Annotated in this window: 37 protein-coding genes and 2 pseudogenes; 14 read left to right on the forward strand and 25 right to left on the reverse strand. The window is 38.8% G+C overall.

The window, feature by feature from the left end; genetic code table 11:
- Positions 1–545 (forward strand): annotated as a pseudogene (locus tag HRT50_RS04790) (hypothetical protein); the annotation flags it as partial.
- 217 nt (positions 546–762) lie between these two features.
- Here the strand turns inward: HRT50_RS04790 and HRT50_RS04795 are convergent.
- On the reverse strand, positions 763–2,766 hold the full coding sequence (locus HRT50_RS04795; protein WP_291611961.1) for an ATP-dependent DNA helicase RecQ: 2,004 nt from the start codon (positions 2,764–2,766) through the stop codon (positions 763–765).
- A 34-nt stretch (positions 2,767–2,800) separates the two neighbouring features.
- On the opposite strand from HRT50_RS04795, the gene HRT50_RS04800 reads away from it, so the two are divergent.
- From HRT50_RS04800 to HRT50_RS04815, 4 genes are all read left to right on the forward strand, one after another.
- Entirely contained in the window at positions 2,801–3,037 is a 237-nt protein-coding gene (locus HRT50_RS04800) for a hypothetical protein (protein ID WP_291611888.1), read from the forward strand.
- Positions 3,038–3,092: 55 nt separating this feature from the next.
- Positions 3,093–4,973 (forward strand): CIA30 family protein, encoded by a 1,881-nt coding sequence (locus HRT50_RS04805; protein WP_291611890.1) that lies wholly within the window; start codon positions 3,093–3,095, stop codon positions 4,971–4,973.
- 135 nt (positions 4,974–5,108) lie between these two features.
- Entirely contained in the window at positions 5,109–6,131 is a 1,023-nt protein-coding gene (locus tag HRT50_RS04810) for a sensor histidine kinase (RefSeq protein WP_291611892.1), read from the forward strand.
- Positions 6,128–6,910 carry a LytTR family DNA-binding domain-containing protein gene (locus tag HRT50_RS04815; RefSeq protein WP_291611894.1) on the forward strand — a complete coding sequence of 261 codons (783 nt, stop codon included), beginning with the start codon at positions 6,128–6,130 and terminating at the stop codon, positions 6,908–6,910. The genes HRT50_RS04810 and HRT50_RS04815 overlap by 4 nt, the downstream gene beginning before the upstream one ends.
- Before the next feature lie 12 nt (positions 6,911–6,922).
- Here HRT50_RS04815 and HRT50_RS04820 read toward each other — a convergent pair whose 3' ends face one another.
- The 6 genes from HRT50_RS04820 to guaB form a co-directional block, all read right to left on the reverse strand.
- A complete protein-coding gene (locus HRT50_RS04820; RefSeq protein ID WP_291611897.1) occupies positions 6,923–8,449 on the reverse strand; it encodes a protein adenylyltransferase SelO family protein in 1,527 nt (508 codons plus the stop codon).
- 13 nt (positions 8,450–8,462) lie between these two features.
- Positions 8,463–9,173: a glutathione S-transferase family protein gene (locus HRT50_RS04825; RefSeq protein ID WP_291611898.1), complete on the reverse strand. Its 711-nt coding sequence runs from the start codon at positions 9,171–9,173 to the stop codon at positions 8,463–8,465.
- 95 nt (positions 9,174–9,268) lie between these two features.
- Positions 9,269–9,856: a hypothetical protein gene (locus tag HRT50_RS04830; protein ID WP_291611900.1), complete on the reverse strand. Its 588-nt coding sequence runs from the start codon at positions 9,854–9,856 to the stop codon at positions 9,269–9,271.
- 113 nt (positions 9,857–9,969) lie between these two features.
- Complete coding sequence (locus HRT50_RS04835; protein WP_291611902.1) at positions 9,970–10,320, reverse strand: RidA family protein; 351 nt, start codon at positions 10,318–10,320, stop codon at positions 9,970–9,972.
- Positions 10,321–10,699: 379 nt separating this feature from the next.
- A complete protein-coding gene (gene guaA, locus HRT50_RS04840; RefSeq protein WP_291611904.1) occupies positions 10,700–12,277 on the reverse strand; it encodes a glutamine-hydrolyzing GMP synthase in 1,578 nt (525 codons plus the stop codon).
- Between the two features lie 243 nt (positions 12,278–12,520).
- Entirely contained in the window at positions 12,521–13,993 is a 1,473-nt protein-coding gene (guaB, locus tag HRT50_RS04845) for an IMP dehydrogenase (protein ID WP_291611905.1), read from the reverse strand.
- Positions 13,994–14,357: 364 nt separating this feature from the next.
- Here guaB and xseA point away from each other — a divergent pair, with 364 nt between their 5' ends.
- Positions 14,358–15,692, forward strand: a complete 1,335-nt coding sequence (gene xseA, locus HRT50_RS04850) for an exodeoxyribonuclease VII large subunit (protein WP_291611908.1) — start codon at positions 14,358–14,360, stop codon at positions 15,690–15,692.
- 51 nt (positions 15,693–15,743) lie between these two features.
- Here the strand turns inward: xseA and HRT50_RS04855 are convergent, their stop codons facing one another.
- The 12 genes from HRT50_RS04855 to iscX form a co-directional block, all read right to left on the reverse strand.
- Complete coding sequence (locus HRT50_RS04855) at positions 15,744–16,427, reverse strand: PilZ domain-containing protein (protein ID WP_291611910.1); 684 nt, start codon at positions 16,425–16,427, stop codon at positions 15,744–15,746.
- Between the two features lie 97 nt (positions 16,428–16,524).
- A complete protein-coding gene (gene der, locus HRT50_RS04860; RefSeq protein WP_291611912.1) occupies positions 16,525–18,012 on the reverse strand; it encodes a ribosome biogenesis GTPase Der in 1,488 nt (495 codons plus the stop codon).
- Positions 18,013–18,496: 484 nt separating this feature from the next.
- Positions 18,497–19,741 (reverse strand): outer membrane protein assembly factor BamB, encoded by a 1,245-nt coding sequence (bamB, locus tag HRT50_RS04865; RefSeq protein ID WP_291611914.1) that lies wholly within the window; start codon positions 19,739–19,741, stop codon positions 18,497–18,499.
- Between the two features lie 49 nt (positions 19,742–19,790).
- Complete coding sequence (locus tag HRT50_RS04870; protein ID WP_291611917.1) at positions 19,791–20,477, reverse strand: tetratricopeptide repeat protein; 687 nt, start codon at positions 20,475–20,477, stop codon at positions 19,791–19,793.
- A gap of 23 nt (positions 20,478–20,500) precedes the next feature.
- Complete coding sequence (gene hisS, locus HRT50_RS04875; protein ID WP_291611919.1) at positions 20,501–21,781, reverse strand: histidine--tRNA ligase; 1,281 nt, start codon at positions 21,779–21,781, stop codon at positions 20,501–20,503.
- A 178-nt stretch (positions 21,782–21,959) separates the two neighbouring features.
- Entirely contained in the window at positions 21,960–23,090 is a 1,131-nt protein-coding gene (gene ispG, locus HRT50_RS04880; RefSeq protein ID WP_291611921.1) for a flavodoxin-dependent (E)-4-hydroxy-3-methylbut-2-enyl-diphosphate synthase, read from the reverse strand.
- A gap of 80 nt (positions 23,091–23,170) precedes the next feature.
- Entirely contained in the window at positions 23,171–24,154 is a 984-nt protein-coding gene (locus HRT50_RS04885; protein ID WP_291611922.1) for a RodZ domain-containing protein, read from the reverse strand.
- Complete coding sequence (gene pilW / locus HRT50_RS04890; RefSeq protein WP_291611924.1) at positions 24,147–25,916, reverse strand: type IV pilus biogenesis/stability protein PilW; 1,770 nt, start codon at positions 25,914–25,916, stop codon at positions 24,147–24,149. The genes HRT50_RS04885 and pilW overlap by 8 nt, the downstream gene beginning before the upstream one ends.
- Before the next feature lie 246 nt (positions 25,917–26,162).
- Positions 26,163–27,335: a bifunctional tRNA (adenosine(37)-C2)-methyltransferase TrmG/ribosomal RNA large subunit methyltransferase RlmN gene (locus HRT50_RS04895; RefSeq protein ID WP_291611927.1), complete on the reverse strand. Its 1,173-nt coding sequence runs from the start codon at positions 27,333–27,335 to the stop codon at positions 26,163–26,165.
- 295 nt (positions 27,336–27,630) lie between these two features.
- Positions 27,631–28,062: a nucleoside-diphosphate kinase gene (ndk, locus tag HRT50_RS04900; protein ID WP_291611929.1), complete on the reverse strand. Its 432-nt coding sequence runs from the start codon at positions 28,060–28,062 to the stop codon at positions 27,631–27,633.
- A gap of 183 nt (positions 28,063–28,245) precedes the next feature.
- The gene (locus HRT50_RS04905; protein ID WP_291611931.1) at positions 28,246–29,934 is read right to left on the reverse strand and encodes an NAD-dependent malic enzyme; all 1,689 of its coding nucleotides are present in this window, start codon (positions 29,932–29,934) and stop codon (positions 28,246–28,248) included.
- Positions 29,935–30,194: 260 nt separating this feature from the next.
- Positions 30,195–30,401, reverse strand: coding sequence for a Fe-S cluster assembly protein IscX (iscX, locus tag HRT50_RS04910; protein ID WP_291611933.1), 207 nt, complete (start codon positions 30,399–30,401; stop codon positions 30,195–30,197).
- A 634-nt stretch (positions 30,402–31,035) separates the two neighbouring features.
- Between iscX and HRT50_RS04915 the strand changes: the two genes are divergently transcribed.
- From HRT50_RS04915 to HRT50_RS04925, 3 genes are all read left to right on the forward strand, one after another.
- The gene (locus tag HRT50_RS04915) at positions 31,036–31,494 is read left to right on the forward strand and encodes an Lrp/AsnC family transcriptional regulator (RefSeq protein WP_291611935.1); all 459 of its coding nucleotides are present in this window, start codon (positions 31,036–31,038) and stop codon (positions 31,492–31,494) included.
- Between the two features lie 500 nt (positions 31,495–31,994).
- Positions 31,995–34,568: a TonB-dependent receptor gene (locus HRT50_RS04920; protein WP_291611937.1), complete on the forward strand. Its 2,574-nt coding sequence runs from the start codon at positions 31,995–31,997 to the stop codon at positions 34,566–34,568.
- A gap of 352 nt (positions 34,569–34,920) precedes the next feature.
- Positions 34,921–36,312 (forward strand): TonB family protein, encoded by a 1,392-nt coding sequence (locus HRT50_RS04925; RefSeq protein WP_291611939.1) that lies wholly within the window; start codon positions 34,921–34,923, stop codon positions 36,310–36,312.
- 61 nt (positions 36,313–36,373) lie between these two features.
- Here the strand turns inward: HRT50_RS04925 and HRT50_RS04930 are convergent, their stop codons facing one another.
- A complete protein-coding gene (locus HRT50_RS04930; RefSeq protein ID WP_291611941.1) occupies positions 36,374–38,557 on the reverse strand; it encodes a winged helix-turn-helix domain-containing protein in 2,184 nt (727 codons plus the stop codon).
- 131 nt (positions 38,558–38,688) lie between these two features.
- Here HRT50_RS04930 and HRT50_RS04935 point away from each other — a divergent pair, with 131 nt between their 5' ends.
- Positions 38,689–41,322: a TonB-dependent receptor gene (locus HRT50_RS04935; RefSeq protein ID WP_291611943.1), complete on the forward strand. Its 2,634-nt coding sequence runs from the start codon at positions 38,689–38,691 to the stop codon at positions 41,320–41,322.
- Positions 41,323–41,368: 46 nt separating this feature from the next.
- On the opposite strand, the gene HRT50_RS04940 is transcribed toward HRT50_RS04935, so the two are convergent.
- Positions 41,369–42,337 carry a putative porin gene (locus HRT50_RS04940; protein WP_291611945.1) on the reverse strand — a complete coding sequence of 323 codons (969 nt, stop codon included), beginning with the start codon at positions 42,335–42,337 and terminating at the stop codon, positions 41,369–41,371.
- A 241-nt stretch (positions 42,338–42,578) separates the two neighbouring features.
- Between HRT50_RS04940 and HRT50_RS04945 the strand changes: the two genes are divergently transcribed.
- The gene (locus tag HRT50_RS04945) at positions 42,579–42,836 is read left to right on the forward strand and encodes a DUF2164 domain-containing protein (RefSeq protein ID WP_291611947.1); all 258 of its coding nucleotides are present in this window, start codon (positions 42,579–42,581) and stop codon (positions 42,834–42,836) included.
- 134 nt (positions 42,837–42,970) lie between these two features.
- On the opposite strand, the gene HRT50_RS04950 is transcribed toward HRT50_RS04945, so the two are convergent.
- The 3 genes from HRT50_RS04950 to HRT50_RS04960 all read right to left on the reverse strand — a co-directional run bounded on the left by HRT50_RS04950 (position 42,971) and on the right by HRT50_RS04960 (position 47,874).
- Entirely contained in the window at positions 42,971–44,611 is a 1,641-nt protein-coding gene (locus tag HRT50_RS04950) for a DUF5666 domain-containing protein (RefSeq protein ID WP_291611949.1), read from the reverse strand.
- 156 nt (positions 44,612–44,767) lie between these two features.
- Entirely contained in the window at positions 44,768–46,954 is a 2,187-nt protein-coding gene (locus tag HRT50_RS04955) for a M3 family metallopeptidase (protein WP_291611951.1), read from the reverse strand.
- 560 nt (positions 46,955–47,514) lie between these two features.
- A complete protein-coding gene (locus HRT50_RS04960) occupies positions 47,515–47,874 on the reverse strand; it encodes a hypothetical protein (RefSeq protein WP_291611953.1) in 360 nt (119 codons plus the stop codon).
- Positions 47,875–48,178: 304 nt separating this feature from the next.
- Between HRT50_RS04960 and HRT50_RS04965 the strand changes: the two genes are divergently transcribed.
- From HRT50_RS04965 to HRT50_RS04975, 3 genes are read left to right on the forward strand one after another with little or no spacing between them, the layout of a single operon-like run.
- A complete protein-coding gene (locus HRT50_RS04965; RefSeq protein ID WP_291611955.1) occupies positions 48,179–49,780 on the forward strand; it encodes a HAMP domain-containing sensor histidine kinase in 1,602 nt (533 codons plus the stop codon).
- Positions 49,777–50,400 (forward strand): hypothetical protein, encoded by a 624-nt coding sequence (locus tag HRT50_RS04970; RefSeq protein ID WP_291611957.1) that lies wholly within the window; start codon positions 49,777–49,779, stop codon positions 50,398–50,400. The genes HRT50_RS04965 and HRT50_RS04970 overlap by 4 nt, the downstream gene beginning before the upstream one ends.
- 18 nt (positions 50,401–50,418) lie before the next feature.
- A complete protein-coding gene (locus HRT50_RS04975; protein WP_291611959.1) occupies positions 50,419–51,804 on the forward strand; it encodes a sigma 54-interacting transcriptional regulator in 1,386 nt (461 codons plus the stop codon).
- A gap of 124 nt (positions 51,805–51,928) precedes the next feature.
- Here HRT50_RS04975 and HRT50_RS04980 read toward each other — a convergent pair.
- A pseudogene (locus HRT50_RS04980) lies at positions 51,929–52,304 on the reverse strand (sel1 repeat family protein); the annotation flags it as partial.

Consider the following 52,304-nt stretch of genomic DNA (forward strand, 5'->3'; position numbering starts at 1 on the left):
CCCCAGAAGTTATCCCTACTGCAAATGTTATTGGTAGTTGTGCGTTAAAAGCGCCGCATTTAGTTGGACCTTTTGAAAGTGACTTCTCATTTGTTAATAATAGCGATCATACTGTACGAGTTTATCGTGTAGATAATGTTACTGGTGAGCTAAGTGAGAACTTTGGTTTTACCACATTAGCCAAAGGTGATACTTACGACAGTGCCTCAACATGGAAATGGTTTGGTAATCGTCGTGCAGCTATTACTGATGAAAGTGGTAATTGTGCAGGTGTGGCCGTGATGACAGAAAAAGACACCAGTAATGACTATGAAATTACTAATGCTCTTTTTGGTACTGACCCTGTTGTTATAACTGGCGATATGGATGGTGATGGCGATGTGGATAGAAATGATATTCGCGCTTTTGCTATGGCTATTCGTCGCGGTGAAGAGCTTCACTTGTCATTTGACCTAAATAATGATGGTGTTATTAATTCACGTGATGTTAGAGCAATGAAAAATATTTGTTCTTATGATCGTTGCAGAGCTACACCAGCACAATAGTAGCCTCTGATAGTAGCAATGTTAGCTAATTAAACATTGCTACTGCTTTACTGTTAGATACCTACTGTGAAACATTTACCGTTAAATACTTACCGCTCAAATACGGTTATAAAAAAGTGGCTATTATTAGCCACTTTTTTATATATCTACTTACAGGTGATTTATTTCGCGATACATATTTATCGGTATTTATTTCTCAATAAATGAATATCGCTATTTAATCACTTAAACTCGCCAACTTATCACGAATAGCTTGATAACGCTGTTTTTCACATAAGCCAAAAGCTGATAACTGTCTGACTTTATTACGACCAAATAATGGCACTGTCATACCAGCAAAAAATCGGCAGTAACTTTCTAAGGATAAAGGTTGGTTTATCTTGCCCGATAGTCGCTCAGCTAATTCAGTCATTCCTTGTTTTAATGCCTCATCACTCGGCCATGGCGTATTTTCTTGAGAGCGCGCAAGCACCGCCACTTGCCCGCGACAAACACTGCAATGACCACATTGTGGCACTGAGCCTGATTCACGAGAGGCATCCGTATCTAGGCTATGGTCATCGAAATAGCGTGCTAGATTTACTGTTAAACAAGTATCAAGTTGAAAGAAGCGTACTAAGGTAGCGATACGCTTTATTTCTTTCTCTTCATTTTCTTTAAAGTAGTCACTTAAGGTTTGGCATAAGCTAGGGTCAGCTAACTCATTAAGGTTTATTTTAAATACCTCAGTCATACCTTTAGTTTCCAGTACTATCAGTTGTTGCTCTTGCAGGTATTCAAGGGCGGCAATAACGCGATTACGCTCGATAGTTTTATCTTGCAATAATGTATCAAAATTTAAACTACCCCATATTTTTTTAAACTCTGTGGCGTTAAAAATACGCTGAAGAAAATCTTTGCGTTGCTCATTAAAGCTATTAAGTATTTCATCTTTTGGCTTTAACAGTTTTATTTTAAAATCGGCGAAATAGGCATATAAAGGTTCAATGACGCCAGCGAGTTCTAGCTGTACCAATAAGGTTTTTAATGGCAACTGTTTGATATTGACAGCATTAGATAATTGTAAAATCTGCAATTCCCACTTACTGTCATAAGCAGTCGATATTACTTCGTCTTTGATACTGTTAAGAAGCATTTCAATACCGGCATACTCTGGGGTATCACCATAAACAAAGTTTTCTACCGTATTTAAACCATCAAGATTTGCTAGGGTAAAACATTGGGCAGGTAGTCCATCTCGCCCTGCTCGGCCGATTTCTTGACTGTAATTTTCAATAGATTTTGGCAAGTCGTAATGAATAACAAAGCGGATATCACTTTTATCTATGCCCATACCAAAGGCAATAGTGGCGACAATCACTTGAATTTTACCCGCCATAAAGTCTTGTTGAATCTGACTGCGAGTATCACTATCAAAACCAGCATGATAAGCACAAGCATTAATGCCTTGTTGCGATAAATATTGCGCAACCTTTTCAGCACTATGTTGCAAGGTCACATAAACAATACCTGGGCCTTGTTGCTGATTAATTATTTGCTCAAGTTGCTTATTTTTATGATACTCAGTCACAGGCAAGACAGTTAAATCAAGATTGGCGCGGTAAAAGCCCGTTTGCACTATATGTTCGTCTCGAATAGCAAACTTACCGGCCATGTCCATTTTTACTTTACGCGTAGCCGTGGCGGTAAGTAATAATACCAAGGGAATTTTTAACGCTTGGCAATAACTCGGTAGTTTTAAATAATCGGGTCTAAAGTTATGACCCCACTCAGAGATACAATGCGCTTCATCAACCACTAACATAGACACAGGTACCGATTCTATAAACTGTCTGAACCTTTCATTTTTGAAACGCTCGACTGACACCATCAAGACTTTAATATCACCATCACGCACACCCGCCATCACGGTTTGCGCTTCATTGCCTTTTAGGGTCGAATCAATGCTTGCTGCTTTAATGCCTTTGCTAGCAAGAAAGGCTAGTTGATCTTTCATCAAGGCTAATAATGGTGATACCACTAAGGTTAAATGCGGTAAATGCAACGCTGTTAATTGATAACACAAGGACTTACCTGAGCCTGTTGGAAAAATGGCTAAAGACGATTGACCATTTAATAATTGCGAAATGGTTTGTTCTTGTCCTGGGCGAAAGCCATCAAAACCAAAGCTTTTTTTGAGTAATGGCGTTAATTCGCTAATTTGTCTGACTTGCTGAGTCATTGGTGGAGCTTGCTGGCCGAATGTAGGGTTGGTCATGGGTATTATCACATTAAAGGTAGTCATATATTCATCTGTTCATCATACCTTGGCTAAGGCGAAAATACTTAACTCTTGCCATCAAAAAGACTTAACTCTCCCCTTAAAAATAAACTTGCTAGGTTTAAATGTCGATTCACTGGCAAATAATGTCAGTTCAAAGAAAGTAGACCGACATGCCCCTGCTAACGCGTTAAATTTATCCCATCAACATGAAAGTGCTGCAGCGATATAGCACATATGACTGCGCATATAACACAGAATAATAATCAAGATATAGGGATTAACGAATGAAAAAATTATCACTAACAATAACAAGTCTATTGGCTAGCCTTAGCTGTATTAGTAGCCTAAGTGTCCAAGCCATCGATTTACGCATAGACAATGTTCGTTTATACCAAGCGGAGAAAAGCGCCTTTAGCCAGCCAAGTACTTTGTATATTGAGGATGGCAAGATTATTGAAATAACCACTAATACAGCAAAAAACAAAAAAACCGTTAAAAACGCAGATAAGGTTGTTGATGCTCATAATAGTTTCGCCCTGCCCGGATTAATTGATTTACATGTTCACCTTGGTGCATCTGGCAGCAACTACGGTAAAGAGTTTCAATACTTACCCGTTGACGCTCATTTTAATTCGAACTTATATTTAGGTGTCACCAGTATTGTCGACTTGTTTTCATTTGATATTACCCTTAACGCGGCAAAACATTTAACTACTTATAAAACCTCACCAAACTTATTCTATGCCGGGGTATTATTTACCAACCCTGGTGGCCATGGCACACAATTTGGAGGTAGTGCTTTAGAAGTCACTAATTTTGCGGCTATTGATGGTTTATGGCAACAACATATGGCGCGCAAGCCTCATCTAACCAAAGCGGTTATTGAAACCTTTGGTGGTCATGGCGACTCATTAACCGACAAGCAACTAACCGAAATTGGCCGACGTTCAAAAGCGGCTGGACTGCCTTACTTTGTCCATGTATCGACCTTAGCCGATGGCAAAAGAGCAATTAAATCAGGCGCTACTGCCTTAGCCCATGGTATCAATACTGAAGCCATTGATGAGGAGTTTATCGTCTTAATGGTTAAACATAAGGTTGCTTACATACCCACGTTAGCGGTTTATCAAAATCACAGCGCCGAGCATGAACTCCAGCAGATTAGCAGCAACACAACCTTGTTAGCGACAGTGCCAGATAAATTGCAACACTGCTTATTTGATAAAGTACCTGAGCCATCAAAATGGAAAGATATTGCTTGGCAAAAAAGACAACTGGCATACAAGAATATCAACTTACTTGCCCAAGCAGGTATTACAATTGGTACAGGCTCTGATGCAGGCAACCCTTATACTTTACATGGCAGCGGTCTGCATAATGAACTACAAGCTCTGAGTCAATCTGGATTAACAAACGCACAAGTAATTAACGCGGCCACAATTGATGCGGCAAGAATAATTAATGCTCCAGAACTAGGTCAATTAAAACCTGGGTTTCAAGCAAGTTTTATTTTACTAGAACAAAACCCGCTCAACGACATTAGCCAGATAAGTAATATCCAAGCAGTGTATAAGTCAGGTAACAAGGTTGATAGAAAAGATCTTATTGCTCAAAACAAAAAGATAACCCTGCTTGGCGAAAAATGTAACGCCACAGCCGTTATAACTACATCAGCAGACAAAATTATTGATAGCTTTGATAGCGAAATTAAGTGGCAAGTAATTAGCGATACCATGATGGGTGGACAATCGACAGCAAAGCTAGCTTTGCAAGAAAAAGTACTTTCTATTGATACCCAGTTAGGAAAACCTGGTGGTTTTGGCGCTTGGGCTGGTATGCAAGTTATGTTTGAGACTCCCGTTGACGCTTCTCAATATAAAGGAGTAAAAATAACTTACCAAGGATCTAAAGTTCCATTTGGCATTTCTGTTTATCATAGTGAGGTACAAGACTGGGACCACTTTTCTGCCACCCTACAGCCAAGTGAGACTTGGACAACAGTGGAAGTCCCCTTTACTCAGTTGCAGCAATTTGGCTTTGGCAGCCAGAAAGATTGGTCGGCAAAAAGCTTAGCGGGTTTGAGTTTAGTGTGGCGCACTATGTCGGGACAGCAATTGGCGAGCAACAAAAACATGTTACAAATAAGTAACATAAGCTATTTTTAATTTGCTAAGCTAACAATGCTTATTAAGGAGATAGAAAGATATCTAAATCAATTCTTTAGATATCTTTATCAGATCTTTCCCTATGACTATCTATCACTAACTTTTCATCAATAAATATACAAAATAGAGCACTTCATGTTACGACAACCTTTTTTCAAATATAGCTTTTTTATCTTACTGCTGGTTGATCTAACCTTTACTGCAGGTTTGATAGTGTTTGACGTCACCTCTATCTCATTAAATACACTTTTAGCAACCAGCATATGGTTTGTTTGCTTTTATTGGTTACCAGTATGGCTAGCAGCTTTGCTAATATTCTCAATAAGGCTAAGGGGATTTCATAATGTCTTGCTCGAGTGTTTCGTTGCTGTGCTTTCAATGTCGCTTGGCCTGGCAATAACCAACCAGCTGCTGCTTTTTACCTTTGATAGTTATGCTTCTATGGGCAACTTTGTCTTCTTTGGCGGTATTACTTGGGGAATACCTATATATTTTATTAGCCGTTATATTGAGAGTAGAGGCAAAATATTACAAGAAAAACAGGCACGAAAACAAGCACAGCTACAAACATTGAGGTATCAATTAAATCCACACTTTATGTTCAATAGCTTAAATACCATTTCGGCTTACATTCACTCTAACCCTGATTTAGCTGATGAAGTATTGCATGAACTAGCAGATATTCTTCGCTATTCATTAGATACCGGCGAAGCGAATAGTGTTTCTCTGCAACAAGAAATAGCCATTATAGATAAGTATTTGAATATCGAAAAAGCGCGCTTTGGTGACAGACTTACCGTTAACTTAGATATTCCAGCTGAGTTGCTCAATACGCAAGTACCGCCACTTATTTTACAACCCATTGTTGAAAATGCGGTTAAACATAATGCTCAAAAAACCCAGCTGACAATCACTATTAAAGTAGAAAAAATAGCTAAGCGTAAAGATGAAATATTAAGAATATCAATTAGTGATAACGGCTCTGGTTTTAGTGAAGCAGTGATAACCAAAGGTTATGGTAAGGGCATTGGTATGAAAAACTTGCAACAACGCATGCAGCAGTTACCACAGGGTAAAGTAAGTTTAAGCAATGGCACTAGTGACAAAGCCTCTGCAGACAAAACAGGTGCGACGGTGCTGGTGGAGATGGCGCTATGAATAAGTTAACGGTTAAGGAAATGCCAGATAAAATGCGCGTTATTTTTGCTGACGATGAAAAACCAGCCAGAGATAAACTCGCCCATCAGTTAAGTCTTATTGCAGATATTGATGTGGTTGGCTTTGCCACCACAGGTAAGGAAGCTGTAGCGCTAATTAATGTCCAAAAACCTGATTTAGTGTTACTGGATATTCAAATGCCTGAAATTAGCGGCATGGAATTATTAAGTTTACTTGATTATAAACCGCTGATCATTTTTACCACTGCTTATGATCAATTTGCCATACAAGCCTTTGAACAGTCATCTACTGATTATCTGTTAAAACCCTTCCCTCTGGGACGGTTAAAAGCTGCTTTAGATAAAGCAAAAAAACAGTTTTTGGCCGGATTACCTATAGAGAAAAGCCAACAAGAACAGAATTATATACTCAATAATAACGCACCGATTAAACGCTTGGTCAGTAAAAATGGGGAGCGTATGACCATATTATCACCAAGTGACTTACTATTTATCAAATCATCTCAAGGTAATTGCTTAGCTTGGGATGGTAAAGAGCATCATTATTTATCAGAAAAACTCGACGTCTTAGAGCAATCATTAGCGCCAGCAGAGTTTGTTCGTATTCATAGAAGCTACTTAATTAATGTCGATAGAATTAAAGAAATTCAGCGTTGGTTTAATGGCAAGTTAATGGTGATCATGGATGATGAGGATAAAACAGAACTCAGCACCAGTCGCGCTGGTGCTGATAAGTTAAAGGTGTTATTAGGTTTGTAGGCTTAAAGCTGGTTAAGTTCCACAAAAAGTATGATAGTTCTCATCACCATCACTAGGCGCATCTTGATAATTGTGAGTATTATCTAATTGTGTATAAGGTTGCTGTACGACTGCTAGAAAATTATTTAAATCTGATAAGTCAGCATTTTCTTGATAAGAAGTTTGGCTCGACGCTAAAATAGCTTCAACATGATGATTTCTTGGGATCACTAACGGGTTAGTTTTTGCCATCAAGTCTTTAGCGCCACTAACATCTGCGGCGATTCTTACATACCAACGTTTAAGCCATTGCTGCCACTTGTCTTGCTCGGCTTCATCATCGACACCGTCTTGGGTACTTTGCTGAACAGCTTTCATAGCAAGCACGTTATTTACTTCGGCTTGATTTAAGTTAGCAGCTAAGGTGACAAAAGACTGGGTATAATCTAATTTCATCTCTGCCATGATCGCTAGTAAATCATTAACCAAGTCAATATCACCATCGGCCAATTCACTGATGCCTAACTTATTCACCATCATTTCAAAATAACGATACTGTAAATCATTGGCAAATTTCTGTAACAATGGTGTGATTTTGGCTAAGGCTATGTCCTCATCCTCATCAATTAACGGTAATAAACAATCAGCAAGTCGCGCCATATTCCATTGTATTATTTTGCTTTGGTTACCAAAAGCATAACGCGCATTTCTATCAATAGAGCTAAAGACGGTATCGCTGTGATAATGGTTCATCATGGCACAAGGGCCGTAATCAATGGTTTCACCTGATATGGCTGTATTATCAGTATTCATTACCCCATGGATAAAACCAACACGTAACCATGAGACAACTAAAGGAACTTGTTTGTTGAGTACCGCGGTAAAAAAATCAACTACTTGCTCGCCAGATAGTGCTTCACCTTCACCAGCTTTAAGTTGAGGAAAGTGACGACCTATGGCAAAGCTAGTCAGCTTTTTAAGTGATTCAATATCTTTGCGGGCTGCAAAGTATTGAAAAGTGCCAACCCGAATATGACTAGTAGCAATGCGGGTAACAACAGCGCCAGGTAATGGACGCTCTCGATATACCGCCTCTCCGGTAGCAACCACGGCTAAGCAACGGGTAGTTGGCACACCTAAGGCGAACATAGCTTCACTCATCATATATTCACGTAGCGCTGGCCCTAGTGCGCAGCGACCATCACCTTGGCGAGAAAAGAAACTAGTACCAGAGCCTTTTAATTGTACATCCCAAGACTGACCTTGTTTATCCGTAATGTCACCTAATAAATGCGCACGACCATCACCAAGTTGTGGATTAAAGTGGCCAAACTGGTGACCCGAATAAGCTTGCGCAATCGGCGTACTGCCGTCAATTAATTGATTACCTGAGAAGTATTGTGCGAGCTGTTCATTATCTTCTTGGCTTGAATAGTTTATTGACAGTGATTTTGCTAAAGGCTCATTCCACAGTAATAATACCGGTTGAGCTACAGGTGAAGGCAGGGTTTGCTGTGAAAAGCTTTTACCCAATTGATGGTATTGGTTGGAAAGTTTCAAAGAACTTACTCCGTTAATAAAATTCTTGTTCTATCCGCTGACAGTAACGGACTAAATTAGGGTAACTTCTGGCTTTACTATTAAAGACATTGTCACAGTTAGCAGAGATAAACTGACATAAAATTGAATAAGCAACCGCATCAAAAGAGCTTGGCTGCGCACCATAAAAATAATCTTGTTCAGCCAGTAAAACAGATAAAGCGTTAAAGCTTTTATCAGCTATTGTTAATATTTCAACCTGACTGTGTCGGCCCATACCATGAGCATGTAATTTTTTAATTACTGACTTTCTAACTAAGCTAGGGACAAACCAACGTAAAGGCAACGGCATCCTACCAAAAAATGCTTTATTAGCAAGTGGCCAAGTCTCTGCTAGTACCCAGCGAGAATATACTAAACACCAATAAAGGTTTTCATCGAGTGATTTGGTTAACAAATAAGCTTGTGCACGCTGCTCTTTCGTTAAGAAATCGTCAAGGGTAACCGAGTAGTTTTGCGTTAAATGCTCAATGATATGCTGTGAGTCAGCAACAACTATTTCTTCTGTTTGCTGTTGAATTGATATGAAAGGTAATTTACCTTTCGGGGATTTTTTTAAATTATGCGCCCCGGAAACAACTTCATAAGGTAGCTTGGCCATCTTTAAAAAAGCATCTACTTTCACTACAAATGGACTGGCATCCATGACACCAAAACTTGAACCAAAACTGTAGAGACTGATCATTTAATTTCCACTTAAAGAACACTACGTATACTGTAAATAAACACAACCATAGTTTTATTGGTTGTAAAGAAAATGAAGAAGCTTAACCTTTATAGCTATTGTACTGGGCAGGCTTCAATAGGCACGACTAACCCCCTAGCTTTAGTTAGATAACACTCATCTAGCAAGGAGCAATAACACATTTCCACAGATAAATGAGAACGTTCATCGTTAAGTTTTTGCCAAAGTTCAGAACTTAACTCACCATTATATAATCGATAAAAGATATGCTCTTCTTGAGCTGGTAAAATTCTGTTATGTATTGAGCTGGTTATTTCACTACCTAACTTAAGATGCGCTTTCGGTTTATTCTGCTTAAATTTTTTGTATTCCACTTGACAGCACGCATCCAAAAATTGTGAAAATCGCTGATAATCTTGCTCTTTATAACGGAAGTTTGAGCTTTTAAGTAATGCTGGGCCAACGCCATTATTGGTAATGCTAAATTCAAGTACCGATTCTTTAGTCTCATTGTTAACATTACCAGTACCGAATTGTAATAAAGGTAATGTCATTGCTTTTACTTGTTTTTCTGCCGCATTCGCTTGCAAGTAAGTCGCATAAAATGAAGCAATAGAAATTAAAATTGCGCATAGGGCGAGCGTTAAATTAAGTTTTTGTGAAGTAAATCCTTGGTCTGACACTAGATGTCCTTATTAACTTGTCTTATAAATTTTAAAAGCATTGAACATGCTAATTTAATGAGAGAGTTAAATTAGCATGTTTGTTTGGTATGAACAATTAGCAGAAATTTTCTTTATATTTCCGCAGCAACCACTGATATTTCAACCAATAATGCTTCTCGCGCCATTTTAGCCGCAACACAAGCGCGTGCTGGTGCATGACCTTCTGGTAGCCAAGCATCCCATACCGCATTCATATCAGCGAAATAGCTCATGTCTTTAACATAAATAGTTGCCGATAAGATGTGTGCTCGATCACTTCCTGCTTGTATTAACAGTGCATCAACTTTATCAAGCATGGTTTGGGTTTGTTCGGTGATATCTTTAGTGGCATCAGCCGCCACTTGACCACATAAGTAAATAGTACCGTTATGTTTAACAATTCTACTCATTCTTTGCTTAGTTTCTAATCTAGTAATAGTCATTATAATTTCTGCTCGTCCTAGTAGATATTTTATCGGCATTGTTTTCATGTTTACTTTCTATAAGTAAAGGCATCACTATAGTCATCGTCTCTCCTTGGCATCCATGCCATCGCGACATACCGTTCATCCTGAACATAACCTCAAAAATAAAACACTCAAACGCTTTGCTAAAATCCCAACTAGTTAGAGCTATTCCTTGTGCGTAAAAATAAAACCTCAGTGTTTTTCAACAGTGAGGTTTAAATTAAATTCTATATGCAGAGCTTTAATTGAAAGCATAGGTAGAACATTCAAATTCAAGGCGGTAGTACGGAGCCTATGACTATAGGTGAGTACTTCCAACGCTGAAGTTGAGTGTTATAACAAGCTTACAAAAAAGCTACTCCCATTCGATAGTCGCTGGTGGTTTTCCTGAGATATCGTAAACTACGCGGGAGATACCATCCACTTCATTGATAATACGATTAGAAACCAAGCCTAGGAAATCATACGGTAAATGTGACCAACGAGCGGTCATAAAGTCGATAGTTTCAACACAACGTAAAGAAACAACCCAATCGTATTTACGCTGATCGCCCATCACACCTACAGATTTTACCGGTAAAAATACGGTAAATGCCTGGCTTACTTTTTTGTATAAGTCGTGGTTGTGTAATTCTTCAATGAAAATAGCATCGGCGCGACGTAATAAGTCAGCATATTCTTTTTTAACTTCACCTAAAATACGTACACCTAAACCAGGTCCAGGGAACGGGTGACGGTAAAGCATGTCGTACGGTAAACCTAGCTCTAGACCAATTTTACGTACTTCATCTTTGAATAACTCACGTAATGGTTCAACTAGACCCATTTCCATATGCTCAGGTAAACCACCAACGTTATGGTGAGATTTAATCACATGTGCTTTACCAGTAGCAGAAGCCGCTGACTCAATCACATCAGGGTAAATAGTACCTTGTGCTAACCACTTAGCATTTTCAAGTTTCTTTGATTCTTCTTCAAATACTTCAACAAAAACGTTACCAATGATTTTACGTTTTTTCTCTGGATCGCTTTCATCGGCTAAACGATCTAAGAATCTGTCTTCAGCCTGAACATGAATAATTTTAAGACCAAAATGATCACCAAACATATCCATTACTTGCTTGCCTTCATCTAAACGAAGCAAACCGTTATCAACAAATACACAAGTCAGTTTATCACCGATAGCGCGCTGTAATAACATGGCAACAACAGATGAATCAACACCACCAGAAAGACCAAGGATAACTTCATCGTCACCTACTTGTGCTTTCATCTTGGCAATAGCATCATCAATAATTGACGCTGAAGTCCAAAGTTTTTCACATTTACAGATATCTACAACAAAGTTTTCTAAAATGCGTAAACCTTGTTTTGTGTGCGTAACTTCAGGGTGGAATTGTACCCCGTAAAATTTCTTCTCTTCATTGGCCATTGCGCCAAAAGCACAACTTGCTGTTTTTGCAACAGTAACAAAGCCTTCAGGAATTGCAGAAACTTTATCGCCGTGACTCATCCAAACGTCTAGTAAGGCATTACCATTATCACCAACGCTGTCTTCAACTTTGTTGAATAACGCAGATTGGGCAATTAACTCAACAGCAGCATAACCAAATTCTTTATGACTCGAGCTTTCAACGCCACCGCCAAGTTGCTCAGCCATGGTTTGCATGCCGTAACAAATACCTAATACTGGTACGCCCGCGGTATATACATATTCAGGTGCACGAGGAGAGTTAGCTTCAGTTACTGACTCTGGACCACCAGCAAGGATGATACCCGTTGGGTTAAAACCTTTAATTTGCTCTTCAGTTACGTCCCACGACCAAAGTTCACAGTAAACACCAATCTCACGTACGCGACGTGCGATAAGTTGAGTGTACTGTGAACCAAAATCTAATATTAGTATGCGGTGATCATGAATGTTTTTACTCATGGTTGTTTTCCTACTTTAGCGGCTCATTGATTTAGAGCGATATATAAATAAACAGGCTGAACTAATTTACTAATAGTTCAGCCTGACAAAAATTCTTTTACTTTCTATTATTTAGAAAGCAACAATAGTTTAGTTCGAAGCTAGTTAGCACTAGAGCAAAGAAGAAGCACGGAGCTGACGCTAGTCAGTGAGTACTTCTGATGCTGCTATTGTGATTAACTAGCAAAGAAATAAGCCATTCGACTAACCTGTACGGTAATTAGGAGCTTCTTTGGTGATGGTTACGTCATGTACGTGTGACTCACCCATACCTGCTGAGGTAATTTTCATAAACTCAGGTTTGGTGCGCATGGTTTCAATATCTTTACAGCCAGTCAAACCCATTGACGAACGTAAACCACCCATTTGTTGATGAATAATTGCCGCTACAGGGCCTTTATAAGCAACACGACCTTCAATACCTTCTGGTACTAATTTGTCTGCTTCGCCTTCAGCTTTTTGGAAGTATCTATCACTTGAACCATCTTTTTGCGCCATAGCGCCTAAAGAGCCCATACCGCGATAAGACTTGTAGTAACGACCTTGATAAAGCTCAACTTCACCTGGTGCCTCTTCAGTACCAGCTAACATGCTACCAACCATAACGCAGTGCGCGCCAGCAACTAGGGCTTTAGCAATATCACCCGAGAAACGAATACCGCCATCAGCAATCACTGGAATACCTGTGCCTTTCAAGCCTTCAACAGCATTTGAAATAGCCGTTAATTGTGGCACACCCACACCAGTAACAATACGCGTAGTACAAATTGACCCTGGGCCGATTCCAACTTTAACGGCATCAACACCGGCATCAGCCATGGCTTTTGCGCCCGATGCTGTCGCTACATTGCCAGCAATAATTTGCAAATCAGGATATTTATTACGTGCTTCTTTAACTCTATCTAATACACCTTGTGAATGACCGTGTGAAGTATCAATTAATAAAACATCAACTCCCGCAGCCACTAGAGCGTCAATGCGCTCATCAGTACCTGCGCCAACACCTACAGCAGCACCAACACGTAAACGACCTAATTCGTCTTTACAGGCGTCAGGCTTGTCTTCGGCTTTTTGGTAATCTTTTGCAGTAATAAGACCCACAAGTTTAAACGCATCATCAACCACTAAGATTTTCTCAATACGGTTACTGTGCATTAAACCTAAAATTTCTTCGCGAGCCGCACCTTCTTTAACTGTTACTAGGTTTTCTTTTACTGTCATTAGTGAAGAGACTGGTTTGCTTAAGTCTGTTTCAAAACGTAAGTCACGTCCAGTGATGATACCAACTAAATTGTTATTATCATCAACAACAGGGAAACCTGAGAAACCTAGGTTATCAGCTTTGTGCATGACCTGTTCAATAGTAAATGTGCTATCTACGGTTACAGGATCTGAAACTATGCCACTTTCATACTTCTTCACTTGAGAAACATTTTGCGCTTGTTCAGCAATGGTCATGTTTTTATGAATGAAACCTAAACCACCTTCTTGCGCTAACGTGATCGCTAGACGCGCTTCTGTCACTGTGTCCATAGACGCAGAAATCATCGGTACGTTTAAATTAATTTTACGGGTTAATTTAGTTTTTAAATCAGCCGTGTGTGGGAGTACTTTTGAATGAGCAGGTACAAGTAATACGTCATCAAAAGTTAAAGCTTCTTGGGCAATTCTTAGCATCGCAACATCTCTCTAAAAAGGTTGGTTAGGGAGTGAATATTGCGGCAGAATTTTAACCGTTTTCTTGTTTTAGGTAAACCTATTTTTTAAACTTTTATCAACTCACTCAAAAACAAGGCAATAATAGTGCCGAAATACTTTATTTATAAGAATATAATTTGGATTAATGTCCTAACAGCTAATTATTGACAGAGGTGTCAACAAATCAACCGTATTACAATAAACCATAATATTTGAATGAAAGGCACTAAACACTAGCAAGATATGCTTATGACATTAGCGATTATCAGTTCGGCATTATCTTAGTAGACTTGATATACTAGCTAGCTATCTGCCTACACAAAACCACGATTACCTCTGCATTATGAGCCAACAGCATATATTACAAATAAGCGAATTAACTAAAAAAGTACGCTTTATTCTAGAAAGTGAGCTAAATACGGTTTGGTTAACCGGTGAAGTATCCAATTTTATTGCCGCTAGTTCAGGTCATTGGTATTTATCATTGAAAGATGCCAAGTCGCAAGTTAAGTGTGCCATGTTTAAAGGCAGTAATAGACGTGTACGTTTAGGCACAGGAGCAAAACCGAGTAATGGCCAACAAGTGCTTGTGCGCGCTAAAGTGTCTTTATATGAGCCCCGTGGTGACTTCCAGTTGATTATTGAACATATGGAAGATGCTGGTGCCGGTATGCTGCGTCAGCAATTCGAACAATTAAAAAACAAACTCAACGCACAAGGCTTATTTGATTTAAGCCATAAAAAAGAAATACCGACACATATCAATTGTGTTGGTATTGTTACTTCCCCTACCGGTGCTGCGGTGAAAGACATTTTAACGGTACTTAAACGTCGTAATCCAAATATCAAAGCTATTATCTATCCCGCTTTGGTACAAGGTGACTATGCGCAAGGTGATATTTGCCATGCCATTGAGCGAGCCAATAGTCGTCAAGAATGTGATGTACTCATTGTTGGTCGAGGTGGTGGCTCTTTAGAAGATTTATGGCCGTTTAATGAAGAAAGTGTTGTTCGCGCTATCTATCAAAGCAATCTGCCAGTGATTAGCGCCGTTGGTCATGAAATTGATACCACACTAAGTGATTATGTCGCTGACTTACGCGCCGCTACCCCCTCTGCAGCAGCGGAGTTAGTATCAAGCGATAGTAGTGAGTTGCTTAACCGAGTAGTAATGCTTAAACAGCGTTTGCTAAAAGCTCAGCAAGTAAAACTTGCCCAATTAGGCAATGAAAGAAATTATTTACAACACAGATTATCGCAAGTCCACCCTGAACAACAGTTACAAATACAGCAACAAAAAGCCGATGAATTGGCCTTACGTTTAAAACAAGCGATGAAGCGTAATATTGTCCAGTGCCAAGCTAAGCCTGCTCAGCTTAGTCAACGTCTTTTACAGCAATCACCAGAAAAAATGATTCAAGCACAACAAGAAAAAACTCAGCAGAATATGCAGAGAATTAGCCAAGCGATGCAAAACACTTTACAGCATAAAAGTGAAAGTTTTGTCCACTTGATTGAGCAATTACAACTTGTCAGCCCGCTAGCAACGATAGCTAGAGGTTACAGTGTTACTCGTAATAACAGCAATACCGTTATCACTAAAGTTGCTCAGGTTAGCAAGGATGAAGAGATTAGCGTGCAATTAAGTGATGGCAGTATTCATGCGCGGGTAATATAAATTTACTCTCTGATAAGTATTTTTCTTTAGCAGTAAGGCAATATAAGTAGACTAGTAATCATGTGCTAGCGCTTGATAAAGCAATTCAATAACTTGTTGCTTACTCACTTTATTAAACTTAACCCCAAAAGAGAGACCATCAATTTGCTGTTTAATATTGCAAATGGTGGCGTTGAGTTTAATATTATTTTCCCCTTCACCTGTTTCCACCACAATATCGATAACTTTATCTTCTGCCAAAACCAACTGTTCGCCATTGATAATATCTAGCTGGCCACCATCAACCGATACGTTAGTCATGGTTGTTTGCCAGTAAACGTCATCAATTTTTACTTTAGCGTAAATGTGGGTATCAATACGCACAGAGGAACGTAATTGTTGTAAGGTCACGGTATTAGGGATATCTAACACCATAATACGTGAGGGTATTTGCAAGGTTTGTCTAACGCTGCTAATAAAAGCCACCGCAGCGCCATCACGACCTTCAATAAGGCCACGGACAGTGATCACTGTGCCTTGAGAAATATATTGAGAAAACGCACCTAATTTGGTCGCATCGGGATATTCAATTAGTACATACTTCTTAGGTAAGTAACCAATATAAAAGGTATGGAACTTTCTTTTTTGACCTGCAGGGGTACAGATATCAATAGTGATAGGCGCACCCGCTTTTAGATAAGCTAAATTACGCACAGAAGGTTTTTTTGGATTGGTTAAAATTGCTTGTCCTGCCATATTTTTCAATAAGATCAAACGTGGAACGTATCTATAACCTTAATTAAATAAAACAGAAATTGCAACTTACTGTAAGCACAGTAAGTTGCAACAAACGTTAATCTTTTTTATAACCTTGTGTTAATCGAGCAATTTTCTTTTGCTGGGTATAGGTTAACTTTTTCTTACCGGCAAATGGATTCAAGGTGTCTTTAAACTGAATACGAATAGGTGTACCCATCATTTTTAACGACTTACGATAGTAGTTCATTAAATAACGTTTATAAGACATTGGCAATTTCTTCGCCAAGTTACCATGAACGATAATAATAGGTGGGTTATAACCACCTGCATGGGCATATTTAAGTTTAATACGACGCCCTTGGTGCATTGGTGGTTGGTGATCAAAAACCGCCATATCAAGTATTTTAGTTACCATAGCGGTAGAAATACGTTTTGTTGCTGAAACAAATGCTTCTTCCACTGATTCATACAAGTGACCAACACCGGTACCGTGTAATGCAGAAATAAAATGTATACGGGCAAAGTCGATAAAGCCTAAACGTCTATCAAGCTCTGTCTTAATACGATCTTTTTCATGATCCTCTAAGCCATCCCATTTATTTACCGCTAAAACTAAAGAACGTCCTGCTTCAAGAATAAAGCCCAGTAAGCTTAAATCTTGATCACTAATACCTTCTTGCGCATCAATAATAAGTAGACAAACGTTAGCATCTTCAATGGCACGTAAGGTTTTAATCACCGAGTATTTTTCTACCACGTCAGTAACATTTTTACGACGACGAATACCCGCAGTATCAATTAAGGTATATTCGCGGCCATTACGCTCCATTGGAATATAAACACTATCACGTGTAGTACCTGGCATATCATAAACAACAACACGTTCTTCACCCAGAATACGGTTAGTTAGTGTTGATTTACCTACATTAGGACGACCAATGATAGCTAATTTAATTTTGTCATTTTCTTTAGGCTCATCTTCAAGCTTTTTAGCCAGCTCTTCTTCTGTTAGTTCAACCTCTACTTCATCAGAAAATTCATCATTCTCTTCACCTTCTTCTTTAGGCTCAACTGGGTTAGCCAAAGCTTCGATATGCGGGGTTAAGGCAAGCGTTAACAGTTGCGTAACACCACGACCGTGGGCAGCAGCAATTTGATGAACATGTTCACCTAAACCTAAAGAATAGAATTCGGCAACAGCTGAATCGCCATGAATACCGTCAATTTTATTAGCAACGACGAATATTTTTTTATTTTGCTTACGTAAATGATCAGCAATACCATGATCAGCTGCGGTTAAGCCATCACGAGCATCAACTAAAAACAGTACCGCATCGGCTTCTTCAATTGCCAATAGCGACTGCTCAGCCATCTTTACGTCAATGCCTTTTTCATCACCATTAATACCGCCGGTATCAATAACAATAAATGGATGTTCTTCTACTTCAGCTTGACCATATTGACGATCGCGAGTTAGACCAGGGTAATCGGCAACAAGTGCATTACGACTACGGGTTAAACGGTTAAATAACGTTGATTTACCTACATTAGGACGGCCAACAAGAGCAACTACAGGAAGCATGAGCACCTCAAAGAAATAACCATACAAGCGAGTAATGCATGGTTTTTCAGAAATATATAAAAACTAAATATCAAGAATAAAAAGCAAGACTGCTCAGTCTACTAAGTTAAAGTTGATATTGCTAAAAACAAGCAACGGCTCCGGATGCACTTTGCATAGGAGCCGTTAGTATACCAAATCAAATTAGTTTATTCACAGCTCAGAGCTATGTTTTGAAAACTAGAACAAATAAAATTTGTGATGGTCTAGTTATTCTAAATCAAACAAATTTGTGCAGTTATCGTTTTCCAAACAAGCTCCCAAGGGCGAGTTTAAAATCCTTATACCCTACGTTATTGATTTAGATAAGGGAATTACCATTACTCTCAATCAATACCTTGCCTATAAGGATTTTAATTCTCGCTGAGTGAGAAAAAACCTAATTGAATTGGTATTCATTCTAGCTGCTTTCTTTCGAAAAAGAAGTAGCTAAAAACAGTGCAACTTATTGAGCAGCACTGACAATTTTTGGTGTGATGATAGCTTGTAAATCACCATCACGAGATTGACTATATAAAACATCATCAACCACTGTTGGTGTTGAATGTATACCACTACCATCAACTTTATGACGAGAAACTATTTCACCGGTTTCTTGATCAAGCCAATGTAAGTAACCTTCAAAATCACCAACAACAATATAGTTATCAACTACGGCTGGGCCGGTAACACTTCGGTTAGTTAACTCCATGTTACTCCAGCGTTCAATACCATTGATACGATTAAGTGCATAAACGTGACCGCTGGTATTGGTAATATAAATATCATTTCGATAAACAGAAATTTGTCTAAATGATGAATATTGGCGTTTCCATAAAATGCGACCTGATTTTAAATCGATAGCAACTAGGTTGCCACGCGCAGAGATTACATAAATTTTATCACCAAAAACTACCGGCGCAGAATCAACATCAATAACACGTTCTAATTCTGTTGAACCAGTCGCTTCACCTACTTCGGTAGTCCAGCCTGCTTGGCCTTTCTCAAGGATGTAAACGGAAAGTTCACCCTTGCCTGAGCCAATCAAGACACCACCAGAGGCTATTACCGGCGTACTAATACCACGTAAGGTTAATGCCGGAACATCTTGCTCAACCTTCCACAACTCTTCACCCGTGCTGGCATCAAAAGCTTTAATTAGGCCTGAGGCAGAATTTACCACTAAGATACCTGAGTCTATCGCGGGTTGAGTTATCACTTCACCCTTAATCTTTGCTTGCCAAACTAGCTCGCCAGTCTCGGCATCTAAGGCATAAACCTTACCACTTTCAGTACCTAAGAATATTTTATTAAGACCGGCTGTCGGGCCACCAGCAACTTTAGCAGAAATTCGGCTATCCCAAAAACTACGTTCGTTATTAATATCACTTAAGTCGGCTTGCCACACTTTTTTACCACTGTCTTTATCAAAGGCAATCACATCGCCCATACGACTAGCGCTATAAACTTTGTTGTACGCAACGATAGGTTTTAGCCGTGAAAAATAATCATCAACGCCATCACCAACACTGCGATCCCATAATACTTCGACATCAAAAGCATTCTCTAAGTCTGAAAGCTCTGCCACTTTAGTACTAGGATCTTCATCATCATTTGAAGAACAAGCCAGTAAACTTGCAGACAACAAGACAATGGCTAGTGCCTTTTTAGCACTAAAGTTCTTAAAAATTTTATGTTCAAAATAACGCATAGTTTGCCTTTTAACTAAAATAAATGAGTGTGCCAAATAACCGGGTAAGTTACTTATCTTCAGACTCAGTTACTACGGGCTCTGCTACTACTTTCTTAGTAGTAGGCAATGTAATTACTTGAGCTAAATCATCTAATTTAATTTGTAAACTTGGGCTGGTCGCTATACCGTCAGCAGCAATCGCAGTTTGATAGGCATTGCGAGCAAGGTCTTTTTTACCTTGTTGTAAATACGCATCACCTTTAATTTCTTCAATAGCTGCGGTAAATGCTTCAGGTAAATTGTTATTTAAGGTAGCAAAAGCTTGTGAGTATTGCTCAAGCTGCACTTGTACTCGCGCTAGACGTAAGCTAGCAATGGCTTTAATACCATCAGTTGGCGCAGATTCTATCGCAGTGGTTAGCTGTTTTTCAACTTGCGTCCAATCTTTATGGGTCGCTGACTCTTTTGCTAGCGCCAATGCCGTTAAAGACACATAGCTATTGTTACCATTTTCACTGATAAACTTCTCGCCATTTTCAGTAAAAGCTTTAGCGTCAGTAGCGCTTTGTTCCATAAGCGTTTGATAGCTGTCTGAAACAGCAAGCTCTTGCTCAAGCTGGTTATCTTGATAAAAATTAAAACCGATAAAACCGGCGAAACCTAAAAAGATACCAGCACTGATTGTCATACCATTTTTTGCCCAGTAACCTTTAATGGCTTCTACTTGTTGTTCTTCCGTTTGATAAATTTCCACTACTTCACCTTGGCTTAAAGCCCTTAAATTAATTCAGTTAACAAGCTAGAAACTTGATTAAAGTCCACGCTTTGTTGTTCTTTTTGACCGCGTAGGTATTTCACCATAACTTGCTCTTGAGCAATTTCATCATCACCCAGTATTAACGCTATTTGTGCGCCAGACTTATCGGCACGCTTTAATTGTTTTTTCATATTGCCACCACCACAGTGACACTGCAATCTAATATCTGGCACTTGATCACGCCATTGTTCAGCTAACTTGTTTGCTATCACTTGCGCATCATCACCTAAGATAACCACATAGGCATCTACTTGTGCGCGAGTATTAGTAACTTTATCTAACTCCGTTAGCATTAACACTAAACGTTCGATACCTAAAGCAAAGCCAAAGGCTGGCGTTGCTTTACCACCAAGTTGTTCAACTAAACCATCATAACGGCCACCAGCACAAATAGTACCTTGTGCGCCTAATGTTGTTGTAACCCATTCAAATACGGTGCGGTTATAATAATCTAAACCACGTACTAGACGTTCATTTAAAACGTAGTTAACACCTGCGGCATCTAATCGAGCACATAAGGTATCAAAATGCGCTTGCGTTTCTTCACCAAAATGATCAGACAACTTAGGTGCATTAGTCAATGCTTCTTGAACTTTTGGGTTCTTACTGTCTAACACTCTTAACGGGTTAGTGTGCATACGACGTTTAGAGTCATCATCAAGTAACTCTTCATGCTCAATTAAATAAGCAATCAAGGCTTCACGATAATTAGCACGCTCATCGTTTGATCCTAATGAATTCAACTCTAGTGTGACAAACTCATTGATGCCAAGTTCCTTCCATAAACGCGCTGTCAGTAAAATAATTTCAGCATCTATGTCAGGAGTCGCTATACCAAAGGCTTCCAGGCCGAATTGGTGAAACTGGCGATAACGACCTTTTTGTGGTCTTTCGTGGCGAAACATAGGTCCCATATACCAAAGACGCTGCTCTTGGTTATACAGTAAGCCATGTTGAACACCCGCGCGAACACAACTCGCAGTACCTTCTGGACGTAGCGTTAAGCTATCACCATTAAGGTCATCAAAAGTGTACATTTCTTTTTCAACAATATCGGTGACTTCACCAATACCGCGTTTAAATAGTGCGGTTGACTCAACAATGGGCATGCGAATTTCAGCAAAACCATAATTACTGGCAACGCGGCGCAGTACCGCTTCAACCATTTGCCAAGTACTTGTTTCACTGGGAAGGCAATCGTTCATACCACGAATTGCTTGTAGAGCCTTTTGTTTAGCCACTGATGGGTCTCTCTTTCTTATTCTTAGGTAAAGCTGAGGCTTGCCATATTAGACATAGCTATCAGCGCTTACGTTTAATTAATATATTAAGTGCTGTGTTAAATTTGCGCAGCGCGCAGTATACCTAATAACAGAGCGCTAATAAACTTATGCTTTATTTGTTGGTTCATATCAGAAGTTAATCGACAGATTTAAAGTCAATTTTATTCTTTTCATCTTGGCGTTCATTTATCGCGTGTGCTTTAGCACGGATGCGCTGTTCAAGTTGATCAACCAGGTTATTATTATCAAAGCGCTCTTTTTGACGTATGCCATCTAAATAAAAGCCACTTTTTTTACTGCTACCGGTTAAGCCAAGATCTGACACCATGGCTTCGCCTGGGCCATTAACAATACAGCCAATAATGGATACATCCATCGGCGTCATAATATCTTCAATACGCTGCTCTAAGGCATTGACCGTTGACACCACATCGAACTCTTGACGGGAGCAACTTGGACAAGCAATCAAATTAATACCACGACTACGTAATTTCAATGACTTTAAAATATCAAAGCCTACTTTGATTTCTTCAATTGGGTCTGCCGCCAATGAAATACGTAAGGTATCACCAATGCCTTGTGCTAATAATATGCCCAAACCTACCGATGATTTTACCGAACCAGAACGTAAGCCGCCCGCTTCGGTAATTCCTAAATGTAATGGATTATCAATTTGTTTAGCTAATAATTTATATGACTCAACCGCAAGAAAAACATCCGATGCTTTGACACTGACTTTAAACTGATCGAAGTTCAACCTGTCGAGAATATCAACATGACGCATAGCCGACTCGAACAGTGCTTCAGCTGTTGGCTCTTTATACTTTTCTTGAATATCTTTCTCTAATGAGCCGCCATTAACACCGATACGAATAGGGATATTATTATCCCTAGCACTATCAACCACACTGCGAATTCGACTTTCATTGCCAATATTACCCGGATTAATTCGTAAACAATCAGCGCCATACTCGGCAACTTTTAAGGCGATACGGTAATCAAAGTGAATATCTGCCACTAAAGGCACATTGACTTGTTTTTTGATTTCACGAAACGCTTCTGCAGCATCCATGGTTGGTACACTTACACGGACGATATCGGCCCCAACAGCTTCCAATGCCTTGATTTGTGCAACTGTTGCGGCAACGTCTGTGGTCGATGTATTAGTCATTGATTGCACAGTAATAGGTGCATCACCACCAACAGGGACATTACCGACCATGATTTGGCGAGAGACGCGACGTATAATTGGAGATTCTTTAAACATAATTTTTCTTTATATAAAGGGAGTTACTTAACTCAAAAGCAAGTGCTAATAATTAGTCAACAGCACCTATTCAGCAATGCTTACTCAGCAATGATAGGTAATTTAAATTTAGCAATATTACCATCATCAAACGCTGACATATCTATTGGCTTGCCGTTAAAAACAATACTGGTTAACTCAGGTTTACCTACGGTAATACTTAGTGGCGCTTTACCTTCAATGGTCATTACATAACCTGCCTTTTTAACACCCCAGGCAATACGTTCACCGGTAGCATCATAAATGTTGACCCAGCAATCTCCTTTAAAAGTAAACACCGCGGTACTTATCTCTGGCACCTGTGGCTGAGGCGTTTCACTGACGATTAGCTCAGGCGAGACAGCTGGGATTTCAGAAACTGCAGCACTGTTTAAGGTCTCATTTTCACTCTTCTGTCCAATAATTTGAACGTCATTAGCAACTGAAGCAGTATCATCACTTAAAGAGCCCGGTACAACAGCAGTAGCGGCTTGTTCATCGCTAATTTTTTCAACGTTAACCGCTTGAGAGTCAGCAGTGATACTCACAGAGTTAGCCGCTTGCTGGCTACTCTCTTGCTGCCACCATAAAACGGTTAATCCCACTAAAACAGCGACGATAAGGTAGCTTAACCACATAACACGACTGTGCTCAGCTTGTTTAGTAGTTTCATTCGAAAAACTCAACATTTCACTGCGCTGAATACTGGCGGCATCTAATGCATCATAGCTTGCCAAGATATCTTCTACTTCAACAGCAACTAATTTAGCATAATTAACTAGATAGCCGCGGATGAAAGTAACCGGCGTTGATGGCGAAAAAATATCGTTTTCAATATCGTTAACCAAATCGACCTTAAAGTTCAGTTTACTGGATATATGTTCTTGAGAGAGAGATAGCGCTTTTCGAGCTTCACGTAACATGGCTCCTGGACTTACCATTTCCATGTCTTCACTCAGTTCGGTAACTTGTTCAGTCATTTGTTCGGTGATAGTGCTTTGTTGTTCTTTATCTGGTTTTCCAGTCGGAGCTAGATCATTAATCATTAATATTTTTCACTGTTTGAGGGTCAACCACATAAAGCTTATCGCCTATACGGATTTTATTTTTTTCGGAGATATGATTCCACTTACGTAATGCTTTTAACTTGACGTTATATTTTACCGAAATATTGTAAAGGTTCTCACCTGGACTTACTGTATGCAAAGCATCTTGGACAGCAACTGTTTCAATATCATTGACCAAAGCTTCGGCCAAAATAACGCTTGATACTGAAGCTGCGGCTAACACTGGATCAGCTGTCGTTAGTAGCCCCTCTTCAACATTAGCTTGTGCTTTAATAACATCAGTTTCAGGCGTTTCCATTTCAGCAACGAGAGTTTCTGCTTCAACGTTTTCCGGTAAGGCTTCAGGTAAAGGCACATCACGTTTTGCGGGTATAGGCTTAGTAGAAGTCGGTTCAATTGTAGCTGGTACTGGTTGAGTAACTACTGCGCTTATTGCCACTACTGATGTAGCCGTTGTCTCAAGGTCTACGACTTCTTTGCTGATAGTATTAATTTCTTCAGCATTCGTTAATGTTGTGTCAGTTGCTGTGATGTCAGTTTTAACTACTGTGCTGTTAGTTATTGGCATACTTGTCGCGGCAACCGTACCCGCTACCGTAGCAGAGAGCAAAGCGGTTCCTGAGCCAAGTACAGCTTGTGTTGCACTTGTGGCCAGCTGTGGCGCAGTTGTTACTATAGGCATAGCGGCCACTGCAGGTGTAGCTACCACTACCGGCGAAGATGTCATTGCCGTTGTAGCTGTTACTGATGCTGTTGGCACTTTCGCTATTTTAGCGACCTCAGGGAGTTCATTACTACTTTTAGCAGGACTAGCTGTTTTAACACTAGTGGTATAGGGCGAATTATTTACTTTTCTAGGAGAAAGTTTTACCACACGTTTATTACTGCTGGGTGATAAACGATTTTTTTCTCTTTGACTTACTTGGTATTTTCGCGCTAAATCATCCGCTTCAATAAATTCTAAGTCATTGAGTAGGTATTGCTTACCTTCCCATGATTGAGGGTACATTTTCACTAACATATTCGCGTAATTTGTTGCCGTGCGACGCTGGCCTAATTTCCAATATAATTTATAGGCTAGTGCTAATGAGTCGGCAGTAAAGCGCCGAGTGTGTCGTTCAAATTTATGTAAAAAACGCTTAGCTTCTTGGTAATCGGTCATGGCATATTGCATGCGAACCATTTGCAATAAAGTTCTTGTTCGATTTGGGCTATGGAATATAGCCTTATTCAAATATATTTCCGCTTTTTCAAAGTCATCATTTTCTAAATAACAGGAGGCAAGGTTTTCATAGCTTTGTGAAACCAAGATATAACTAGGCACAGCAATCGCTTTTAAAAACTGAACTTCGGCATCGGCAAGTTTATCTTGTCGACATAAAAACACCCCATAGTTATTTAAGGTATCTGCACTGTCTGCTTTAATTGATAAAGCTCGTTCAAATGAGCCAATAGCAAGTTCACTTTCACCTACTGTTTCATAATAGTGAGCAAATGCCGTATGCACTTGTACTAAGTTTGGAGAAAAACCTTTCGCTTTTTCTAAATTGAGCTTAGCTTGGGACATGTCGCCCATTTTTAGGTAGCCTAGCCCTAAAGCAATACGGGTTGCCGCCATTTCATCACGACTAGCTTGGTTTTTTACAATAGGTTCATTATTTTCAAAGCTCTGGGTAACACAACCACTTAACAGCGATATTAAAAGCGCAGTCAAAAGTGTCGGAAAAATATATTTAGCCATAGCTTTATCCATAATATGCAATGTATTAATCGCCTCTAATTATTGTACCAATGTCACTACTCAGTGAGTATTTTCAAATAGTTATCTAACCAAAACCATTGTTTTTTCAGTGTCAATGGCCGGCTATTGCTCAATCGATTACCTTGTTCATGACCATCTATTGTTATTGCTTCTGGTAAATTTGAAGCGGTAACATAATTAATGAAATTTCAAGTATTTTTCACTATAAAAACAGTGCGCTAATGCTTAGATTGATTTGATAGAGATAGTGTCAGTTTTAGGCTGATCTTTCAATGAACTTATTTCAACGTTTTTTGCAGCATTCTTTGCGCTAATAAATGCACTACGTTTAGTTCTATCTATAACATCACCGGCCAATTGACCACAAGCAGCATCAATATCACCACCACGAGTACGCCTAGTAATTACCGTTAAGCCATAGCTTTGTAATACTTTATCAAAACGATCAATTCGAGAATTACTTGAACGTTTATATGGTGAACCTGGATAAGGATTAAAAGGGATCAAATTGATCTTACTTGGTAAACCTTTTAAAGCATGTGCCAGCTCGTGTGCTTGATCGGTACTGTCATTAACATGATCAAGCATAACGTATTCTATGGTTGCTTCTTTGTTTGCTTTTGAGCCATCTATATAGCGTCCGGCTGCGGCAAGAAAATCTTCCAATGGATATTTTTTATTGATTGGCACTAACTCATCACGCAACTTATTATTTGGCGCATGAATAGAGATAGCTAAGGCACAATCAATTTTTTCTTTAAGCATGTCTAATGCTGGCACTACACCAGAGGTACTTACCGTTACTCGACGTTTGGACAAACCATAGCCTAAATCGTTCAACATGGTATCAAGCGCAGGTATTAAATTTTTCATATTTAATAGCGGTTCCCCCATGCCCATCATGACAATGTTGGTTATTGGACGAGTACCGGCAATACGGGTTGCACCGATATCATTGGCAACACGCCACACTTGGCCAATAATTTCAGCCATAGATAAATTGCGATTGAAGCCTTGTTGAGCGGTAGCACAGAAAGTACATTCTAATGCACAGCCAACTTGAGACGAGACACACAAGGTGGCACGATCATTTTCAGGGATCCAAACAGTTTCAATTTCTTGACCGCCCTCAAGTCTTAACGAATATTTAATAGTTCCGTCAACTGACACTTGTTTTTCAGAAATTTCAGGGGCTGTTATCACACAATTGCGCTGTAACTTTTCCCGTAGCTTCTTATTGATATTGGTCATTAGCTCAAAGTCGCTGTAGCCAAAGTGATAAATCCACTTCATCATTTGATCGGCCCTAAATGGTTTTTCGCCAATAGATTCAAAGTATTCACGCATACCTTTATGATCAAAATTAAGTAGGTTTACTTTACTGTTTACATCACTCATACAACAAACTCTCAATAACTAAAATTAAACTACTCAATAAAGCAGCCTAAAAAACAAGGCGCACATTGTACACTTTTCAAGCAACAATCGCAATTTTACTGGTTATCTTAAGCGAATTTATAATCCACTTAAAATAATAAAAGGATTTTACTGACACTCAGTAAAATCCTTTCAATTTAATTCATGCTTTAAGCAAAGCAAGCGAAATGAATTCTAGAAGGCTGCACGGAGTTGACGCTAGTCAATGAGTACAGCCGACAACGAAATCGTGAGCTTTGCGAAAATTAAAAATGAATTAACGAGTACGTGAACAAACTTCTTCGTCTGAGAAGAAGTAAGCAATTTCACGTGCAGCAGATTCTAAAGCGTCAGAACCGTGAGCAGCATTTTCGTCGATGCTATCAGCAAGATCAGCACGGATAGTACCAGCAAGTGCTTCAGCTGGGTTAGTAGCACCCATGATTTCACGGTTTTTAAGAACAGCGTTTTCGCCTTCTAAAACTTGAACCATAACTGGACCTGAAGTCATGAACTCAACTAAAGCACCAAAGAAAGGACGTTCGCTATGTTCAGCGTAGAAACCTTCAGCTTTTTCTTTGCTTAAGTGGATCATTTTAGAAGCAACGATTTTTAAACCAGCAGTTTCAAAACGATTGTAGATTTGACCGATGAAGTTTTTAGCAACTGCGTCTGGTTTTACGATAGAAAAAGTACGTTCGATAGCCATGATAAGCCCTTTTAAGTTGTATTAATTTAAGTTGAAAATTTAAATATGTCGTTAGCCATTTATTTAAATGGCTAAAAATTTGGGCGCATTATAGACGAAAGTAGACGAAAAAACTAATGATATCGCGTCAAAGCAACATCATTAGTTTAATTAGCTAGTCCCAATTGACAGTGTTTTTGTGGCTTAAGCACTAGTCCGGCGATATTCGCGGTAAACCGGTTTCCAGAAGCTTAGCTCTATTTTGGCAAGTAACTCTTCGTCACTCATAGCTAGGGCTAAGTTTTGCTTAAAAGCAACTTTCGCAATCGCAAAAGCAATGTCTTTACTTAATTGCGCAATGGCGGTTAACGGCGGTAGTAATTGATCCGATTCATTATTAGCTAGCGGTGAAGCCGACGCTAAGGTTTCACTGGCCACTTTTAACATATCATCGGTAATACGTGTGATATTTGCTGAAACAACACCCAAGCCAATACCTGGGAAGATATAACTATTATTACACTGGGCAATAGGGAAAGTTTTCCCTTGATATTCAACCGGCGAAAATGGGCTACCCGTGGCAATAATAACTTGTCCTTTGGTCCAATTAATTACTTGACTAGGAGTTGCTTCTACTTGACGTGAAGGGTTACTTAACGGGAAGATAATTGGTCTATCACAATGAGATTTCATCGCGGTAATAACTTCTTCGGTAAACAAACCTGCTTGTCCTGAAACACCGATAAGAATATCAGGTTTAGCGCCATGCATGACTTCAACAAGTGAGGCAAACTCGCCAGTAATATCCCAAGAGGCAAGAGCGTCCTTGTTTTGTACTAATTTTTGTTGGAAATCGCGAAGATTTGCCATACCTTGTGTTAGCAAGCCAAATCTATCGACCATAAATACTTGGCTACGCGCTTTTTCAGGGGAAAGGCCTTCACTGACCATCTGGCTGATAATTTGTTCGGCAATACCACAACCCGCTGAGCCAGCACCAACAAAAGCAACGCTCTGCTCTGATAATTTAGATCCTGTACTACGACAGGCAGCAAGTAAAGTTCCGACCGTAACGGCAGCCGTTCCTTGAATATCGTCATTAAAACAACAAATTCTATCTTTATAACGCTGTAATAAAGGCATGGCATTCGGTTGAGCAAAATCTTCAAACTGCAATAAAACCTGCGGCCAGCGACGTTTAACTGCGCTGATAAATAACTCTAAAAATTCATCATATGAGTCTTGGTCGATACGTTTATGACGTGCGCCCATGTACATAGGATCGTCTAATAACTTCTGGTTATTAGTACCAACATCAAGCATCACAGGTAAAGTATGGGCGGGACTTATACCACCACAAGCGGTGTAAAGAGAAAGCTTGCCAATAGGAATACCCATACCGCCGATACCTTGGTCGCCAAGGCCCAAAATGCGTTCGCCATCGGTAACTACAATCACTTTTACTTTATTTTTAGTGGCATTACGCAACATATCATCAATATTGAATCTATCTTCGTAAGAAATAAATAAACCACGTGAGCTACGATAAATATCAGAAAATTGTTCACAAGCATCGCCAACTGTCGGGGTATAAATAATTGGCATCATATCGGCAAGGTGATTTTGCACTAATTTAAAAAACAAAGTTTCATTATTATCATGAATGGCACGTAAATAGATATGCTTGTTAATATCACTATTAAAGCAGCTGTACTGGCGATAAGCACGTGCAGCTTGTTCATCAATGGTCTCAAAGCGTGGCGGTAATAACCCTGTTAAGTTGAAACTACCGCGCTCTTCTTTGCTAAAGGCACTGCCTTTATTAAGTAAAGGGGTTTCTAATAAAGAAGGACCTGCATAATGAATATAAAGTGGGCGTTTAGATTGGGGCATTTGACTGACTGCTTATATGTTTGGTGAATGATGAATATTTACTAAATTAATTCAGCAAAGTATAGATGATATTAATCCAGCTGCAAAGCAAGAGAATGATTGAATTTGTTAAAAATATAGGGGATTTACGTGAATCGATTTGGAATAGATTTGAAAAAGACCTTTCGATTCTACTATATGAAAAATTAGCTAATTATTAATGATAAAAGTAAGGTCTTTTCTTTGAAAGATCACTAACACTAGCGTTTAGCTTCTGTGATTTAATCAACTTCGGCCATCCAAGCCAGTTGAATGGCTTCAAGCACTCGTTCACCGCAATGTTCAGGATCATCTTCAAAACGATCTAATGCAAGTACCCATTGCCTTAATTCAGTAAAGTGTAATTTGAACGGGTCAACATCATCATGTTGCTCAATTAGATCCAAAGCAATTTCTTGTGAATCACTCCATAGTAGTCCGTTTGCCATGATATTCAGCCTATACTTAACACCATTATTTTAGTGGCTTAACTAGCCACTAAAATAATAATTGAAAGAAAAATAAATCTATAATTAACATTAGTATAAGCCAGATGAATAGCAACCTAACCTTTCGACAAAAAGCACAATCGCTATGCCACCATTTTTTAAAACTCTTCATCATTAATCTACTCGTGAAATCGCTACACTTTTCTAGTAAAAACTATAATAACAACAGAATGATTCCATCGGAACTTTTAAAAGATAATACAGTGTTCCCACAGCGTAAGTATTTATATGATGCTTATTTTGGTTAAGAAAATAAATCGGTACTAAAGTAACGTTCGGCATTATCAGCCAAAATTTTCACTCTATTTTTCCCTTTAAACTCAACACGTCAGCCAACGTTCATAGACTAAATGAGTTTACTGATTTTCAGCTAAGTCACTAATATCAAATCCTTCTTTTTATTCACCCGATAAACAAAGTCATTATTATGTTTTAAATCTATAAGTTAATCCCTCCACTTTATTGGGAAATATTTGTGCCTATTTTACTATCAATTCACCACAAGGAGAAATACAATACCAAATTCCAGTGAAAATTTAGTTTTAAATTCTATTCAATAGTCATAGGTAATAAAATGGATTCTTTTGACAAGCACATTCTTAGTATTTTACAAAAAGACTGTACCCTTTCAACGAGTGACATCGCAGAGCGAGTTGGACTATCGACCACCCCTTGTTGGCGTAGAATTCAAGCAATGGAAAAATCAGGCATAATTAAGGGCCGAGTAGCGCTAGCAGATCCCGAAAAATTAAATGTTGGTCTGTCTATTTTTGTCATGGTGAAAACCAATCAGCATAATCCTGCTTGGTTAGCCACTTTTGCCAAGGTTGCTCAGGATTTCCCTGAAATTGTTGAGTTCTATCGAATGAGTGGCGATGTTGATTACTTGCTGCGCGTAGTTGTGCCCGATATGAAAGCATACGATCGCTTTTATAAAGAATTGATTACCAAGGTAGACTTTTCTGATATTAGTTCTAGTTTCGCCATGGAAGAGATTAAATACACTACAGCCTTACCCGTTGACTATATCTAAAACTGGTTAACCTCTCAGCTAAAATCTAATCAACTCAGCTATTTTTTGCATAAAAATTCACTGTATTGATTAGTAAAACAGCTTCACAACTATCATAAACTACAATTATAGTAAAATAAATAAAACTCCCCCATAAAAAAACATAAAACTATTCCCTTTTAAAACAAAGGAATAACAAACACAAACTCACATTTCATAACTTTTCACACCGATTCAAGACTCTTCAAACCGCTTAGCTTTAGATGAATGGCGTTGCACTAACTTTAACTGCCCTGTGTTAATTATTTTTCAGTTAAACGTTAGCTGGTGTGGTTGCTTTTATTAGCAAAAACCTTACTGATACAAAACAGACTGCTAATTAGTACTAACTATATTGCTGAATCTGCGTGAGTTTTGACTGCAACAAAAAAGGTCGCAAGGAGTGTATAGGTCATCATTTATGCTTAACTCTCTTTGAAAAACTATCAAGAGAACAAAAAATATAACAAGCGGAATACAAAATGAAAAACTACAAATTTAGCAAGGTGAATAACGCAGTAAAATCAGCACTTGTGCTTGGTCTACTAGTAAGTCCTACCATGGTTTTTGCCGAAGAAACCACAGAGAGTCAAGCCAATACTGAAGAAGTTGAAGTAATACAAGTTCGCGGCATTCGCGGCAGCGTGGTGAAATCATTAAACACAAAACGCTATTCCAACTCAATTGTTGATGCAGTAACGGCAGAAGACATTGGCAAATTCCCAGACCAAAATGTCGCAGAATCATTACAGCGTATAACAGGCGTATCAATTACACGTAATTTTGGTGAAGGTGAGCGCGTAAGTATCCGTGGCACAACCGAGAGCCAAAACAGGACTTTACTTAATGGTCAAGCAGTTGCCTCAGCTGACTGGTGGACCAATTCGGCGGCAAGTCGTGGTTTTAACTACACCATGCTGCCATCAGAAATTGTTTCTGGCTTAGAGGTTTACAAAACACCGGAAGCTGATATCGATGAAGGCTCAATTGGCGGTACAGTTATTGTAAGAACACGTAAGCCACTTGATTTAGAGGCAAACAAATTTGCTGGCTCTGTTTTAGCGCAATACTCTGATGTTTCTGGAGAAACAGATCCACAGCTTTCAGCCTTATATAGTTGGAAAAATGACGATGAAACTTTTGGTGCTTTGATTTCTTTAGTACGCCAAGAGCGTAACTTGCGTCGTGATGGTATTGAAGCATGGAGTTGGACAGACCGTGACATAACCATGGCTGATGGCACTGTCCATGAAGATGTATACAGCCCTGGTGGTGGTGGTTCCGCAATGTTTAGCCAAGAACGTATTCGTACAGGCGGCAACCTTACTTTGCAATATCGCCCAACTGATAGCACAGAAATAACTTTCAATGCGCTAAATAGCACTATGAAAATGGATAATGAGAACCAAAACTTCTTATGGTTACCTGGTTATGGCGGTTCACAATATACCGATATTACTATTATTGAACACGATCAAGTCGGTGCAATGGCTGTTGGTGGCACATTAGGGTTATCACCTAATGGCAACAATATTCTCGATGAAACCAAAGTACGGAATTCAAAGTTAAAAACCACCTCATATGACTTAAAAGTCGACCATGACGGTGATGTTTGGACATCAAGCATTCACTTTGGATATACCGAAGGCAGCGGTGGCTCTCAAGCTGATCGCAGTGTTGGCTGGGGTGGAAACTATGTACATAGCTATGATGCCTCGAATACTAGAGATGTAAAAACTAGCTATGCCGCCGATCCAGCTGATGGCAGTAAATGGGGGTTAGACTTTTTACGCTACGACAGTAATGACGCACAAGATGATGAAAGTTACGTACAAGTAGATTTTGGTCGCGATATCGACCTTGGTGCATTTAGCGCGATAAAATTTGGCGCTAAATATCGTGACCACGCACGTTTTAATACCAAACACACCACAGATGCCCGTGAAAATTTAGGGTGGAGCTTGGCTGATTATTCACTAGCTATGCCGAGTGACTTTTTATCAGATCAAGGCTCCGCTGGTACTTTAAAAAATTATGCTATTACCGATTCAAATAAAATCCGTAGTGAAGGTGATGCCTTAGGGTGGGATTACCGCTTACTTAAAGCGAGTACCTTTGATATCAGCGAAAAAATTACCGCTGCATATATAAAAGCAGACATAGACTCTGAAGGATTACGCGGTAACGTTGGTGTACGTTTAGTTTATACCGATCAAAGTTCTGCGGCTTATGTTGGCGCGACTGGCAGTGAGATTTGGACCAATGAGTCGACAAGTTATTTTGATATTTTACCGAGTTTAAACCTTGCGATTGACTTACAAGAAGACTTATTACTACGAATGAGTGCTGCTCGAGTTATGTCTCGTCCTGATTACGCCAAGATGACGTCTTCAACCTCATACAACAAAGAAACTCAAACCGGTACTGGTGGTAATCCAGCCATCGACCCATACCGTGCTACGCAATTTGACTTAGGTCTAGAATGGTACTTTAGTGATGCTGGTATTGTTTCAGCGGTGGTTTTCTTAAAAGACATTCAATCATTTATTGATACACAAGCAACCTTAGAGACCCACGAGGGTGTTGAGATTTTGATCAATCGTCCAGTCAACGGTAAAGGCGGTACTATTCAAGGTCTAGAGTTTGGTTACCAGCAAGAATTATATGAAGGCTTTGGCTGGTCCGCTAACTACACTTATGTCGATGGTGAAGCTAAAGACAGTGAAGGCAATAATGTCACTATCCCGGGTAACTCAGATCATACCGTTAACTTAAGTAGTTATTTTGAAACAGACACTTTTAGTGGACGAATATCTTATAACTACCGTACTGGTTATGACACAGGCGAAGGCTGGCCGGGATATGTTGCTGACTACGGTCAAGTCGATGCAAACCTTTCTTATAACCTTAATGAGAACATTACTTTTATTATTGAAGGTATTAACTTAACCGATGAGAAAACCTTTAGTTACCAAGAAAAAGGCGTTGAACAAGCCTTAACCGGTTATTACGCCGATGGCCGTAGACTTGTTGCAGGTGTTCGCTTTAACTTTTAGTAAGCCATGACTATTAAAAGTTAAAGCAATATGTCGCTAGTAGTTTCTCCCCTTACTAGCGACACTTCATAGCCAAGTGACTTCGAAACTTGAGGTTATTTGGCTATGACCAAGATAAGGGTTTTCTCTTACACACACTCTTGGTTTTTTCGCGAGTTTTAGCCGTTAGGCTAAAACTCGTTTTTTTATTTAAAGCTTAAAAAAGTAGAGCTATCAACAAATAAACACAGTAGAATAAATTTATCTCTTTCATTGCTAAAATATTGTTGATATTAAGTTTGTGCATGCTCTACCCCCCTCTTTTTATACTTATTTTAACTAAACGTCTGAATAACCTCAGCTGACTTTAACAATGAAATTATTTACCACTGTGATACTAGTATTTTCTCTGCTATTCAGCTGGCAAACTAAAGCCGACATGCTTTCGGCTACCCTCGACTACAATACTGCAAAATACCAGCGAGCCTTTGATGAATTTCAACGCTTAGCCAAACTGGGTCATAAAGATGCTATTTATAATATTGGCGTAATGTATCTTTATGGCCAAGGCGTTAGTAAAAACCTAATCGATGCACATTCATGGTTCTCTTTAGCCGCCGATTATGGTTTAGATGAAGCACGCTCAGCGGCACGATTAATTGAACAAGAATTAAAAGATCAAAAAACCTCTGAATTACTTGAGAGCAGTTTTCAAAAACTGAATCTAACATTTGGTTATGAGCATTACCAAAAGACGCTATTACCAATGTTTAACGATAAACAATATCAACTAACCACCAATATACCACCACTAAGAATACATAAAGTAGATGCTAAATATCCAAAAAAAGCTTACGAAAAAGGTATTGAGGGTTGGGTATGGTTAGAGTTCGACGTAGATGAATCTGGCGCGGTCAAAGATGTTGATATAATCGATGCATTTCCAAATAAAACATTTAATCGCGCAATATATAATGCCGTCCGTCGCTGGCGCTATGAACCTTTGATGATTGAGGGTAAGGCAAAAAATTATTCCAGCCGATCATTACTTTATCATTTCACCACATTTAAAGGTAAGCGCTACCAAGCCAGTTTTAGCCAACAAAAGAAAAGTTATCAAAAGAAAATCAATCAACTTATCGAAGGCGCTGAGCAAGGAAATGCTTTAGTACAATATTATATTGCTAACTGGTTAGCAGCCGATGAGCATAATGCCACACGCTTACTGCGTTCTCATTGGCAGAAGAAAACGGCTGGCTCAGACTTATTACTCGCTTCAGCTATCAATGGCTATCCAAATTCACAATATAGGTTGGGTAGTAACTTATTAAGGGGTGAATATACTCAAGCAGATAGACAAAAAGGTTTGAACTGGCTAATAAATGCCGCTCAATCGGGTTTTTCTTATGCGCAATATAGACTTGGACGTGAGTTATTAGACAAACAAAGCCTTGAATATGACGTCGATAAAGCCAAACGCTGGTTACAAAGTGCTGCTCAGCAGGGGCATTTTAGGGCTTTACGTGATCTCGTTGCCATTGAGTTAGCCGCACAAAATTATCAAAGTGCAGCGCAATATCTCAAACTAGCCCTCAAACAGGATGATGATCATCCTGATCTATTATTAGCGCAAGCAAAAATACTACAGCAACAAAAACATTATACTAAGAGTCAGGAAAAGGCTAATGAAGCATTACAGCAGGCAAAATCACGTCAGTGGTACCTGTCAAATATTGCTGCTTATATTGATAACACCAAACTATAACTGACAACTTAACTTGTACTTAATAATTACTGGTTAATGGTTAATGGTGAACCAACGCCTGTTAATCTTTCGATTTTCGTTGTAACAATATATCCGTTTCAAAACCTTCAACTTTTGAAAAAACCAAGTGTTTACCATCATTGGAAGCGCTGATATTAAGCATCAAGTTAATGTCTTGTTCGTACCGACCAATATTGGCAATATGTACATGATCCTGTTCAGCAAACTTGAATAAATATAAACCTAGTTGATGCCCTTGTTTCACCACATAATATATACCTAAGTCAAAAACATGTGGTCGATATAACAATAAAGATGGAGCTAAATTATCAACGGGTAATTGGTCTGTGGCATGGGCACTTAAAAACGTCTCTATATAGGAAATATAATGATGATATGAAGGGTTTAATTTCTTCATATTCTCTACAGATAACACATCATTAATGGCTACCTTTCGTACATTATTTTCTTGCTGTGAGTCATTTACCGAACTAACGTGGAGCTTATTTTCATTAAGCAACTTTGTGCTAGCTAACTGCAAATCATATTGCCATAACTGTTTACTGTCATCATTAGTGGCACTAAATACAATAAACCTACCATCGCTGGACCAATTCACTTCATCGATATTATTATAATCATAAATAATAGCCACTAAGTGCTTACTGTAAATATTTATCAAATGCAGATTTTGCCGACTATCGCCAAGTAAAAGGTTCTCACCATTTGGCGACCATAATAAATATTTAGGGTGAATGTCCTCGGGTAAATTAGCTAATAGGTTAGCGGCTTTTTTATCTTTATATTTCAACCAAATCTCGACATGTTTTAAACCATCGGTTGACCGCCTTTGGTAAGAAACAAAAGCCGTTTGTCGGCCGTCTTTCGATAAGGTAGGTAAAACATCGGTACGCGCTGACGAGGAAAGCTGCTTAATAACCACTTGCTGGTGATTATTCAGCGATTTGAGTTGCAAATTATATAAGTTTACATTTACTAACCCCTCGGCATGGGCTAATTGTTTCGTTAACGGATTTAAGTCGATATCAGGAATGAAACCAATGGGTAGGTGTACCACTTCACTATTGCCATCGAGTGACATTAACCTCAGGCTTTCATTACCCAACCAAAAACTTTCTCCACTTTCATGCCACTTTATCCCCCAATATTCTTGCTCTCGTATTTCAATAACGCTACGCGTTGAACTGACTAGGTCCATGTGCTGCAACACATAACCTTGTGAACTTTGCTCAACAAAAAGTAACTGGTTAGTTTCTTTGTCTATATCCATTAATATTGGCTGGATATTACTGATATCGTCCTGTTTAATCAGGCTTGGATAACCTTCAGTCGCTAAGGTTAATTTAGTTAGGATCGGTAAATTATTTTGCCAGCGTTGCAAATACAAAGTGTTATCGTTTAACCAGTGCATTTTTTGTCGACTAAAACCAACCTGACAATCACTGAGATGAAAATCAGGACTCAAGCGCCAGGTTTCAATAGGATTAACAACAGACATTACACGAATTTCACAGCTGATAGGATCATGTCGATAATAAATTAACCACTTGCCATCCGGTGACCACTCGGGGGCTTCTTCACTGTAACCGGTACTTTTAATAACATGCACAGCTTGAGTTTGGGCATCAAACACCGCCATATCCATTTGGTCACGATTATTACTACTTTGACTAAACGCTAAGTATCGACCCTTGGGCGAATAACGGAGAAAATTTTCTGGCCCTGGTGTTGAAGTTAACCGAGACTCATAAGTGTATTCAGGAACCTGTAAACTTGGCTTACTTAATTCAAAAAGGCTAAAAGTAATACCAATACCTAATAAAACACTTGCGATAGCAACTAAACTGAGATTGAATTTATTCTTTTTGAATTGTCCAACGTTATCAGACGCTGGCTCAGGAAAAACCAGTTCAGCAATCAGTTGATAGCCGACCCTAGGCACTGTTTTAATAAAACGTGGGGTTTCTTTGTCATCATGCAGTGATTTACGTAGTTGAGTGATAGCTTGAGAAACCGAATTATCACTAACGATGGTATCTTGCCACAAGACATCCATAATCTGGTTGCGAGAGACCGCCTGCCCGTAGTTTTCAATCAATAACTTTAGTAATTTCAGCTGCCTAGCTTCAACATCATGCCATTTCTGGTCAATGAAAAATTTCAGTGCGATAAAATCGACCTCAACCTCATTAACTTTTACTTTATCTACTTGGCTTTGTGGCATGAATTCATTACAAGTTTTAGGGCGAATTATTGGTCAATCGGCGTAACAAAAGGTATTATTCTTAAGCACTATTCTATGCTGCGCTGGCATCTATATCAATTGAAAGTTAAAGGCTTCGGAATATAATAAATATGATAAATTTAACGGCTTTAGGTCTAACTTTCTCGCTCTTTTTTGGTCTCAATTCCTTGGTTGTTTTAGCTAGCGAAAAAACTCAGACAAAAAAAAATGGTCAAATCGATTCCTTAGAAAAAATTCAAATTCGAGGTATTCGAGGCAGCATAGTAAAATCGATTAAAACCAAGCGTTATAGTGATGCTATAGTTGATGTTATTACCGCCGAAGATATCGGTAAATTTCCCGATAAAAATGTTGCCGAATCTTTACAAAGAATTACTGGCGTTTCCCTTACTCGTGTACAAGGTGAAGGTGAACGTATTGGTGTACGCGGTACAGCCCCAAGCCAAAATAGAACCTATCTTAATGGTCAAAATATTGCTTCAGCTGATTGGTGGATTTCATCCCAGCCAAACCGTGGCTTCAACTACACCTTACTACCGGCGGAAATAGTTAGTTCACTTGAAGTACAGAAGTCACCTGAAGCTGATCATGATGAAGGCTCTTTAGGTGGCTCAATTAATATTAAAACTCATGCGCCATTAGATACCCCTGACAATCGCTTTATTGGTACCGCACAAATGCAATATAGTGACGTATCCGGTGAAAGCGATCCGCAATTATCGTTATTTTTCAACCAAATCAATGACGCTAAAGATTTTGGCTTTTTAGTATCTATCACTCGTCACGAACGAAGCCTTAGGCGAGATGGACTAGAGTCTTGGGGCTGGGCTGAAAGAAACTTTAATAAGGACGCACAGGGTAACTTAACCGCCACTAAAAACCCGACGGCTGATTTAACCAATATATGGTCTGCTGGCGGCGGGGGTTCAGCCGTATTTGAACAACAACGAGAATTAACTAGCGCTATGGTTACCGCACAATATCAACCAAACCAAGATTGGAATATTGAATTAAATACCTTGTACTCTGTATTAAATGCCAATAATTCAAACCAGAATTTTTTATGGCAACCTAGCTCTGTTTACGATAGAGGTGGCCATATTTCTGAGCACACCATCATTGATAATACGCTAGTGCAAGCAACCTATAGCAAGGTACCAGAGACGAATACTGAAGGTGTTCCTTTTAATACTTCAATGGAAGCCATTTGGCGACAATCAAAAATCACTACCAGCTTAGTACACCTTATGGTTGAACACGATTTTGACTACTGGCATGCCCAATACCAAATAGGCATTACCCAAGCAGACGGTGGTACCAGCAAAGATTCAACCTCACAATGGTCTGCCAATACTGAATATTCCGTAGATTTACAGAAAAATAAAGACATTATAGCAAGCTATCAAGTTGATCCAAATGATGCCAGTGCTTGGCAAGTTAGTGAAGTTCGTGAGGATTCACAAAACTCAACAGACAGTGAGTTTTTTGTACAAGCAGACTTTGAACATCAACTTGACCGACCTTTTATACAATCAATAAAATTTGGTGGTAAATATAAGCAACACCAAAGAGATTTTTACCGATTACGATCTAAAAATGGTGGTTACACCGGTATGGCCGGTGGTCTAGGCTGGACATTGGCAGACTATGCTGCGCCCTTCCCCTCTGATTACCTTGATGGAATTGGTTCAAAGCAAACTTTGAAAAACTATGCTTTTGCCGATGTAAATTCTCTTGAACAAAGTTATCAAACCTTAAATTTTGTCCAAGGTGAAGAAAAACCTAGTACCTTCGACATTACCGAAAGTACGTTTGCTGCCTACGGTAAAATTAATTTTTCTGGCGAATATTACCGAGGAAACTTAGGTATTCGAGTCGTTCATACCCTACAAGATGCTTCTGCCTTTCAAAAGGTAGAAGAAGTTGAAACTATCTATAATGATTACGAGTGGTATAACACTGATAAAAGTTATACCGACATTTTGCCTAGTATCAATATTGTTATGGATTTTAGTGAAGATGTACTTTTTCGTGTTGCTGCTTCAAAAGTCATGTCTCGTGCTGAATATCATCACTTAATGCCATCCACTAATTATAATGTTACTCAACGTCAAGGCGCCGGTGGTAATCCAGATTTAGAGCCTTTTAGAGCAACCAATTTTGACCTAGGAGTAGAATGGTATTTTGATGAAGCCGCACTTTTTTCAGTGGCGGCTTTTCATAAAGATATTCAATCATTTATCGATATTAAACGTTACCAAGAAACCTATGAAGGTAAAAACATGATAATAAACCGCCCGGTAAATGGCAGCGGCGGTAGTATTTATGGCTTGGAATTAAACCTACAACAAGAGCTTTTTTACGGCTTCGGCCTTATTGCCAATTACACCTTAGTTGAAGGTGAAAGAAAAGACACCTTAACCGGTGAAAACATCAATATTCCTGGTAACTCAAAACACAGTACTAACCTAACCAGTTATTATGAAAATGATTGGTTAAGCACACGTTTGTCATATAACTTTAGAACTGAGTTTGCTACAGGCGTAGGTGAAGAAATAACGGATGATTATGGCCAATGGGATATCAACGTATCCTTTAGCGTAACTGACTATTTATCATTGGTTTTTGAGGGTGTTAACTTAACTGATGAGATTATTTATACCTATGAGCGCAATGAATACGCCCCCATTGGTATTTATAAAAATGGCCGACGTTATTACGCCGGCGTAAGGGTAGGCTTTTAGCTCTTATTTTTTAATCTATAGAATTAAGTTATTGCTAATTAGTTAATTAAAATTGCGCACTAAAGCTCATATAATAGCCCTCAGATTCAGCTTTATCACTGTCATTAGACACTGAATTATAACCTGCTTGTACTGAGTAGTTTTGATTAATGAAATAGTTTACACTCACCCCATAGTAATCACCATCACTATAATTTACCGACACTGAGGTTTTAGCATCATAGTAATAACTAGCATTAATACCCCAGTTATCATCATCAATAATATAATCTCTATTATCAAAGGTATAATCACCACCGAGCACTAAGTAGCTTTGCTCTCCAAGCCCAAAAAAGTATCTAGATGACAACTGATGCATATCAAAGTCTTCGTCAACATTATAGCTAAAGCCAATATAATCGGTACCTGTAAGTTGCCAGTTATAGCTGGAGCTATAACTAAAGTAGTCATCGCCATCGCCGCCATCATTATAATGAGCACTGATGACTAAATCATCTGAAATTAAGTAGCCTAGCTCAGCCCCGTAAAAACTACTGCTATTATCATAAGAGATTTCGCGACCATCACTAAAATAAGAATCAGTCCACTTACTTTCTGATTTGTAGTAATTATAACTTGCGCCAATAATGAAGTTGTTGGTTATCCACTGTCCGCCAATAGCAACACTATTATCGCTTGAATCCGAGTTAGAATCATGACCTCTATATGTAGAAGAAACTTCGCTGTTGCTATTACTAACTACAGCATAAATATTACTACTGGTATTAATATAAGCAAACTCATTTAGCGGACCAAGTGCTTGCTGCTCTTCGAAGAAATATTTGCTATATAACGCAACTGCATCCGTGTCACTTTTACCATACATGTCGTACTCTGGCATATTCGATGTATAACTATTATGTGAATAACTTATGATGGAAAAAGATTGATAACTTTGTGCAAGTACCGTATTTGAGAGCAGCATCACTGCTAGACCTGATAGTTTTGATAGTTTTGATAGTTTTGATAGTTTCATCAGCTTAATATCCTTATTATTTTATTGTCCATTAAAAAACAAAGTGAATATGTCATTAAAGTAATACCACGTCTATTAATAGATTAATAAACTTACACTTTTTAGACACTTAGCAACTAAAATCATACAGCTGGCATACAGATAACATACGATTGAAAGCATTGTTCCTTTAATGCTCAACTAGGTATACTACTAAGACAAAACTAAGCATTGACATGCTCTCCTTTATTACAGGTTTATTATGAGTAACATTAAGTTTTCCAGCACTGAAACAGAGCAATTAGTCATTAAACTTCAAGGTTATTTCGCTAAAGAGCTCGACCAAGATCTTGGTCAGTTTGATGCAGAGTTTTTATTAGATTTTTTCTCAACAGAAGTTGGTGCTTATTTTTATAACCGCGGTTTGTTTGATGCACAAACTATTATTGCTGCAAAACTAGAACATGTTAGTGAGATGGTTGAAGAAGGCATTAATGAAATAGAAAAACCAGTCAGTTAACTATTTTACCTGAGGTTTAGACGGTAACTATTATTCAAAAAGCCGCAGTTAAGTCATTAACTGCGGCTTTTTTGAATAATTCTATTTAGATTACCCTTGTTTAGATTAACTCTGTTTAAAATTCTTGAGCCAAACTACTCGTTTACTTTCACTTCGATAAACTCAACGTCTTCAGCCACTAACTGACCTTGGTTATTTATTTTACCTTCAACCTCCACCGAGGCATGGAGTATTAAATCACTAGCATCACCATTCTCAAATTCTGTTTGCATATTGGTAACAACTTTATGGCCGTTTACCGTGAAATTAAACCTATTAGTAAACGTATCAATAGTGCCAAGTAACTTAACATCATTATCTTTAGCATCGCTGTCTATTTCAACTTCAAGTGCCAACCAGCCATTTACTGTGTAGATGATTTCCACTTCTACTTCATCATTGAGTGCTAAGCTAGTGAAAAAGGTTGCTTGGTCTACATTTACGCCCTGCACATCTTCAAACTCAGTGTGCTCATCAGTTAACACAACAATACCTTTAACAGAAAAACTTGTCTGATGTGTATCAATACTGTCAACAATTCCTTCAATGTCATGAGAGTCATGTTCAATGGCGCCAGTTTCTTCACGCTGAATTTTACGACTAATTAAAAGCCCGTTAACTTCGTAAGCGTCTAGTGCTAACCTGTCACCGATGGCAATATCAGAGAAGTTGAAGTTACGTAACTCTTGCTCCGAATCATCTTCATATTGGGTATAACTATCAACGCTAAATACTTGACTAAAAATAGTGAAGCTATCATTAGTAATAGATTCAACAATACCTTCAAGGCTAATTTCATTGGCTAATTCAACACGAATGCTGTTAATTGGATAAATAGATGTTGTTGACTCTTGTTCAATGACGGTAGCAATTAAGCTCACCTGGCTACCAATTTGTAGATCCTCATCATCGCCTTGAGTAAAGTCAGAGCTATCCGTCAACGCATATTTTCGGCCTGATAACTTTATTATTGTTGACTCTTCTTCTTTATCCATATCCTCAACAATACCGGCAAGCTCTAACGTACCATCAATAAATAAAATAAGACCTTGTGCCGTAACTTCATCAGCAACAAATTCATTATCAATAGCGGGAAACTTACTTTTTATCAGTACTAAAGATCCTGCATTCAATAGACCAGTAACGTCCGCATCAACATAATTTACCAACAACTGGCCTATAGTGAAGGTTTTGTTTACTTTATTAATCTTACTTATCGTACCTGTTAGCTGCTGCTCCGCCTGCTGTTCTTTAATTTCTAGATAACTAACCATAAAGTTACCGTATTCATTTTCAAAGGCACTGAGTTCAACAAATGTGCCGACAGTTAATTCAGTAAAAAGCACATTATCAAGCTTAGTCGCTTTGGTGATCAGGTAAGTTTGCCCTAATATAGTTAAAGAGGTATCCCCAAGGTCAATAGCATCTATAGCGCCAATAACATCAGCAAGGTATGTCACTTCAAGTGCATTAGAACCATCATTAGATGATTTTTGCGCCGCAACAACCACCTTCATACCCACTTTAAGCGCCGCTTCATCACTTTTCCTACCATTAGCAATTATGTAACTGTCTTTAGTGGTATAACGAACGCCATTAACATAAACGCTACCAAAGCCACTGATCACACCTGAGCTGGTTACATGGCTTACAGGCTCTTCATCGTCTGAGCCGCAACCAGCTAAAACTAAGCTTGTTATAGCGATAACCGCTATTGATTTATATAAATGACGCATAACTACAATTCCATTAGATAATTTTCCGCAAGTCTAACACTGGCTACTTTAGTTTTTACGCTACAACATTGTTGTTTTTTGTTATTGTCTGTAAGCTCGAAAGACATAAAAAAACTCGCCGCAGCGAGTTTTTTTATATCTAAATTATATGATGATTTATTTAGTTTTCACCGGAAAACCACGGTCTCGCATTAACGCCTCAACTTTAGCATCACGCCCTCTAAAGGCGCGATAAGCTTCACTTGGATCAACGGCATTGCGCACACTAAACAAGTGTTCAACAAGTTTATCGGCAACTTCTTTATCGTAAAAACCACCCGGCGCTTGAGCAAAAGCTTCAGCGGCATCAGAGGTTAAAACTTCAGCCCACATGTAACCATAATAACTTGAAGCATAACCTTCGCTGCTAAAGATATGACCAAACTGAGGACTACGATGACGCATAACAATTTGTTTAGGCATTTTCAGGGCAGCTAATGTTTCACGTTCAAACTTATCGGCATCAATACCTGTTGGGTCAACTGTATGAAACTTCATATCAACTAGCGCTGACGCTAAATATTCAGTGGTGCTAAATCCCTGGTTAAAAGTTGCTGCTTGTTGAATTTTAGCGACTAGTGATTTAGGCATTGGTTTGCCCGTTTTATAATGTACTAGGTAGTTATCAATTACTTCATCTGTTGATAACCAACGCTCTAATAACTGCGATTGAAATTCAGTATAATCACGTACACCAGAGTTTAAGGTTGGGTATTCAACTTTAGACGCTAAAAAGTGCAATGCATGACCAAACTCATGGAAGTAAGTTTCTGCATCTGACCAAGAGATTAACGTCGGTTGACCGGCAGCTGCTTTAGAGAAGTTTGAGTTGTTAGAAGACAATACGTTTTTCTTGCCTTGGAATGTGGTGTGAGAACGATAAGTCGTTGCCCAAGCACCTGAACGTTTACCTTGGCGAGCGAACGGGTCTAAATACCATAAACCAATATGTTCACCTGAGGTTTCACCTTTTACTTCCCAAACACGCACATCTTCATGAAATACCGGCACAGAGCCATCGGTTATTTCGGTAAAGTTAAAGTTAAACAAACGCCCTGCTACATAAAACATAGCTTCACGAAGGTTATCAAGTTGTAAGTATTGTTTTACTTCATCAGAGTCTAAATTGTATTTATCTTTACGTACTTTTTCAGCATAAAAACGATAATCCCAAGCTTCAACTTGCTCAATACCATCTTGTCTTTTGCCGATAGCTAACATATCAGCAACTTCTTCATCAACACGGGCAATCGCTGCTGGCCAAACTGACTCCATTAAGGCAATAGCATTTTCCGGTGATTTAGCCATGCGGTCTTCTAAACGCCATGAAGCATAGTTTTTATAACCTAATAAACCAACACGTTCGTGACGTAACTGTAATATTTCCGCAATGATGGCATTGTTATCATACTGATCGCCATTATCACCACGGCTATAGTAACTATTCCACACTATTTTGCGTAATTCACGCTCGGTTGAGTAAGTTAAAAACGGGTCCATTGACGAGCGTGTATTGGTAATAGCGTATTGACCTTGATGATCACGCGCTTCTGCAGCGGCTGCCGCTACGCTGATAATTGATTCAGGCAAACCATCTAATTGTGATTTATCTAAATACAGCACATAACCTTCTTCGTCCGCTAAAATATTATTACCAAACTTAGTTTGTAGCTGCGCTAAGCGTAAGTTTATGTCTGCATAACGCTTTTTATCTGCCGTATTTAAGGTCGCGCCATTACGAGCAAAGCTGTTATAAGTTAATAACACCAAACGTTGATTAGCTGGGCTCATCGCTTTAGTGGCCTCACTATTATAAACCGCTGAAATACGCTTGAATAATTTATCATTTTGATTTATTTTCGAATAAAACGTCGACAATTTTGGCGCTATTTCACTTTGCAGCGCTCTAAATTCTGGGCTTGATTTATTTGAGCGCCAAATACCGTAATAAGTGAATAGTCGGCTTAACTCTGCGCCAGTTTTCTCCATGGCGACAATAGTATTTTCGAAGGTAGGTCCGTCAGTGTTATTAGCAATAAGTTCTACTTCCGCTAATTTATCAGCCATGGCTTTGTCCATCGCCGCTACTAAACCTGTTTGGCTGACTTTATCAAAGGCTGGTACACCCTGAAAAGGTCCCTGCCACTTAGCCAAAAGAAGATCTTTTGACTCTTGTACTGTTTGCACACTAACCACTTTATTTAATGTATTAGCTGCAGGCTGAACATCAGTAGTTTCAGTTGCTGTTGAGCAACCCATTAAAATACTAGAAACTAAAAAGGCCTTGATAAATAGGGGTTTCATTGAATACTCTCTTTTTGTAGTAATTACCTTAGGGGCTGCTGATCTTTCGAAATTACTTTTGCAGCAACTTGTTGGGCATTTATACAAGGCAGAGCCTTTGCTATGTGGTTATTCCACATGAGAAGGTGATAACGCGGTAAAAATGACCGAAAAGTAGCTGTCCGAAGGATTCGGTTAAAAGCATTTTATTCTTTGTTGAGCAGTATTTACTTAGAATGACTAAGTTACATACTACTCGCCGCGACTAAAACACTTTTATCTCGAACAAAATTTAATTCTGAAAGAGCAACAGTCCCTAGTTTAACAAGCAAATAGTTGAGGGGAAATGCTTGCAATGACCGTCTATCGCAAGATCAATACAATTAAACTTATTTTTAACTTCAGGTCAGGGTTCAAGGCATAAAAAAGGCCGGCTACCGAAGTAGCCAGCCCAAAGGGGAGTGGAGTATAACAAGTCAATTAAGCCCTTCTCAGTCCTTAAGAATGACAACGAAACGAATTGATATGGGTTGGGAGCTCCCCTTAAACTGGGTCGAGTAGTTGTACTCGTTATTTATCTATTACTGAAAAGTGGCTGAAGTTGTTTTTGCAACAAAATCAACTAACTCTTGTTCTGTTAATGATTCATCAGCATTGCTATCAATGTCTTTGAAAGATTTTACCAACCATTCATTTTTGCCAGCATTTACTTCTTTTTGACTTAACTTGCCATTTTTATCAGTATCTAAAGAAGTAAAAGTAAATCTTTCACTCGTTTCTGCTACGGTGTCAGTAATTTCAGTGCTGATTGAGTGCTCGCTATGAGCCACACTATTGTCTTTAATGCTGTGAGCAAAGGCATCCTCTGCACTGACAAAAAAAGCAGCCAAGCTTACGACTACAACAAATGCGGTTACTTGCGTTAAACTGATACTTTTCATGGTAATCCTCTTTTAACTATTAAAACGTTCATTAGCGCTGATTAAATTCATTATTGATTGAGGAAAAGCACACAGCGTGCCACGTTTGTTATCATATTGATTTAACAGTACTTTATCAATAAATAGTAATTTTCTTGCCAGCAAAACCAATAAAAACTGTCTCCATATAGCAACAGAAAAAAATATTAATGAATGACAATCGAAACTAAGGAGTAACACATAGACACAAAATCAATAAATACAATAACTTAAGAAAACATAAGAAATAGGAAGTAATTGTCTCAAAATAAAGACACCCTTGTTTTTGTTTTATTTTTCAGACAAAGTAGTTGAAGATTTATTCACTGCCGTAGAGTTCAGACTAAATTTCATGGATTACCTCAATAACCTAAAACAAACTAAAGTCAGACTAAGCAAGTTACTGCTACCGCTTTACTTTTTTAGTCAGTCTTTACTTAACAGGGTATCCATTAATAAACTGACTTTACTTGGTTTTACCTTTGTCGCTATGCCTTTAGTGATGGCTTTACTATTTAGTGCCAATAAGGTCAGTTTGTTAGCCAAACAAAGTACCAGTGCTATATATCATGTTGCGCAATTAACCCAGCTCAATAGTAGGCTTGATGACACTATTGCTAAAGTGGAGCGTTACGCCAGTCAATTTATAGTGCTTAAAGATGAAGAATTACATACTGCTTTTAATCGCCATCAAGAAGTATTAGCTGACATAATTCAAGCAACCGTATTAATGCAGCAAGATATAGTATTAAAAGAATTATTAAGCTCATTACTTATTGAAAGTGAGCGCATACAAGCCTTGATGGCTAGTGACAGTGCAATGTCACTATCATTAGATCAGGTCCAAGCAGAATTTAAGCAATTACATTTTATTAGTAAAGAGCTGGAAAAACGCAGCAATTTTGTTGTAAACCAGCAAGTGTTAGACATATACCACACCACCGAAAACATAAGCGATAGCATCCTTGAACGCTTGTATATTATTCCTGTCACCCTGTTAATAGCCGGTATATTCATCATTCTGATTACCCAACCATTAAAGCGACTCACGGATAAAATTCAACTCCTAGAGCAAGGTAACTTTGAACAAGAAATCAACTTACATGGTCCTGCTGAAGTAAGAGCAATAGCTGATGCTTTAGAGAATATGCGGCAACGTCTTCATAGCTTAGAATTACAAAAATCGAGCTTTATTCGCCATATATCCCATGAATTAAAAACACCGCTAGCGGCAATTAGAGAAGGCACTGAACTTATCTATGATAATAGCGTTGGCCCGCTCAATGACGAGCAACAAGAAATTTGCGATATTATTCGCACCAGTGTAAATCGTTTACAACGTTTAATTGAAGACTTACTCGACTTTAATATTGTGTTGGATTCGACCAGCTTGCATGGTTTAGAAAAAATAAATCTAGCTGAACTGATTAGCGATGCCTGTAAGTTAAGAAAGCTCGACATTAAGTCGAAATATTTAACCTTAAAGTGCAATAACAGCCCTTACTTTATTTACAGCAATAGTAAGCAACTGAGTGTAATTTTAGATAATATTCTGTCGAATGCGATAAAGTATTCGCCGATAAACGGTAATATCACCATAACGTATAGCAGTAGCAAGGAGTGCTTAACCATTAACATTATTGACCAAGGTCCAGGGATAGAATCATCGCTAACCGACAAAGTATTTGATGCTTTCTATCAAGGAAAAGCACCTGAAAATAGCCTAATAAAAGGCAGTGGTTTAGGGCTTACCATAGTCAAAGAGCTATTACTTCGCCTTAATGGCAGCATAAAAATAAGCCCGGCAGAAAAATTAAACGCCGGTAATAAAAGCGGTGTTTGTGTCACCATCACCTTGCCTATTACGCAAACAGATATTGAATTATGAAAATAAATAGCCTTAGTTTAACCGCCACAATAAACACCGCTAAAGCAGTGTTTTTTAGTCATGGAAAAAAACACGTTTCAATCATATTTATTATGTTATTAGCCTGTTTATCAAGCGCCTGCCAAATGACTACACCTGCTTATAATACGCATAATTTGGTCAGTTATAGTGATTATTATTTATGGTTAAAAACGCTAAATACGCAAGAGGTTTTGGCCGAAGAACATAAACAACAAGCTTTACTAAACAAGACATTAAATAAATCATTAAACGAGCCAATAAATAGTGTAGACCTGAGCCAAGGTAAGCTTATATTAATTTATAGTTTAGCCAATAGTCCGCTTCATCAACCCTATAAGGCTAAACGACTGCTCAATGAACATTTATTAGTGAGCAATAACATGAGTAAAGAGAACCTAGCCTTTACCATGTTACTTAGAGATCAACTGAATACTCAGCTGTATTTACTTGAAAAACAAGCTCAGGCTACTAAGAAATTTAATAAGCAGAGCGATGAACATCACGCGATAATTGCACAATTAGAAAGCCAATTAAAGCTGGTAAACCAACAGCTGATATTACTAAAGAAAATTGACCAGAATATTAATGAGCGTGGCTAAGCCCTAAGAGAGAAATTTATGAGCCTAAACACTCAAAACATTACCAAACAAACAGCCAAATACGCAGCCAAAATCCTTATTGTCGATGATGACCCTAGCCTATTACGTTTACTCAGTATTCGTTTATCCGCTGCTGGCTATAACGTTGAATCAGCTGCCAATGCAAAAATTGCTTTAGGCACATTACAACACTTTATTCCACAAGTGGTCATTAGCGATTTACGCATGGAAGGCATGGATGGCATGGCCTTATTCGAACAAATTAGAGTGCAGCACCCTAATATTCCGGTAGTAATAATGACTGCCCATGGCACAATCCCCGATGCAATTAATGCCACTAAACAAGGGGTATTTAGTTTTTTAACTAAGCCTTTTGAAAGCCAAGAATTGCTAGACACTGTTGAGCAAGCCATACGTTTACAACCCTCGAGTGGTGAACAAACTTGTGAAACCGAGCTTTGGCGCAATAATATTATTAGCCGCAGCACGGTAATGACCTCGTTATTACAACAAGCTAAAAAAGTTGCCAACAGTGATTTTAGTGTGCTCATTCACAGCCAAAGTGGTACCGGTAAAGAGCTGTTAGCTAAAGCAATTCATCAAGCCAGTAATAGAAAAGATCAGGCTTTTACCGCGATAAACTGTGCGGCAATACCCGAACAACTACTCGAGTCGGAGTTATTTGGCCACGTTAAAGGCGCCTTCACTGGTGCTGAACGCAATCACCAAGGTTTATTTCAAGCAACCGATGGCGGTACTTTATTTCTCGATGAAATTGGCGATATGCCACTCAGCTTTCAGGTTAAACTTTTGCGAGTGCTGCAAGAAAGAGAAGTTAGACCGGTAGGAAGTACCCAAGCGATAAAAGTTGATGTGCGTATCATTTCGGCAACCCATGTTAATTTAACTAAAGCCATAAAAGCCAATACCTTTCGAGAAGATTTATATTACCGACTCAATGTTGTTGAGTTGGAGCTGCCGACCCTAGTACAGCGACGAGAAGATATCCCCTTGTTAGTACAATACTTCTTAACCCAAGCAGTTGCTCGTTCCAATATGCCGATAAAAAGCATCAGCCAAGAAGCGATGGAATTACTGATTAGTGCCCCTTGGCCAGGTAACATCAGACAGCTGCAAAACGTGGTCGAGCAAAGCGTGGCGCTATCAAGTGAAAATGTTATCAGCGCAACTTTAGTGAAAAATGCCCTGCGTGATGATTCTACTCAGTTCCCGTCTTTTCAACAGGCGCGAGATCATTTTGAGCGGGATTATTTATCCAAACTATTAAAGATTACTGCGGGAAATGTCTCACAAGCGGCGCGAATTGCTCAGCGTAATCGGACCGAGTTTTATAAGCTACTAAACCGTCATCACTTGGTCGCTGAGTCATATCGTGTAGATTAACTAAGAAAATAACTAAGAAGTAAGTCACACTAGGCAAGTGTGACTTTCTACTCTGTAAAAGTAATGAGAGTGCCAATTAATTAAAGAAGTAGGTAGTTAAGAAAAGTGCTTAACTTTAAGTTTGCTAGTTAAGCTTAAAGTCTAATGCTCTCACTTTAATATTTACGCCAGCATCGGTTAACTCTTGATAAAAGTCTCCCTCTTGGCAATAACTCACCTGCCGACAAACAATGACATATTTAAGCACACCGGCCTTATCACTTTGCAGTGCTGCTTGTTTAAACCAATACATAGCTTGGCTAAGATCTTTATCAACATATTGAGCGTTTAAGTACATTTGCGCCAAATTAACTTGCCCTTGGGCAAAACCTAACTGGGCTGAGCGGCTTAACCGCTCAAAAGCTTGTTCTAAACTATTTTCTAAGTAGCTAGCTTTTAAGAAACTTAGCCCCTCGAGGTTTTCTCGCTTACCGGGAATGTATCGCTTAGTAGTCTGTTCA

The sequence above is a fragment of the Colwellia sp. genome (assembly GCF_013215345.1).
Taxonomy (GTDB): Bacteria; Pseudomonadota; Gammaproteobacteria; order Enterobacterales; family Alteromonadaceae; genus Colwellia.

Excerpts from the sequence above, each read along its gene's own strand:
- HRT50_RS04795 (WP_291611961.1), bottom strand. The coding sequence starts at position 2,766 with ATGACTCAGCAAGTCAGACAAATTAGCGAATTAACGCCATTACTCAAA.
- HRT50_RS04800 (WP_291611888.1), top strand. The coding sequence starts at position 2,801 with ATGGGTATTATCACATTAAAGGTAGTCATATATTCATCTGTTCATCAT.
- HRT50_RS04805 (WP_291611890.1), top strand. The coding sequence starts at position 3,093 with ATGAAAAAATTATCACTAACAATAACAAGTCTATTGGCTAGCCTTAGC.
- HRT50_RS04810 (WP_291611892.1), top strand. The coding sequence starts at position 5,109 with ATGTTACGACAACCTTTTTTCAAATATAGCTTTTTTATCTTACTGCTG.
- HRT50_RS04815 (WP_291611894.1), top strand. The coding sequence starts at position 6,128 with ATGAATAAGTTAACGGTTAAGGAAATGCCAGATAAAATGCGCGTTATT.
- HRT50_RS04825 (WP_291611898.1), bottom strand. The coding sequence starts at position 9,173 with ATGATCAGTCTCTACAGTTTTGGTTCAAGTTTTGGTGTCATGGATGCC.
- HRT50_RS04835 (WP_291611902.1), bottom strand. The coding sequence starts at position 10,320 with ATGACTATTACTAGATTAGAAACTAAGCAAAGAATGAGTAGAATTGTT.
- guaA (WP_291611904.1), bottom strand. The coding sequence starts at position 12,277 with ATGAGTAAAAACATTCATGATCACCGCATACTAATATTAGATTTTGGT.
- guaB (WP_291611905.1), bottom strand. The coding sequence starts at position 13,993 with ATGCTAAGAATTGCCCAAGAAGCTTTAACTTTTGATGACGTATTACTT.
- xseA (WP_291611908.1), top strand. The coding sequence starts at position 14,358 with ATGAGCCAACAGCATATATTACAAATAAGCGAATTAACTAAAAAAGTA.
- HRT50_RS04855 (WP_291611910.1), bottom strand. The coding sequence starts at position 16,427 with ATGGCAGGACAAGCAATTTTAACCAATCCAAAAAAACCTTCTGTGCGT.
- der (WP_291611912.1), bottom strand. The coding sequence starts at position 18,012 with ATGCTTCCTGTAGTTGCTCTTGTTGGCCGTCCTAATGTAGGTAAATCA.
- bamB (WP_291611914.1), bottom strand. The coding sequence starts at position 19,741 with ATGCGTTATTTTGAACATAAAATTTTTAAGAACTTTAGTGCTAAAAAG.
- ispG (WP_291611921.1), bottom strand. The coding sequence starts at position 23,090 with ATGTTTAAAGAATCTCCAATTATACGTCGCGTCTCTCGCCAAATCATG.
- HRT50_RS04885 (WP_291611922.1), bottom strand. The coding sequence starts at position 24,154 with ATGATTAATGATCTAGCTCCGACTGGAAAACCAGATAAAGAACAACAA.
- pilW (WP_291611924.1), bottom strand. The coding sequence starts at position 25,916 with ATGGCTAAATATATTTTTCCGACACTTTTGACTGCGCTTTTAATATCG.
- HRT50_RS04895 (WP_291611927.1), bottom strand. The coding sequence starts at position 27,335 with ATGAGTGATGTAAACAGTAAAGTAAACCTACTTAATTTTGATCATAAA.
- ndk (WP_291611929.1), bottom strand. The coding sequence starts at position 28,062 with ATGGCTATCGAACGTACTTTTTCTATCGTAAAACCAGACGCAGTTGCT.
- HRT50_RS04905 (WP_291611931.1), bottom strand. The coding sequence starts at position 29,934 with ATGCCCCAATCTAAACGCCCACTTTATATTCATTATGCAGGTCCTTCT.
- iscX (WP_291611933.1), bottom strand. The coding sequence starts at position 30,401 with ATGGCAAACGGACTACTATGGAGTGATTCACAAGAAATTGCTTTGGAT.
- HRT50_RS04915 (WP_291611935.1), top strand. The coding sequence starts at position 31,036 with ATGGATTCTTTTGACAAGCACATTCTTAGTATTTTACAAAAAGACTGT.
- HRT50_RS04920 (WP_291611937.1), top strand. The coding sequence starts at position 31,995 with ATGAAAAACTACAAATTTAGCAAGGTGAATAACGCAGTAAAATCAGCA.
- HRT50_RS04925 (WP_291611939.1), top strand. The coding sequence starts at position 34,921 with ATGAAATTATTTACCACTGTGATACTAGTATTTTCTCTGCTATTCAGC.
- HRT50_RS04930 (WP_291611941.1), bottom strand. The coding sequence starts at position 38,557 with ATGCCACAAAGCCAAGTAGATAAAGTAAAAGTTAATGAGGTTGAGGTC.
- HRT50_RS04935 (WP_291611943.1), top strand. The coding sequence starts at position 38,689 with ATGATAAATTTAACGGCTTTAGGTCTAACTTTCTCGCTCTTTTTTGGT.
- HRT50_RS04940 (WP_291611945.1), bottom strand. The coding sequence starts at position 42,337 with ATGAAACTATCAAAACTATCAAAACTATCAAAACTATCAGGTCTAGCA.
- HRT50_RS04945 (WP_291611947.1), top strand. The coding sequence starts at position 42,579 with ATGAGTAACATTAAGTTTTCCAGCACTGAAACAGAGCAATTAGTCATT.
- HRT50_RS04950 (WP_291611949.1), bottom strand. The coding sequence starts at position 44,611 with ATGCGTCATTTATATAAATCAATAGCGGTTATCGCTATAACAAGCTTA.
- HRT50_RS04955 (WP_291611951.1), bottom strand. The coding sequence starts at position 46,954 with ATGAAACCCCTATTTATCAAGGCCTTTTTAGTTTCTAGTATTTTAATG.
- HRT50_RS04960 (WP_291611953.1), bottom strand. The coding sequence starts at position 47,874 with ATGAAAAGTATCAGTTTAACGCAAGTAACCGCATTTGTTGTAGTCGTA.
- HRT50_RS04970 (WP_291611957.1), top strand. The coding sequence starts at position 49,777 with ATGAAAATAAATAGCCTTAGTTTAACCGCCACAATAAACACCGCTAAA.
- HRT50_RS04975 (WP_291611959.1), top strand. The coding sequence starts at position 50,419 with ATGAGCCTAAACACTCAAAACATTACCAAACAAACAGCCAAATACGCA.